We start from the raw sequence: 57671 nt of genomic DNA, 5'->3' as shown, positions 1-57671 counted from the left end.
GCCGGTATATATCACAGAGGATATGGTAGGACACAAACTTGGTGAGTTCGTTGCAACAAGAACTTACAGAGGACACGGAAAAGACGAGAAGAAGTCCGGAGTACGCTAGTCATCAGATTTTTAACTGCCCGCTGTCATTTTCGACAGCTGGCAGATAACTCAGATATCGAATTTAGGAAAGGAGGCACTTTAAGATGGCAAAAGGACATAGAAGCCAGATAAAGAGAGCCAGAAATGAGAATAATAGAGAGACAAGGCCGTCTGCAAAGTTATCTTATGCAAGAATTTCTGTTCAGAAAGCCTGCTACGTATTAGATGCAATCCGTGGTAAAGATGTACAGACAGCACTTGGTATCCTGACATACAATCCGAGATACGCTTCCAGCGTGATTAAGAAACTGCTCGAGTCAGCAGTAGCAAACGCTGAGAACAACAACGGAATGAACGCAGACAACCTTTATGTTGCAGCATGCTATGCAGATAAGGGACCTACAATGAAGAGAATTCAGCCGAGAGCACAGGGTAGAGCTTACAGAATCGAGAAGAGAACAAGCCATATCACAGTTGTGCTTGATGAAAGGTAAGGAGGAAAAGCATGGGACAGAAAGTTAATCCGCATGGCCTTAGAGTCGGAGTTATCAAGGATTGGGATTCCAGATGGTATGCAGAAGACAAATTTGCTGACTACCTGGTAGAAGACTACAACATCAGAACATTCCTTAAAAAGAAATTATACAGCGCAGGTGTTTCCAAGATCGAGATCGAGAGAGCATCTGACAGAGTTAAGATCATCATCTACACAGCAAAACCTGGTATCGTAATCGGTAAAGGCGGCGCAGAGATCGAGAAAGTTAAAGCTGAGCTTCAGAAATACACAGACAAGAAGCTTATCGTTGATATCAAAGAAGTAAAGAGACCGGACAAAGATGCACAGCTGGTTGCTGAGAACATTGCTCTTCAGCTTGAGAACCGTATTTCTTTCAGACGTGCTATGAAGTCCACAATGCAGAGAACAATGAAGGCTGGCGCTAAGGGAATCAAGACTTCCGTATCCGGACGTCTCGGCGGAGCTGATATGGCTCGTACAGAGTTCTACAGCGAGGGAACAATCCCGCTTCAGACACTTCGTGCAGATATCGATTATGGCTTTGCGGAAGCAGACACCACATACGGTAAAGTTGGTGTTAAGGCATGGATCTACAATGGTGAGATTCTTCCGACAAAAGGAACTAAGGAAGGGAGCGATAAATAATGTTAATGCCAAAAAGAGTAAAACGTCGTAAACAATTCCGTGGCTCCATGAGAGGAAAAGCCCTTAGAGGCAATGCCATCAACTATGGTGATTTCGGACTTGTTGCTACTGAGCCGTGCTGGATCAGATCCAACCAGATCGAGGCAGCCCGTGTTGCTATGACCCGTTACATCAAACGTGGCGGTAAAGTTTGGATTAAGATCTTCCCGGATAAACCGGTAACAGCTAAACCAGCTGAGACTCGAATGGGTTCCGGAAAAGGTGCTCTTGAGTACTGGGTAGCAGTAGTTAAACCAGGTCGTGTTATGTTTGAGATTGCAGGCGTGTCCGAAGAGGTTGCCCGTGAAGCATTACGTCTTGCAATGCACAAGTTACCATGTAAATGTAAAATAGTTTCTCGTGCAGACTTAGAAGGCGGTGATAACAGTGAAAATTAATAAGTTCGTTGAAGATTTAAAAGCAAAGTCAGTTGCAGAACTGAATGATGAATTAGTAGCTGCTAAAAAAGAGCTTTTCAATCTGAGATTTCAGAATGCAACAAACCAGTTAGACAATACAGGACGAATCAAAGAGGTTCGTAAAAATATTGCCAGAATCCAGACAGTAATCACTGAGCAGGCAAACGCTTCCAAATAGGACAGGAGGACATAGATCGTGGAAAGAAATCTGAGAAAAACCCGCGTGGGTAAGGTTATCAGCGACAAAATGGATAAGACCATCGTAGTTGCAATTGAAGACCATGTAAAACATCCTCTTTACAAAAAAATCGTGAAGAGAACATATAAATTAAAAGCTCATGACGAGAACAATGAGTGCAACATCGGAGATACCGTTAAGGTAATGGAGACCAGACCGCTGTCCAAGGACAAGAGATGGAGACTGGTTGAGATCGTAGAGAAAGCTAAATAAGGAGGAACCAGTATGATTCAGCAGGAAACAAGACTGAAAGTTGCCGACAACACTGGTGCAAAAGAAATCCTTTGTATTCGTGTTATGGGCGGCTCTACAAGAAGATATGCAAATATCGGTGATACAATCGTTGCTACGGTTAAAGATGCAACACCAGGCGGCGTTGTTAAAAAAGGTGACGTTGTTAAAGCTGTAGTTGTTAGAACTAAAAAAGGCGCTCGTCGTAAAGACGGATCTTATATCCGTTTCGATGAAAATGCTGCCGTAATTATCAAGGATGACTTAACTCCGAGAGGAACACGTATCTTTGGACCAGTTGCCAGAGAGCTTCGTGAGAAGAAATTCATGAAGATCGTTTCCTTAGCTCCGGAAGTATTATAGGAGGGTGCCGAATGTCAGCTATGAAAATTAAAAAAGGTGATACTGTAAAGGTTATCGCTGGAAAAGATAAAGGTAAGGACGGAAAAGTTCTTGCAGTTAACGTAAAAGACAACACAGTAGTTGTTGAGAACGTAAACATGGTTACAAAGCACGCTAAACCGTCCGCAGCTAATCAGAACGGTGGAATCGTGACAAAAGAAGCTCCGCTTCACATCTCCAATGTAATGCTCGTTGTAGACGGAAAAGCTACAAGAGTCGGATTCAAGATGGATGGAGACAAAAAAGTTCGTGTTGCTAAAGCAACAGGAAAGACAATCGATTAATTAAGAGAGGAGGCATATAAAGGTGAGTAGATTAAAAGATCTTTACAAGAACGAGATCATGGATGCCATGACCAAGAAATTCGGATACAAAAACGTAATGGAAGTGCCAAAACTCGAGAAAATCGTTGTTAACATGGGTGTTGGCGAGGCAAAAGAGAACGCTAAACTTCTTGACGCTGCAATCGCAGATATGGAACTTGTTACAGGACAGAAAGCAATCGCTACAAAAGCTAAAAAATCTGTCGCTAACTTCAAAATCAGAGAGGGTATGCCGATCGGATGTAAAGTTACTTTAAGAGGCGAGAAGATGTATGAGTTCGCTGATCGTCTTATCAACCTTGCTCTTCCACGTGTACGTGACTTCCGTGGTGTTAACCCGAACGCATTCGATGGCAGAGGAAACTATGCTCTTGGTATTAAAGAGCAGCTCATCTTCCCGGAGGTTGAGTACGATAAGGTTGATAAAGTAAGAGGAATGGACGTTATCTTCGTTACAACTGCTAAAACAGATGAAGAGGCACGCGAATTACTGACATTATTCAACATGCCATTTGCTAAATAGGAGGAAAAGATTCATGGCTAAGACAGCAATGAAAATTAAACAGCAGCGCAAAGCTAAATTCTCCACAAGAGAGTATACTCGCTGCAGAATCTGTGGCCGTCCACATGCATACCTGAGAAAATACGGAATTTGCAGAATCTGCTTCCGTGAGCTGGCATACAAAGGTCAGATTCCGGGTGTTAAAAAAGCTTCTTGGTAGGCTGAAAGCAACTTTTTGATTAATATATAAATAAATAATTCACACGACATGTAAAGTCTGAAGAAAGAGGAGGAAACTTACATGACAATGAGCGATCCGATCGCAGATATGCTTACAAGAATCCGTAACGCAAACACTGCAAAACATGACACTGTAGACGTACCGGCATCCAAGATGAAAATTGCTATCGCAAACATCCTTGTAGATGAGGGATACATCGCAAAATATGATCTGGTTGAGGATGGAGTTGTTAAAACTCTTCACATCACACTGAAATACGGTGAGGACAAAAACCAGAAGATCATCACAGGACTTAAGAGAATCTCCAAACCAGGTCTTCGTGTATACGCAGGCAAGGATGAGCTTCCGAAGGTTCTTGGCGGACTTGGTATCGCAATCCTTTCCACAAACAAAGGTGTTATCACTGACAAAGAGGCTCGTAAGCTTCAGGTTGGTGGCGAGGTTCTTGCATTCGTTTGGTAGACCGAAAGCAACTTAATGAGTCCAAGTGTTTAAGCACGCCGGACGAATTTAGTTGAGGAATGTTCCGAATGAATCAGAATATAGCTTTTAAACTGAAAACAGAGAGGGCAGGGTCCCTCTCCGACAATCTAAGTAAGGAGGACAAATTTATGTCACGAATCGGAAGACTTCCGGTTGCAATTCCAGCTGGCGTTGAGGTTACAGTCGCTGATGGAAACGTTGTAACAGTAAAAGGACCTAAGGGAACACTTGAGAGAGCACTCCCGACAGAGTTAGAAATTAAAGTTGAAGACGGTCATGTAGTAGTAACAAGACCGAACGACTTAAAGAGAATCAAATCCCTTCACGGATTAACAAGAAGCCTTATCCACAACATGGTTGTTGGTGTAAGCGAAGGCTATAAAAAAGAGCTTGAGGTTAACGGTGTTGGTTACAAAGCAGCTAAGCAGGGCAAGAAGCTCGTACTTAGCCTTGGATATTCTCACCCGGTAGAAATGGAAGATCCAGAAGGTCTTGAGTCCACAGTTGATGGAAACAAGATCATCGTATCTGGTATCAGCAAAGAAAAAGTTGGCCAGTATGCAGCTGAGATCAGAGACAAGAGAAGACCTGAGCCATACAAGGGCAAGGGAATCAAGTACGTTGACGAAGTTATCAGACGTAAAGTCGGTAAGACCGGTAAGAAATAATTAAGGAGAGTGAGAATATGATTAACAAAGCATCCAGAAGCGAAATTCGCGAAAAGAAGCATAGAAGATTACGTCATCATTTAAACGGAACTGCAACTACTCCTCGTCTGGCAGTATTTCGTTCCAACAAGCATATCTATGCACAGATTATTGATGACACAGTTGGTAAAACTTTAGTATCCGCTTCTACTCTCCAGAAGGACGTAAAAGCAGAGCTTGAGAATACTGACGATGTACAGGCTGCAGCAAAAGTCGGAGCAGTAATCGGTAAAAAAGCTGTTGAGGCTGGTATCGAGAGCGTTGTTTTCGACAGAGGTGGATATATCTACCACGGAAAAGTTAAAGCACTGGCAGATGCAGCAAGAGAAGCTGGACTGAAATTCTAAGAGGAGGAAAAGAACACATGAAACGTAATCTTATTGATGCTAGTCAGTTAGAGTTAGAAGATAAAGTAGTATCAATCAAGCGTGTTACCAAGGTTGTTAAAGGTGGTCGTAACTTCCGTTTCACAGCTTTAGTTGTTGTAGGTGACGGCAATGGACACGTTGGTGCAGGTTTAGGAAAAGCAGCAGAAATTCCGGAGGCGATCCGCAAAGGTAAAGAGGACGCTATGAAGAAACTTGTTACTGTTGCAAGAGACGAGAACAATTCCATTACACACGACTTCATCGGAAAATTCGGAAGTGCTGAGATGCTTCTGAAGAGAGCTCCGGAAGGTACTGGAGTTATCGCCGGCGGCCCGGCACGTGCCGTAATCGAGCTTGCTGGTATTAAGAACATCCGTACAAAATGTATGGGTTCCAGAAATAAACAGAACGTAGTTCTGGCAACAATCGCAGGCTTGAGCCAGTTAAAGACTCCGGATGAGGTTGCAAAGCTCCGCGGAAAATCTGTAGATGAGATTCTGGGTTAAGGAGGACATGGAAATGGCAGATACAATCAAGGTTACACTGGTAAAATCTCCAATCGGTGCAGTACCGAAGCACAAAAAAACTGTAAAAGCTATGGGTCTTACAAAGATGCATAAAACAGTTGAGATGCCAGACAACGCTGCAACAAGAGGAATGATTCAGCAGGTGCAGCACCTGGTAAAAGTAGAAGATTAAGGAGGTGCCAGAATGGAATTATCAAACTTAAGACCCGCAGAGGGTTCCAAGCATAGCGATAACTTCAGAAGAGGCCGTGGACATGGTTCAGGAAACGGCAAAACAGCTGGTAAAGGACATAAAGGACAGCTTGCTCGTTCCGGACACAAGAAACCGGGATTCGAGGGAGGTCAGATGCCTTTATACAGACGTCTTCCTAAGAGAGGTTTCACTAACAGAAACTCCAAAGAGATTATCGCAATCAATGTAGACGTTCTCAATCGTTTTGAGGATGGAGCAGAGGTTACAGTTGACAGCTTACTTGCAAGCGGTGCAATTTCCAAGATCGGTGATGGTGTTAAGATTCTTGGAAACGGCGAGCTTACAAAAAAACTTAATGTTAAAGTAAACGCTGTCAGCGAGACTGCAAAAAATAAAATTGAAGCTGCTGGTGGTACAGTAGAGGTGATCTAATGTTTGAGACTCTTAAGAGTGTTTTCAAAGTAAAGGAAATGAGAAGAAAACTTCTCTATCTGATCTGGATGATATTCGTGATCAGAATCGGATCCCAGCTTCCTGTACCGGGAGTCGACAGTGACTTCTTTAAGCAGTGGTTTGAATCTAATACCGGTGACGCATTCAATTTCTTTGATGCGTTCACCGGCGGTTCCTTTACTCAGATGTCAATTTTTGCATTGAACATCACACCTTACATTACTTCTTCCATTATCATTCAGCTTCTTACCATTGCCATTCCGGCACTGGAAGAGATGCAGCGTGACGGAGAAGAAGGAAGAAAAAAGCTTACAGCAATCACACGTTATGTTACTGTAGGTCTTGCTCTGTTTGAATCTGTTGCCATGGCAATCGGATTCGGACGTCAGGGCATGATCCCGGACATGAACTTCCTTAAAGGAGTTGTAGTTGTTGCAAGTTTAACAGCGGGTTCTGCAATGCTTATGTGGCTGGGTGAGCGTATTACAGAGAAGGGTGTTGGAAATGGTATTTCCATCGTCCTGACTATTAATATCGTCTCCAGGATCCCGAGTGATATATCCCTTCTTTATGAGAACTTCGTCAAGGGCAAAACAATTGCAAAAGGAATGCTTGCAGCCTGCATCATTGCTGTGATCATCCTGGTTGTTGTAGTGCTCGTACTTATCCTCAACGGAGCAGAGAGAAGAATTCCGGTTCAGTATTCCAAGAAGATGGTTGGACGTAAGATGATGGGCGGTCAGTCCACAAACATCCCGCTAAAAGTAAATACTGCCGGTGTTATCCCGGTTATTTTTGCTTCCTCTATCATGTCATTCCCGTCAATCATTGCACAGTTCGCTGGCAAAGGTAACGGAACAGGTATCGGAAGTGAGATCTTAAGAGGACTTTCCTCTAATAACTGGTGTAATCCAAGTCAGATCCAGTACAGCTGGGGACTGATCGTGTATGTGGTACTTTGCGTATTCTTCGCATATTTCTACACATCCATTACTTTCAATCCGTTGGAAGTAGCCGATAATATCAAAAAGCAGGGCGGTTTTATCCCAGGCATCCGTCCGGGAAAACCGACTTCAGATTATTTGACTAAAATCCTGAATTATATTATATTTATAGGTGCAGTAGGTCTTGTTATCGTGGCCGTTATCCCGTTCTTCTTCAACGGTGTGTTCGGTGCGAATGTTTCCTTCGGCGGTACATCTATCATCATCATCGTAGGTGTTATCCTGGAGACCGTTAAGCAGATGGAATCCCAGCTGCTTGTACGTAATTACAAAGGCTTCCTGAACTAATTGAAAATGAAGGTTGCGGTGCGAAAGTGTCGCAGCCTTGATTTGTAAACAGGACTGTCTAAAAAAGGCAGAAAAAAGGAAAATGGAGGGTATGCTATGAGAATTATTATGTTGGGTGCACCGGGGGCAGGTAAAGGTACTCAGGCTAAGAAGATCGCGGCGAAGTATGGAATCCCGCACATCTCCACAGGAGATATTTTCCGTGCCAACATCAAGAACGGTACCGAGCTTGGAAAAAAAGCAAAAACTTACATGGATCAGGGACTTCTTGTTCCGGATGAACTGACCTGTGACCTTGTTGTTGACAGAATTCAGCAGGATGATGCAAAAGAAGGCTATGTTCTTGATGGTTTTCCAAGAACAATTCCGCAGGCAGAGTGTCTGACAGAAGCTCTGGCTAAACTTGGAAGCAAAATTGACTATGCAATCGATGTGGATGTTCCGGATGATAACATCGTGAAACGTATGGGCGGACGCCGTGCATGCGTGAAATGCGGTGCAACCTATCACGTAGTTTTTGCAGCACCGAAGGCAGAAGGTGTGTGTGATACCTGCGGCGACAAGCTTGTACTTCGTGACGATGACAAGCCGGAGACAGTCCAGAAGCGTCTGAACGTTTATCATGAGCAGACACAGCCATTGATTGACTATTACACCACACAGGGTGTTTTGAAGACGGTAGACGGAACCAGGGATCTGAATGAGGTATTCCAGGAGATCGTTGACATCTTAGGAGAATAAGAATGTCCGTAACAATTAAGACACAGCATGAAATAGAACTTATGAGAGAAGCAGGCCATCTTCTTGAGAAGGTGCATGACGGTTTGATCCCTTATATTAAACCAGGTGTCAGCACCAAAGAAATTGACCGTATCGGTGAAGATATGATCCGGTCCATGGGCTGTATTCCGAACTTTCTGAACTACGGAGGTTTTCCGGCTTCTTTCTGCATCAGCCTGAATGATGAGGTTGTGCATGGAATTCCATCCGAGGAAAAGATAATCCAGGACGGGGATCTGGTTAAAATCGACGCCGGCCTGATTTACAAGGGCTATCATTCTGACGCAGCACGTACTTATGCAGTAGGTGAAGTATCCAAAGAAGCACAGCAGCTTATTAAAGTTACAAGAGAGTGCTTTTTCGAAGGACTGAAAATGGCAAAAGCCGGAAATCATTTAAATGATATTTCCAAAGCCATCGGAGCCCATGCAGCGAAATACCGTTATGGTATCGTACGTGACCTTGTAGGACACGGAATCGGAACTCATCTTCATGAGGATCCGCAGATTCCAAACTTCCCGCAGAAGCGCAGGGGCATCAAGCTCCTTCCGGGAATGACCCTGGCCGTCGAGCCCATGATCAACCTTGGTCGTGCGGACGTGGCATGGCTGGACGATGAGTGGACAGTAGTAACCATGGATGGTTCACTTTCCGCACATTATGAAAACACGATCCTCATCACAGATGGGGAACCAGAGATTCTGACGCTTACGAGCCTGTAAGCAGCAATTGTTATCATGACATAGGAGGTAAAAAATGTCAAAAGCAGATGTGATTGAAGTAGAAGGCACTGTTCTGGAGAAATTGCCTAACGCGATGTTTAAAGTAGAACTGGAAAACAAGCATGTGGTACTTGCACATATCAGCGGCAAGCTCCGTATGAATTTCATCCGTATTCTCCCGGGAGATAAGGTAACGATCGAACTTTCTCCGTATGATCTTTCCAAGGGAAGAATTATCTGGAGAGATAAATAAGAAATATTATAAAAGACGACCTGGTGGCAATAAGCTGCCGGGTCTTTTTTGCTTTTTCTGCAGAAAAAGAATTTAAAGTGGAGTTTATCACTCACATTTTTTTCACGCTTTAAACATAAAGTGAACAGATTTTGCTGATATAGTATGAGCATACAAAAAAGAGAGGTGACAAACTATAAACAGTCAAGAGAATTTTGTGATTTTTTTGAATTGTAAAAATGGGTAACTTTAATAAGCCATCTGAATACATCGTATTTCAGATGGGAGAAATTAGTATTAATCCACTAAAGATTAACGAAGTTTCTGTGCATTAAAGTCGATATCTTGCCTCTCCAATGCATAGATGACTCTAATAAGCTTTTTGGCTACATGAGTAATGGCTACTCGATGTGGTTTGCCTTCTCCGCGTTTCTTGGCATAGTAAGTTGCAAATGTCATGTCAAAGCGGATTAACGGTAGACAACAATTGATGAGTGTGTAGCGGAGCTGGGATGATCCACGCTTAACCATCTTACCTCCGTGAGATTCAGTGCCAGATTCGTTGATTCCCGGTTCTATTCCGGCAAATGCAAGCATTTGTCCTGGATTAGTGAAGTTAGATATATCGCCGTATTCAGAATAGATTACAGCTGCTGATAATGGTCCGATTCCAGGAACTGACATATAGTGAGGATGTACTTCTTCAATTAGTTTGTTGATTTCTTTTTCAATGGTATTAATCTCTTTTACAAGGGATTTGTATAAAGATAAAAGACTGTTCAGCTCTACATCAAAAATAGAGTTATTTACACCAACAGTATTGGCAGCAAGTTCTTTTAGTCGTAGGAATTGCTGTGGTGAAAACTTCCCCCGGGATAAGGAACGTAGCTTTTCATAAGAGGCTGAGTTCATACGAGCCATCTTTCCAGCAGAACCATAGTTTTCAAGCAGATAGAGAGCAGTTTTGGATAAGCGTTCATTAAAGAATGGTTTAAACTCAGGGAATGTATGATCTAACACATTTGTGATTTTAACAAGATAGAAAGAACGCTGTCGGATAAGTTTATCGCGTAAACGAGTTAATGACTTTAAAGAGTAAGCGTGGTAAAATCCTTTTGAATGGGGTTTGTATTCAACAGTCATTAACCAACGAGCTATTGATTCGCAGTCAACAGAGTCGGTTTTTGTACGCCTAAGTGTTTTTGATTTCTTGTATTCACTGATGAGAACAGGATTTACTTCCATGAAGGTTAGGAGAGAATTTTCAAGGAAGAGTTCAAGATTGAGAGCATAATGGGCAGTTGATTCAAACCCTATTCTTATGTCTGCAGGATTTGCGAGAGAATGAATGATTGTAAGCAGTTCATTAAAGCCGGCTTTATTGTTTTTGATTGTGACTTTAGAAACTACTTTTTGATCAGCTGCAGAAATGATGCAGCAATCATGTTTGTACTTGGAAATATCAATTCCAATAAAGTACATTGACATAGGTTTATACCTCCTGATAAATATTTTGAGCACTGCTGTCTTCCACAGAGAATTCGGCTGTGTAATCACGTAAATAAAAACGTCGATGCGTTAACAAACTGATTAACAGTAATAGACGAAAAGCTGTGGTCTGAGTCACCTCATACCAGTCAAAGCTGTAAAGATATAGATACAGATCCACAGTGCCTTTTCAAAATATATCAGAGATGGAAATAAATACCCAGTGTTAACTGGGAGAAAGGAAAAATCCAATTACCATCTAAGATAATTGGATTATACGTGTTCATATGAAGAAAAAATATCTTGCAGCAATCTTAGGCGTTATGATGGCAGCTACATCCGTTACTGCATGCGAGGCAGCGACAACAGAGAAAACAACGAGTACGGCTGAGAGTTCAGAGAATAAGGATGCAGAAGATACAACGGCAGACAGTACAAAGAGCACAGATTCCGATAACAGTGACAGCAATGAAGACGCCAATGCAGACGCCGATAAAGAAAGTTTTGATAAAGGTGATTCCGATGAGGAAGATGTAACTTACGGTGAGGTGAAATCCGTAGAAACTGGTAAGATTACGATCGCTGTAGGAACGATGAAAGAAATGGGCGGAAACGGTGGAACACCAGGCGGAGAACAGGGAGAAGCACCAGAGAAACCGGATGGAGATAATGGAAATGGAGAATCCCCGGAGAAGCCAGCGAATGACAGTATAGCCCCGGAGAAACCAGACGGAGATAACGGAAATGGTCAGGCTCCAGGCAGCACCCAGGGCGGTGCGTCGGATGGCAATAATTCTCAAAGCGAAACCATCGAACTCTCCGGCATCCAGGAAGGTGACATCGTAGCAATCACCACAGACGATGACGGAAACGCCCTTACCATCAAAGTACAGAGCACTGACATGGGAGGTGGTCAGGGAGCTCCTGGTGGAGCACCAGGAGGACAGTCTCAGGGAGTAGACGGCTATGATGCTGTCAATACCTATGATTCCGATACCGAAGTATCCGATACATCCCTGGAGTCAACAGGAACAGATGAAAATGCAGCACTTGTATCATCAGGAGCAAATGTAACTTTCAATAATGTGGACATTACAAGAAATTCCTCCGACAGCACAGGCGGCGACAATTCAAGCTTTTACGGCGTAGGAGCGGCACTGCTTGCAACAGAGGGAAACGCTTATGTAAAAGGTGGAACTGTAACCACTGACGCAGCCGGCGGAGCAGGACTTTTTGCCTACGGCGATGGAACGGTCTATGCGGCAGACACTACCATTAAGACAACACAGGATACTTCCGGTGGAATCCACGCAGCAGGTGGCGGTAAGTTATATGCCTGGGAGCTGAACGTGGAAACAAACGGAGAATCCGCAGCTGCCATCCGAAGTGACCGTGGCGGCGGAACCATGGTAGTTGACGGCGGAACCTATACATCCAACGGTGAAGGCTCGCCGGCAGTATACTGTACAGCAGATATTGCGGTAAAGGATGCCACACTTACAGCAAACGGATCAGAAGCAGTATGCATCGAAGGCCTGAATTCATTGCATCTGTTTGACTGTGACCTCACCGGAAATATGAGCGATTTAAGCCAGAATGACAGTATCTGGACAGTAATCCTCTACCAGAGTATGTCCGGTGATTCCGAAGTAGGAAACAGCACCTTTCAGATGGATGGAGGAACCCTTACATCACAGAATGGCGGCGTGTTCTACACAACTAACACAGAGAGTGATATCACTCTGAATGCTGTAGATATCACATACAACAATGACAATGAGTATTTCTTACGCTGCACAGGAAATAATAACGAAAGAGGTTGGGGCGAAAGCGGAGCCAACGGAGCAGACTGCGACTTTACAGCAATTAGCCAGGATATGGAGGGGGATGTGATCTGGGACACCATCAGCCAGCTTGACTTCTATATGACGGACGGCAGTAACCTGACAGGAGTTATCATAGATGATGAGAGCTTTGCCGGTAACGGTGGAGATGGCTACTGTAATGTATATGTCAATGATGACTCTACCTGGACAGTAACCGGTGACAGCACCGTATCCACACTTTCTAACGCAGGAACCATTGTGGATGACTCCGGAAAAACAGTCACGATCAAAGGAACAGACGGAACTGTATATGCAGAAGGCGACAGCGATTACACCATTACTGTAGATAAATATGAAGAAACTGCAGACACTTCAGACAGCGAAACGATTGCTTCCTGGTCTGACTATGAGGTGGAGAAACCGGATACACTCTAAGGATGTAGGATAATTGGGAATCAGTGTAAAACGTAAACTCGCTGACAAATTGTGAAGTGAGTGCGTTCAGGATATGCAGCAAATCGAAAAGCCTGGTTTTGCGAATATTATAAGATAAAACATAAAAATCCCCCGGAAATGATTTAAAAAATCATTTTTTCGGAGGATTTGTTTATGCAGGCAATTTATTATTTCAACTGTACTATCATTTTATCATCCGATTCCGCCAAGTACAATTCCTAGAATCAGAACCAGAAAACAAACAGGAACATAAATATATTTACACACCGGATAAAAGATTTTTGTAAACGGTTTCTCACGTCCTTTGCTGACCTGATTTTCCACATAGCTCCGGCCGAAGATCCAGAAGAACATGATCCCTGCAAGTCCTGCGCCGAGAGGACAGATATAGATGGAAAGCACATCCATCCAGTCAGAAACAATGCCCTGGATAAGAAGTGAAACCACAACGCCGATCACTGCGATCACCATGCAGGAAGGGATCCGGCCAAGACCTGTTTTTTCCTGAACTGTGGCAATAGGAGCTTCATAAAGATTCATAAGCGAGGTCATGCCTGCAAGGAACACAGCTACGAAAAAGATGATGGCAATGATCCGTCCGCCAGGCATGGTTTTGATCAGGTGCGGCAGGTAGATAAACAGAAGTCCGGGACCGCCCTGGTCAAGCTTGGCACCTGTGGTAGCCATGGCCGGAATGATAACAAGTGCTGCCAGCATAGCAGCCAGAGTATCAAAAAGTGCTACCCTTGCAGCAGATGCAGGGATATCTTCGCTGTCCGGAAGATAAGATCCGTAGATCAGTGTACCGTTACCTGCAACAGACAGGGAGAAAAATGCCTGTCCAAGTGCGAAAATCCAGGTGGAAGGCTTTGCCAGAACTTCCGGCTCCACGCGGAAGATATAGCGGTATCCGGCAGCAGCTCCCGGCTGAAATGCAACATAGATGCCAAGGATCACAAACAGAATAAAGAAGATGGGCATCATCACTTTATTGGCTTTTTCGATACCGCTTCCAACGCCGTACATCAGGATAAACATGCAGATCACAAGAGCAGCCAGCTGCCAGAGATTATTTCCCCATGCAGAGGCCATGCCTCCAAATTTGGCGCCAAAGGACTCAATATCTGCCGGTGCCAGGGTGGAGCCTGTAAAGGCTCCGAGCATATATCGGAAGATCCATCCCATAACAACGGTATAACCGATAGCCATGGCCAGTGCACCGATCACAGGAATCCATCCGAGCAGTTCGCCATGCTTTCGCTTTCCGCGGGTTTCACAGGTCATGCCGAAAGCGTCAATGGGCCCGGAACGTGTCCCACGGCCAAAGCTCATCTCACCGATCACGCCGGTAAAGCCGATCAGAGCCACAAAAATAAAATACGGGATCAGGAACGATCCCCCGCCATACAGGGAAACTCTGGTGGGAAACATCCAGATATTTCCCATTCCAACCGCAGACCCGATGCAGGCCAGAATGAATCCCCAGCGGCTGTTAAAAGATTCTCGTTTTTTCATATAAATATAATATCCTCTCTCCATTTGATCGTTTTAGTATAACATAATTCCGGAAAATAGGGAACTCATAACAGGGTAGCTGCGAAGCAGCTATGAGCCGGGCTCATCGGCGCAGGGCATTATCATAAAATCGAAAATGATCCGGTCTGTGCCGTGACTGGGTATACTCAAACATCACGCCATCACTGTTATAAGTCTGGCTGGACACCACAGCCACGCAGTTATAATCCTTTACATTCAGATGAAGATATTTTTCATCAATTTCCGTAACCTTTTCCACAGTCATGACACGTTTGCTGTTGACAATGGTCATATGAAGCTCCTGCTCCAGGTATTCATAGATAGAATGACTGGCAATCTCGGCAGTAAGGCCGGGAACGGATTCCTTCAGAAAATAATTATGGTTGATGATCAGTGGGATATCTTCAAGATAATGGATACGCTGAATATAATATACTTCTGCACCAGCGGGAAATCCTGTGTAAGCAGACTGCTTTTTGCTGATACAAAGCTCTGTAAAGAGAGCCACCTCTGTATGGGCATTCTGACCGTTCCTTGCAGCAGATTCCTTGAAGGTTTCAATCTCTCCGATGGTGAAAGCAGTCTGCTCGTTTGGACGGTAGATATTGCGGACACCTTTTCCCTGCATGGTCTGTACATAGCCGTCATTGACAAGAAGACTGACCGCACGGCGCAGGGTATTGCGGGAACAGCCGTAAGTCCGGATCAGAGTGTTTTCGGAAGGCAGAAGCTCCTGATAGGCAAAAGTGTTGTCCTCTATTTTCATTTTCAGATCTTTATAAATATCTTCGTAAATACTTCTGGGCATTTCAATTCTCCATTCATGTTCGGTCAAAAATATATAGCAGGATTTATAATTTCTGGAATAATTATAAAAGATTTTCCCGGTAAGCGCAATGCAAATACCGTGGAATGTTTAAACAAGTTACAGAGCATATTGATATGTTATGAGGATAGTATGAGAAATATAGATGAAATCAATTTGCGGCCATTCAAAATCATGATACTGGATTTCGAACGCATATAAGCTGTAAGCGCCAGAGGGGCTTACGCGTAAACAAAAAAGAAAATGTGACAGTGTAAAAACAGATCACATTTCCTCTTATTTTATCAAAGCTAAAATAAAGTCAGGCCTCTTTTTTCTTATAGGAAAGATTCCTGAAGCTGCTGCCGTCAGAAGCTGTGCTTCGGGTAACTGCCGGTGTATCGGCTGCGGTATTCCGGTCTGCACTGATCAGCCATATAGCATAGAAGGCAGGAACCAGACAGAGCCATACGCCTGAGAGACCGCAGGTCATATACAGGATCAGAGACAAAGCTGCACCTGTATGAAAAGAAAGCAACGTCATTCCGTAGAATTTTGCTTTATCGCACTGTGTGCTGTCCTTTTTCATAAGGAACTGAGTGACAGCTGTGGTGAATTGGCGAAGGTTGTTGGTGGAAAAGATCGTGGAGCTGTTATATCCGCCGGGAGCCTTGAAGGTACACCACTGGAAAGGCATTGCAAAGAACACGGGGTAAAGAGCCACAACCGGAGACATTCCGGAAGGAAAGAATCCCAGGAGCAGGATCGCAAAGATATCAATCCCGATACTGATAAAACGAAGATCTGCGGAAAAATGCTCTGGGATCCAGACCGTAAGGATAACAGCAGCCATATATATGAGAAGCGCACCCACACGCAGAAGCATATCCGAAAAATTCCTGCCTATGAGATCCCGCACAACACCAAGAAGATTGGCTGTCTGGGCATTGCCGAAAAGATCAGCTCTTGACACAATGGCATAAAGCCCCAGGTATCCACCGATAAAAGATAAGGTGTAATGTATCAGAAAACGATATTTCATTTCCGTATGCATATGTAAAGATTCCTTTCATTAAAATAGGCAGATTCCATATGTCTGCCGGACTTTGCCACCCATTATAATACAGCCTGTAAAAAAAATCAAAAATTTTTTAATTTTTTTCTTGCATTTCGGGAAAACAGGTGTTAGTATATATTTCAAGCGCGCAAATACTGTGTATGAGTGCGCCTGTGAAACTGCAGATATGAGACTAATTTACGGAAGGAGGATTTCCAGTGAAAGTAAGATCATCTGTAAAGCCGATCTGCGAGAAGTGCAAGGTCATTAAGAGAAAGGGATCCATCAGAATTATCTGTGAGAACCCGAAGCACAAACAGCGTCAGGGTTGATTTCCATATCGGAACTTCTTTGGAATGTTTGTGAAACGTGCGGCTGCAGTATGAAACACCCGGTAGGGTTGTTCTGCTGAGTGAATAATAAGCATGTATTGCCTAATACCGAGAGGCAACAGCGGTTAAGATCCGCAATTTCGGAAAGGCTGTGATTCGCCGATTACAGCTGGGTGTTTTACCGAGGCACCCCAATTAGGAAACTAGAAAAGAAAGCGGCACACCGATATGTCCCATTTCACCTTGCGGGAGCAAGTGACATACGATATGCAGAGACTTTCAGAAACAGAAAATGGAGGAAACAGTACATGGCTCGTATAGCTGGTGTAGACTTACCAAGAGAGAAACGTATTGAAATCGGTCTTACCTACATTTATGGAATTGGTAGACCAAGCGCAGACAAAATTCTTGCTAAAGCAGAGGTTAATCCTGACACACGTGTCAGAGATCTGACTGATGATGAGGTTAAGAAACTGAGTGCTGTTATTGATGAGACAATGACAGTAGAAGGTGATCTGAGAAGGGAAATCGCCCTTAACATCAAGAGACTGCAGGAGATCGGATGCTACAGAGGTATCCGTCATCGTAAAGGACTCCCGGTTCGTGGTCAGAAGACTAAGACAAATGCGAGAACTCGCAAGGGACCGAAGAGAACTGTTGCAAACAAGAAGAAATAATTTATAGATATAACTAATTAATTTCAATAAAAGGAAAGTGTAGGTTAGTTTTAAAATGGCAAAAGTTACAAAGAAAACGACAAAACGTCGTGTCAAGAAAAACGTTGAACACGGACAGGCACACATTCAGTCTTCCTTCAACAATACAATCGTCACACTGACAGATAACGAAGGAAACGCTCTTTCATGGGCAAGTGCCGGTGGTCTTGGATTTAAAGGTTCAAGGAAATCTACCCCTTATGCAGCACAGATGGCAGCAGAGACTGCAACAAAGGCTGCTTTAATTCATGGATTAAAAACAGTAGACGTTATGGTAAAAGGCCCGGGCTCAGGCCGTGAAGCTGCAATCCGTGCGCTTCAGGCATGCGGACTTGAAGTAACCAGCATTCGTGACGTAACTCCGGTTCCTCACAACGGATGCCGTCCACCAAAACGCAGAAGAGTCTAATTAGGAGGTAGTTGAAATGGCAGTAAATAGAGTACCTGTTCTGAAAAGATGCAGATCCCTTGGCCTGGATCCGATTTACTTAGGAATTGATAAGAAGTCCACAAGACAGTTAAAACGTGCAAACCGCAAGGTGTCTGAGTATGGTCTTCAGTTAAAAGAGAAACAGAAAGCAAAATTTATCTACGGAGTTCTTGAGAAACCTTTCCGTAACTATTACAAGAAAGCTGACAGAATGCAGGGCCAGACAGGTGAGAACCTTATGGTTATGCTTGAGAGCAGACTTGACAACATTGTTTTCCGTATGGGATTTGCAAGAACAAGAAGAGAGGCTCGTCAGATCGTAGATCACAAGCACGTACTTGTTAACGGAAAATGTGTAAACATTCCGTCTTACCTGTGCAAGGCAGGAGACACAATTGAGATCAGAGAGAAGAGCAAAGGTTCTGAGAGATATAAAGGAATCCTTGAGATCACTGGCGGAAGACTTGTTCCGGAGTGGATCGACGCTGATCAGGAGAACCTGAAGGGTGTAGTTAAAGAGCTTCCTACAAGAGAGCAGATCGATGTTCCTGTAAACGAGATGCTTATCGTCGAGCTGTATTCTAAATAATTAGTAACTGTTTACTGTGTCTACAGTTATAAAAATTGGTAATACCCTCGAATGTTGATTAACCCAGAAGGAGGGAACCTTATAGTGTTTGATTTCAATAAACCAAAAATCGAAATTACCGAAATATCCGAAGATAAGAAGTTTGGAAGATTCGTTGTAGAGCCTCTCGAGAGAGGTTATGGTACTACCCTTGGCAATTCTTTAAGAAGAATTATGCTGTCCTCCCTTCCGGGAGCTGCAGTAAGCCAGGTGAAGATCGATGGTGTACTTCATGAATTCAGCTCCATTCCGGGCGTGAAGGAAGATGTGACCGAGATCATCATGAATCTGAAATCTCTTGCCATCAAGAATTACAGCAGTGACAATGAGCCGAAGACCGCATACATCGAGTGTGAGGGAAAAGGTGTTGTTACAGCAGCTGATATCCAGGCAGATCAGGATATTGAGATCATGAACCCGGATCAGGTAATTGCAACCCTGAACGGTGGAAAAGACTGCAGATTGGCTATGGAACTTACTATTACCAAGGGACGTGGCTATATCAGTGCAGACAAAGGCAAAACCGATGACATGCCGATCGGTATGATCGCAGTTGATGCGATCTACACACCGGTAGACAGAGTCAACATGATCGTAGAGAATACACGAGTTGGTCAGGTAACTGACTTCGACAAGCTTACACTGGATGTATATACCAATGGAACACTTGATCCGGATGAGGCAGTCAGCCTTGCAGCGAAGGTTCTCAGCGAGCATTTAAGTCTCTTTATTGATCTTTCCGAGAATGCTAAGACAGCAGAGGTTATGATCGAGAAAGAAGACAATGAGAAAGAAAAGGTTCTGGAGATGAGCATTGATGAGCTTGAGCTCTCTGTTCGTTCCTACAACTGCCTTAAGAGAGCCGGTATCAATACGGTTGAAGAATTATGCAATAAGACTTCTGACGATATGATGAAGGTTCGTAATCTGGGCCGCAAATCATTAGAGGAAGTACTTGCAAAACTCAAAGAGCTGGGACTTCAGCTTCAGCCTACAGAGGAATAATCCGGAAACAGAGTAATGAGTGGGGTGTCAGCAGCAGGACAGTAAGACCGAACAAGCATGTCCTGTTGTCCCACAGATGGAGGATAATAAAATGGCAAAATATAGAAAATTAAGCAGAACATCTAATCAGAGAAAAGCACTTCTGAGAAATCAGGTTACAAATCTTCTTCATCACGGAAAAATCGTGACAACAGAAGCTAAGGCTAAAGAGATCCGTAAGATCGCTGAGGGACTTATCGCTATGGCTGTACGTGAGAAAGATAATTTCGAGACAGTTACAGTAACAGCTAAAGTTGCTCGTAAAGATGCTGACGGAAAACGTGTAAAAGAGGTTGTAGACGGCAAGAAGAAAACAGTTTACGATGAAGTACAGAAAGAGATCAAGAAAGATGCTCCTTCCAGACTTCATGCACGTCGTGAGATGATGAAAGTTTTCTATCCTGTAACAGAGGTTCCTGCTAAGGGCGCCGGCAGAAAGAAAAACACAAAAGAAGTTGACATGGTTGATAAGATGTTCAGCGAGATCGCTCCGAAATATGCAGATCGTAACGGTGGTTACACAAGAATCGTTAAGATCGGACAGCGTAAAGGCGATGCAGCTATGGAAGTTCTTATTGAGCTTGTATAATTTACTTCTGACCATTTTAAAGGACATTTGCAGAAATGCAGATGTCCTTTTTTAGTGTTTGTCGAAAAATTGAAAATGTGCATAAATGGTGGATTTTTGACCATAATTTACAGAAAGATATTAAGATTTGAATAATAATTCATGGTATAATAATAGAACAAAAAAGATACAATGACGGAATAAAAGGGGATACATAAATATGACGATGATGACCATTGCCATTTGTGATGATATGCAGGCAGATACGAGAAGACTTCACAAACAGCTTGTGCAAATCGTTCCGGGGTCAGAAATTCGGATATTTAAAAGCGGAGAGCTTTTATTGGAAGAATTGGAAAAGAAAAGGAAACCTTATGATGTAATTTTTGTAAATATGGATTCGAAAAAAACAGATGGATTGAACACCATACGAAAAATCAGAGAACGTGAAATGTCAGTTGCTGTCATTTTTATGAGCAGGAGTGACGAATATTACAGAGATGCATTTGATATGTTTGCATATAACTATCTTCTGAAACCAGTAACTCTGGAAGCATTGGAATATGTTATGGAACCATTGAAGAAGAGGTTGAATGCGGATACAGATGAGAGGATGATCCATTTTCAGTACCGTGCACGGGTATATACCTTGCGGCACAGCCAGGTGAGTTATATAACAAGCAGCCTTCATATCGTGAATTTTCATATGACAGATGGAAGCACACTGCAGTGCAGAGGCAAGTTGAAAGATTTTGAGAAACAGTTGGAAAATAGCACGTTTTTGCGGTGTCATCAGAGCTTCATTGTAAATATGGAGCGTATCACTGGTGCGAAGACAGAGAGCTTCAGTATAGGAGAGAACGTAATTCCTATATCACGTTCCTATAACAAAACAGCTCATGAGAGATACGAAGAGTATCTGCAGCTGCAGCAGGAAATTTCTTGGGGGGGTATCAGAGTAACCGGGGTTGATTGTGACCGTGAAGTATGTTACTGGTCCTGGCGGGGACAGTAACAATAATCCCCCCTTGATTATTATTCCTTTTTAGCGTACAATCGGTAATGTACAAAAAATCAGAGTACAGGTATGCGAAAGGATGATAAATAATGGTCGGCAGAATTTCTGGTACTACCGGACAGTTGAAATATAAGATTAATTCAGGCGAAGGACCTGAACAGAATAGATTTGCAGAAGATACGAAGGAAAGCACAGAGAAGATGTTTTTCTTTAAATCTTGTGCATTTTTTTGTTGTCTGAAATGATCCGCCGGCTGATTCTGACCATAGAAATCCTGGTACTGTCTCTGTTTATTATTGGAGGAAGTTCGGTGATAACACAGACAGCGGAAGCCAGAACATCGGAATTTTCCTGGACTGACCACAGGACGATCGCTCATGCACTGGGCGGACTGGATGGAAAGGAATATTTGAATTCCAGAGAGGGATTTCTGGCCATGTACAATCAGGGTGTAAGACTTTTTGAACTGGATTTGTCCAGAACATCAGATGGCGTATGGGTATGCCGCCATAACTGGAATGAATCTATGGGTCAGTGGAAAGGCACAGGAAAAAAAGTTCTTACAGAGAAACAGTTTACATCCAATAAAATATATGGGAAATATACGCCCATGACGCTGGAAGATTTTTTTCTGCTGCTGAAAGACTATCCGGATGCGTTTGTGATGATCGATTCCAAACAGTATTCTATTCGCAATTACCAGAAAACCCTGGAGGATTACTGTGAATATGTGGAGATCGCACGTGCAGCCGGAGCGGGGGAAGTTTTGGATCAGATCATCCCGGAAATTTACAGTGAAGCTATGTATCCGGGAACTGCTATGATTCATTCATTTCCTTCTTATATTTATTCACTGTGGCAGGAATATTCAGAAGATGATCTGAAAAAGATCGCTTCTTTTTGCGGAGAAAAAGGCATTCAGGCTGCGACTATTTACTGGAAATACTGGTCTGAGGAGGCTGAAAAGATTTTTGAGGAGCAGGGAATCCGGCTTTATGTATACACGGTCAATGACAGGAACCAGGCCAGAAAATATCTCGCAGAAGGAGCAGAAGGAGTCTGCACGGATTTTCTCACAACGGAGGATCTGTGGTAGAACGAAATAAAAACAAAGGAAACGGACGATTATGAAAATAAGAACTACAGTTGCTGTGATGGCAGCGAAGATCACAGGACATGTCTGTAAACTTATGGGCCGTCAGGGTGTTACCTGGGCCGGTAAGATCGCGCTGAAGATATGCCCGGATATCCTGGAGGAACTTTCCTCCCAGGTAAGAGATAAAATATTCGTAGTATGCGGAACCAACGGAAAAACTACAACCAACAACATGCTCTGCGCAGGGCTTGAGGCAGAAGGAAAGAAAGTGATCTGTAACCATACAGGTTCCAATATGCTCAATGGAGTTGTGGCTGCTTTTGTGCTGGGAGCAAAACCAAGTGGAAAGCTGGATGCAGACTATGCCTGTATTGAGGTAGACGAAGCATCCACAAGACACGTGTTTACCAGGATCAAGCCTGACTATATGGTTATGACCAATCTGTTCCGAGATCAGCTGGATCGTTATGGTGAGATCGATATTACCATGAATATCCTGGAGGAAATGATGCGGAAAGTTCCGGATATGAAAGTCATTGTGAACGGCGATGATGCGCTGTCTGCATATCTGGCTATGGACTGTGGGAATCCATATGTGACGTACGGAATCAGCAAGCCGGTGATTCGCAGCAAGACCAATGAGATCCGTGAAGGACGTTTCTGTAAATGCTGTGGGGAGCGTCTTGTATACAGTTTCTATCATTACAGCCAGCTTGGCGATTACAGGTGCCCGAAATGCGGATTTAAACGGCCGGAGATTAATTTTGATGCCACAGATGTAAAGGTGGATAATCAGATCGCCTTTACTGTGGAAGATAAACGGATCACAGCCAATTACAAAGGTTTCTACAATGTTTATAATATTCTGGCTGCTTATGCAGGAATCCGTACTGCAGGATTTCAGGCAGAGCATTTTAATGACATGTTAAAGAAGTTTAATCCTGAGAACGGCCGAATGGAGCAGTTCCGCATTAAGGGAACCGGCGTTGTGTTGAATCTGGCCAAGAACCCGGCAGGTTTTAACCAGAATATCTCTGCTGTTATGCAGGATGAGTCACCGAAGGATATTATCATTGTCATCAATGATAATGCTCAGGATGGAAAAGACATCTCCTGGCTCTGGGATGTGGATTTTGACCTGTTCGGAGGGGATAACATCAATTCCATCACAGTCAGCGGCATCCGCTGCCAGGATATGAGGCTCCGACTGAAATACGTAGATATTCCATCCATGCTGGAGAATGACGTGGAGACAGCCATCCGCAAACGTATTGACGATGGAGTTGGCAATCTCTATGTACTTGTAAATTATACAGCACTGTTTGGAACCAGAAATATACTGAAGAAACTGGAGGGTGAGAAATGAAAATAACGATCGGACATTTATACCCGGATCTTCTGAATCTTTACGGTGACAGAGGAAATATCCAGTGTCTTATGAAAAGATGCCTCTGGAGAGGAATCGAGGCAGAGACCATTGCTTTTGAGCTGGATGATAAGATCGATTTTTCCAAGCTGGACATCGTGCTTCTTGGCGGCGGCTCAGACAGAGAGCAGATGCTGGTCTGCGAGAAGCTGAAAGAGATCCAGAAGGATTTTAAGGCTTATGTTGAGGATAGCGGCGTTGTCATTGCAATCTGCGGTGGATATCAGCTTCTTGGAAACTATTACAAGACTGATCAGGGAATGATCGAGGGTCTGAAGCTGGTAGATATGAGCACTGAGCAGGGAAAGGGCCGGCTTATCGGAAATATTGTCATGCAGAGTGAGCTTTTTGATATGCCTATCGTTGGGTTTGAGAATCATGGAGGACGTACAACTATTGGCAATAACAAGCCTCTGGGAAAGGTTCTCTCCGGTTATGGCAATGATGGACAGTCCGGTGCTGAAGGCGTAGTCTATAAGAATGTGATCGGAACTTATCTGCACGGGCCGCTTCTTCCAAAGAACCCACAGCTGGCAGATATTCTGATCAGCCGTGCTCTGGAGAAGAAATACGGAAGAAAAATCGAGCTTGAGAAACTGGATGACAGCGAGGAACAGGAGGCGAACTCCTATATTTTCCACCGCTTTGTAAAAAACGAAGGATAAAGAGGTCAGTATGGCGAAATCAAATAATCAGAAGGCGAAGATCCTGTATCTGGAAAGAATGCTGCAGGAGACAGGTGAGCATAAAACCTTATCCATGCAGGATATCCTGGCAGGACTTGGTGAACACGGGATTAATGCAGAAAGAAAAAGCATTTATGATGATGTGGAGGTTTTACGTTCCATTGGAATGGACATCCGTTATACAAGAGAGAGACCAGGTGGATATTATCTTTACGGGCAGAGCACGGATCAGGTGAAACCGTCAGAAGAGAGAAAAGAGATACAGTCAGACAGTCAGGCTGTGCAGAAGAATGAAGCGGAAGCACCGACACTTAGCGGTTATCGGCAGCTTCTTGCCTGCTCCGCAAGAAACATAAAGAAAGAGATCCGGCTTCTCTGTGCAGGTGCTGTACAGGATGAAGTAAGAGGCTTTTTTGGCGAAGATGCGGAATATAAAATGAAGGAAAGCGGAGATTTTACTGTGACAGCAGAGCTGCCTGAGAATGCGAAGTTTTACGGCTGGCTCACGGGTATGGACGGCAGTGTGCGTATACTGAAACCTAAGAAATCCGCGCTGGCTTACAGAGACTATCTGAAATCACTGGCAAAGGAATATAAAGGCTTATAGGAGAGATTAGACCATGAAGAGAAAAACAGCGATCCTGCTTGTGGGAGCTTTTGCCCTTTCAGCAGTTCTTTCCGGCTGCGGCGGGAATAAAAAAGCAACAGAAGCAGCCAATGAGAGTGTGGAGTCTGAGGACCCGGAAGGAAAAGCCAAAAACAGCGATGATGCAGAGGAAGAAGAAAAAAAAGAAGAAGAGGAAACTGCTGCCGCAGATAAGAAAGTAGGAATCTTTTTGCCGTCTGCTTCTGATGACCCAAGGTGGTCTTCAGATGGCGAGACCTTGCAGCATACTCTTGAAGATGAAGGATATGATGCTGAGGTATTCTTCTCAGATGAGAGTGGTGAGAACCAGGCCTCTCAGATCAGTGAAATTCTGGACGATGAAAGCACATCCGCTCTTATCATTGCGCCGGCAGATGCTTACGGACTAAATGACGTGCTGGAACAGGCCTATGAGAAGTCTATCCCTGTTTTTTCCTATGATGAACTGATTATGGATACAGATAAGGTAAATTATTTTGTCACTTTTGATACCCGGAAGGCAGGAAAAATGGTGGGAGATTCCATCATAAAGAAGATGGATTTGGAGAAAGCCAGCGAGGAGAAGAGAACGCTTTCCATCGAGTTCCTTATGGGCTCACCGGATGACCGTGCGGCACTTTTCTTCTATAACGGCGTGATGGAAAAGCTGCAGCAGTATTTTGATGACGGAACTCTTGTATGCAAGTCTGAAAAGCAGAGCTTTGACGATACAGCAGTGATGAGAAGTTCAAGAAACACTGCGAAGAATGATCTGTCAGAGATCCTTTCCGGGTATTATACAGATGGTGCGCCGGATATCATCTGCACAGGCGCGGATCAGCTGGCACTTGGAGCTGTGGATGCACTTGAAGATGCAGATTATGCGGCAGGAAATGAAGACTGGCCGATGATTACAGGATGTGGCTGTGAGGCGGAGGCTGTGACTGCAGTGATCGAAGGCAGACTGACAGACAGCCTGTTTTTTGATAACCGCGTGCTGGCCAATGATTGTGCTGCTATGGTAGATACTTACCTGAAGGGCGAGAAGCCGGAGATTTCCGATTATGAGCAGTATGATAACGGAACAAAGATTGTGGGAACTGTGACAAGTGATATCCAGCTGATCGATAAAGATAATTATCAGATGCTTGTGGACGATGGATACTATGATGAAGACGAGATCATGCCGGAAGCAACACCGACGCCTACGCCGGAGCCGACAGTAACAGAAGAACCGTCTGAAGATGAGAAAGATATTACTGCGACACCAACTCCGACTGATTCCGGAGACAAAGATTCGGAAACAACACCGACCGAAGAGCCGGAGGCAACAGATACCCCGACACCGACTCCGAAGGACACAGCAACACCCACACCTTCTGAGAAAACGGAAAAAGGTTCCGAAGCATAAGTAAAAAACTCCCGATAAACTTATATCTGTATTACATGAGCAGATCATCAGTTATCGGGAGTTTTAGCATTTGCATATATTGAGAAAAAGATTACTTGCTATCGGTTACAGCTGAATTTATTACATATCAGATTCAGTTGGATTTATTCACGAAATGTAAGCTTGCCATCAGCAATAGAATCAATAATAGCAAGGGATTCCAGATGGATACCCATATCACGGATAGTCTGTCCGCCGGACTGGAAGCCTTTTTCGATAACGATTCCGGCTCCTTCAAGAGTTGCGCCGGATTTCTTAACGATGTCAATCAGACCGAGAAGTGCACAGCCATTGGCAAGAAAATCGTCGATCAGGAGTACGTGATCTTCCGGTCCGAGAAATTTTCTGGAAAGGATCACATCGTAGACCTTCTTGTGTGTAAAGGATTCTACCTTGGTGGTGTACATCTCACCGTCAAGGTTCACACTCTGTGCTTTCTTTGCAAATACAACCGGTACATGGAAATACTGTGCTGCAATACAGGCAATACCGATACCGGAAGCTTCGATGGTAAGGATCTTGGTGATTGGACAGTGGTCAAAACGTTTCTTGAATTCTTTACCGATCTCATTGATCAGGTCAATATCCATCTGATGATTCAGGAAGCTGTCCACTTTTAAAATATTTCCTTCTTTTACTACGCCGTCTGTCAGAATTCTGTCCTTTAAAAGCTGCATGAAATTTATCTCCTTTGATTTATCACATTAATATATGTTTACTGCCCACGGACAGAGCAGTAATATTTTTAATATGTATCATACGACAATATTTGCGTGAGTGCAATTATTTTTGACAAAAAAACATAAAATTATTATAATAGATAAGATGACAAAGAAAGGAACAGGCACAGATGAAAGAGTACGAAGTAATCTGGGAAATTTTTAACAAATGTCCGAGAAATCAGATGCGTGATGTATTTGTGGAGGAAGTGGAAATCGCAGACCCCGAGGAATATGTGAAGCATAAATTTCAGGGAAAAGATGTATCCTACGAGAAGACAGTACTGGAAGATGGAACGATCATTTTTGACATTCAGACATCCATGATCCGACAGCGTTGTTCCTTCACGGAAATCTGAAGGAGGAAATAATATGGGAGAAACGCATGTGCACGTTCTTGAGGACGGAACCGTTTTAGAGCATACCCACGAAGAGCAGGGGCACAGCCACGGCGGAGCACACCCTCACCACCACAGCCACGCACAGACCAAGGCCGTACTCAACAGACTTTCCAGGGCCATCGGGCATATGGAATCCATCAAGCGTATGGTGGAGGAAGGACGTGACTGCAGCGAAGTGCTGATCCAGCTGTCAGCCGTGAAATCTGCGATCAATAATACAGGCAAGATCATCCTGCAGGATCATATTGAACATTGTATCGTAGATGCAGTGGAACATGGAGACCGGGATGCCATTAAGGAGCTGGAGAAAGCGATAGACAGATTTATGAAGTAAGGTAAGGCTTTCATGAGTGCATCGTGAATGAGGAAACTGCGCAGATACAGAAAGTTCTGCATCTGTGCAAATAAAAAGAAATGAGAGGAACCTATTATGGCAAAAGAGTGCAGTAATTCATCCTGCAACAAATCAAGCTGTGAGGGATGCGGACAGAAACAGCCGCAGAGCCTTATGGCAGAAGCGAATGTTTTTTCTGATGTGAAGCATGTAATCGGAGTAGTAAGCGGAAAAGGTGGCGTTGGTAAATCCTTCGTTACAGGATCCCTGGCAAATCTGATGGCATCTAAAGGTTACAAGGTCGGCATCATGGATGCAGATATCACAGGTCCGTCCATCCCGAAGATGTATGGCATCAGGGAGAATGCACAGGGCAGCGACAACGGCATTTATCCGATCCCGACAGCTAACGGAATCGAGGTTATGTCTGTAAACCTTCTTCTTCCGGATGAGGAGACACCGGTAATCTGGAGAGGACCGGTAGTTGCAAACATGGTAAAACAGTTCTGGACAGATGTTATATGGGGAGAGCTTGACTATCTCTTCGTAGATATGCCGCCAGGAACAGGAGATGTTCCGCTGACTGTATTCCAGTCCCTTCCAATCGAGGGTGTTGTGATCGTAACTTCTCCGCAGGATCTGGTACGTATGATCGTTAAGAAAGCGTACAATATGGCAGATATGATGAAAATCCCGGTTCTGGGAATCGTGGAGAACTATAGCTATGTGAAATGTCCGGACTGCGGAAAAGAGCTCAAGGTTTTTGGCGAGAGCCATATCGACGAGATCGCTGCAGAGCTTAATGTTCCGGTACTTGGAAAAATGCCAATCGATGTGAAGCTTGCAGAGCTTGCAGACAGCGGCCTGTTCAGCAAGATCGAGAATGAGTATATCACTGCTGCAGCAGATGTAATGCCTAAAAATGAGGCATAAGAAATAATTAATAACAGAAAAAGACCATCGGAATCCGGTTCAGTGAGGAGTGATCGCGAACATCCTTCTGTCAGGTTCCGGTGGCCTTTTTGGTTTTGATATGTTTACAGTAACAGCAGACATTTTAGTTTTCTGCCAGACAGATATGAGGAGCCTCCATGATTTCAGAAGTATTTCAGGAAGCACTGGGCAGCCTGGGAGAGCTGGAGAGCTTCATGATGAGCGATCACTGCGCTTCGTGCAGGAAGCGGGTTTTTAAGATCAACAGGTTCCAGCCCCGGGCGGTTTTTAAGCATGTAATCCGGAATGCAGGCGATGCCAAGGCCGATCTCGGCAAGGTCGATCAGAAGGTCATTGCTGTTAAGCTCAACTTCAGGCAGAAGCTTCAGTCCCTGTGCAGCAAAAACCTGATGGAGGTATTCGCTTGTAGTACTCTTAGGTGCAAGCATCAGGATCGGATAATTCAGAAGCGCTTCCAGTGAGAGCGGCTTTCGTCCCATGGAAAAATAATCCGGGTTTGCCACAAAGATATCGCGGAATTCCAGCACAGTCTGAAGCTTGGTGTGGGAAGAAAGCCTGGAGTTCGGATAGTTGGTAACGATCAGTTCAGCCTGGCCGTTCTCCAGAAGTTCGGCGCATCCGATGGAAGTGCTGTTGATGATCTTGATCCGTACATCAGGGTGATCCTTGTGGAACCTGCGAAGATACGGAATCAGGAAGTAGCGGCATAAGGTATCGCTGGCACCGATGCGAAGCTGACCTGTGAGATTGCCTTCTCCGGAAAGAGCTGCCTCGCCTTCATTGAGCATGGAAAGAGCCGGCTTTACATGCTGGAGAAGAAGTTCTCCTTCAGGGGTGAGGATCACTCTCTTGGTGCTTCTTACAAAAAGAGTATGTCCCAGTTTTTTCTCAAGATTTTTGACTGCCTGGCTGACAGCCGACTGGGAAATAAAGAGCTGCCTGGAAGCCTCGGAAAAGCTTAAGGTTGTAGCTACATAGTAAAATACTTTGTACAGTTCAAGATTGATATCCATATGTAAAAATCCTCCGCTTATAAATGATATAAGATATATTAATTTTACTAATGATATTTCCTATGATACTATATTTTCAGCAGAAAAGAAAGTGCGAAATGCTTTCTGCACGTTTACTATCCTTATTATCGGATATAGAGAAAGGAGCCTTCTATGAGCAACGTAAGACGTGTGTATGTAGAAAAGAAATCTGCCTTTGCAGTAAAAGCAAGGGAACTGAAACATGAGATCAAACATTATCTTGGAATCAGCACTGTGACAGCAGTCCGTGAGCTGATCCGTTATGACGTGGAGAACATCTCCGATGAAGTATTTGAGAAAGCCTGCAAAACTGTATTTGCAGAGCCGCCTGTAGACGATCTGTACAATGAGAATTTTGATGTGGCAGAGGGCGCACATGTATTTTCCGTAGAATTCCTTCCCGGACAATTCGATCAGAGAGCTGATTCCGCTGTACAGTGCGTACAGTTCCTGGATGAGAATGCAGCACCGATCATCCGTTCCGCAACTACATATGTAATTGAAGGAAGTATTACAGATGAAGAATTTGAGGCGATCAAGCATCACTGTATCAACCCGGTAGATTCCCGTGAGACAGGACTTGAAAAGCCGGAGACTCTGGTCAGTGTATTCCCTGACCCGGATGATGTGAAGATTTTTGACGGCTTCAAGGATATGGCTGAGGCTGATCTGAAAGAATTGTATTCTTCCCTGAACCTTGCCATGACATTCAAGGATTTCCAGCACATCCAGAATTATTTTAATAAAGAAGAGAAACGTGATCCGTCCATGACAGAAATCCGTGTTCTTGATACATATTGGTCTGACCATTGCCGTCATACCACCTTTTCAACAGAGCTTACAAGCGTGAAGTTTGATGAGGGCGACTACAAGACTCCGATCGAGAAAACCTATGAAGAATATCTGGACACACATAAGAACATGTACAAGGGCCGTGACGACAAGTTTGTATGCCTGATGGATCTTGCCCTTATGGCAATGAAGAAACTGAAAGCAGAAGGCAAGCTTGCAGATCAGGAAGAATCTGATGAGATCAATGCCTGCAGTATCGTGGTGCCGGTGGACGTGGACGGAAAAGAAGAAGAGTGGCTGATTAACTTCAAGAATGAGACACATAACCATCCGACAGAGATCGAGCCTTTCGGTGGTGCTGCAACCTGCCTTGGCGGTGCGATCCGTGACCCGCTTTCCGGACGTACCTATGTATATCAGGCTATGCGTGTAACTGGTGCAGCAGATCCTACTGTATCCGTAAAGGAAACTCTGAAGGGTAAGCTTCCGCAGAAGAAACTTGTCCGCAGCGCAGCCCACGGCTACAGCTCCTACGGAAACCAGATCGGTCTTGCAACCGGTGCTGTAAAAGAAATCTATCATCCGGACTACGTTGCAAAACGTATGGAGATCGGTGCAGTTATGGGTGCTGCTCCGAGACGTGCGGTTATCCGTGAAAACTCCGATCCGGGAGACATCATTATCCTTCTTGGCGGACGTACCGGCCGTGACGGTATCGGCGGTGCAACCGGTTCCTCCAAGGTACATACAGAGGCTTCCATCGAAGTCTGCGGCGCAGAGGTGCAGAAAGGTAACGCACCGACAGAGCGTAAGATCCAGAGAATGTTCCGCAGAGAAGAAGTAAGCCATATCATCAAGAAATGTAACGACTTCGGTGCAGGCGGTGTTTCCGTTGCCATCGGCGAGCTGGCACCGGGACTTCAGATCGACCTTGACAAGGTTCCGAAGAAATACGCAGGTCTTGACGGAACTGAGATCGCTATCTCCGAATCCCAGGAGCGTATGGCTGTTGTAGTTGACCCGAAAGATGTAGATACTTTCCTGAAATTTGCAAATGAAGAGAATCTTGAGGCTGTTCCTGTTGCAGTTGTAACTGAGGAGCCACGCCTTGTCCTTAACTGGAGAGGAAAAGAAATCGTAAATATCTCCCGTGCATTCCTGGATACCAACGGTGCACATCAGGAGACTTCCGTTGAGGTTGAGATTCCGTCCAAAGAAGGAAACCTCTTTGAGAAACGTCCGGATGTGACAGACGTTAAGAAGAAATGGATGGACACTCTGGCTGACCTGAATGTATGCTCACAGAAAGGTCTTGTTGAGATGTTCGACGGTTCCATCGGAGCGGGCAGTGTATTTATGCCTCACGGCGGTAAATATCAGCTGACAGAGACACAGTCCATGGTTGCAAAGGTTCCGGTACAGAACGGAAAAACCGAGACTGTCACTATGATGAGCTATGGCTTTGATCCATATCTTTCCTCCTGGAGCCCATATCATGGAGCAGCTTATGCAGTAACAGAGTCTGTTGCAAAGATTGTTGCAACAGGTGGTGATTATAAGAAGATCCGTTTCACATTCCAGGAATACTTCCGTCGTATGACAGAGGATCCGAAGAGATGGAGCCAGCCGTTCTCCGCACTGCTTGGTGCTTATGCGGCACAGATCGGCTTCGGTCTTCCTTCCATCGGCGGTAAGGATAGTATGTCAGGAACCTTCAATGATATCGATGTTCCTCCGACACTGGTATCTTTCGCAGTGGATGTTGCAAAAGTGAAAGACGTTATCACACCGGAGCTTAAGAAAGCAGGAAGCAAGCTTGTATGGCTCCGCGCGCCGAAGGATGCGTATGACCTTCCGGATTATCCGGCTCTTATGGAGCAGTATGATAAATTACATCAGGATATCCAGGCAGGCCGTGTGATTTCTGCATATGCACTTGACCGCCACGGAATTGCAGCAGCAGTGAGCAAGATGGCATTTGGTAACGGCATGGGTGTAAAAATCGAGCATAACCTTGATCCAAGAGATTTCTTTGCCCCGGCATTCGGAGATATCATCTGTGAGGTTCCGGATGGAAAAGTCGGTGAGCTTGCTATTACCTATACTGTGATTGGTGAGGTTACGGATGATGCGAAGTTCTCCTACAGTGATACAGAGATCACTCTGAAAGAGGCACTTTCAACATGGGAAGGAACTCTGGAGAGCGTATTTAAGACTGCAGCAGGAACCGAAGAGGTCAAGGCTGATGACGGTTCCCTTTACAAAGCAGACAGCATCTATGTATGCAAACATAAAGTTGCAAAACCGCGTGTATTTATCCCTGTATTCCCCGGAACAAACTGCGAGTACGACAGTACCCGTGCATTTGAGAGAGCAGGAGCTGAGGTTGATGTCAAGGTATTCAAGAATCTTACTGCAGAAGATATCCATGATTCTGTGGAAATCTTTGAGAAAGCCATCAGCCAGGCACAGATGATCATGTTCCCTGGCGGATTCTCAGCAGGTGATGAGCCGGACGGATCTGCGAAATTCTTTGCTACTGCATTCCAGAATGAGAAGATCAAAGAGGCTGTTATGAAGTTACTCAATGAGCGTGACGGTCTTGCACTTGGTATCTGTAACGGATTCCAGGCTCTTATCAAACTTGGACTTGTACCATACGGTGAGATCTGTGGACAGAAAGAGGATTCTCCGACACTGACATACAACACCATCGGACGTCACGTATCCAGGATGGTTTATACTAAGGTTGTCAGCAACAAGTCTCCATGGCTTCAGAAAGCACAGCTTGGTGGAATTTACTGTAACCCGGCTTCCCATGGTGAGGGACGTTTTGTTGCCAATGATGAGTGGCTGAAGAAACTGAAAGAAAACGGACAGATTGCAACAGAGTATGTACCTGTGGATGAGACAGGATATGAGGGAGAGTTCAACGTAAACGGCTCTTATATGAACATCGAAGGTATCACAAGCCCGGATGGACGTGTTCTCGGAAAGATGGCACACAGCGAGCGTCGTGATGCAGGTGTTGCTGTCAATATTTACGGAGAGCAGGATATCAGGATCTTTGAGTCCGGTGTGGAATACTTTAGATAATATCAGGATTGTGTGAGCTGCATGCAGTGGCAGGGGATTTCAGACCTCCCTGCCACTGTAAAAATACAAAAAAGCATATATTTTTTAAAAAATTAAAAAAAGTGAAAAAAACTGTTGACACAAGTCATAAATCATTATATAATAGCAAAGCGAGTTGCGGAACGGAAGAGTTCATAAGACGAGCGACTGTTATGGGATCTTAGCTCAGCTGGGAGAGCATCTGCCTTACAAGCAGAGGGTCATAGGTTCGAGCCCTATAGGTCCCATGTTACAAAAAGATATGGCGAGATAGCTCAGTTGGCTAGAGCACACGGTTCATACCCGTGGTGTCGAGGGTTCGAATCCCCCTCTCGCTACTTATATGGGATCTTAGCTCAGCTGGGAGAGCATCTGCCTTACAAGCAGAGGGTCATAGGTTCGAGCCCTATAGGTCCCATGTTACAAAAGAATATGGCGAGATAGCTCAGTTGGCTAGAGCACACGGTTCATACCCGTGGTGTCGAGGGTTCGAATCCCCCTCTCGCTACTTAACAAAAGGTCTGAAGATTCAATTCTAATTGGGTTTTCGGACTTTTTTTGTTACCATGATTTTCGGATATCTGTGGTAAGACCAGATGTGAAAAGTTAAGATTGACATTTTACATCGTTTTTTTTATCATAGTAAAAGAATAGACATAACGAATCATTTCGGGAAATGAGGATTGGATAATGAAAAAAAGAATGCTTTTTGTTTTCAACCCCAAAGCAGGAAAAGGAAGGATCAAGACGCATCTGCTGGACATTGTGGATATCTTTAACAAAGGTGGATATGAAGTGATCATCCGTGCCACGCAGGGACCGAAGGATGCTTATGAACAGGTGAAGGAATATGCAGATCAGGTGGATCTGATCGCCTGCAGCGGCGGTGACGGTACACTTGATGAGGTGGTTACCGGAATCGTGGAAGTAGGCAGCCAGACACCCATCGGTTATATTCCGGCAGGAAGCACCAATGATTTTGCCAACAGTCTGTTTATGCCGAAGAGTATGACTGCAGCTGCATCCATGATCATGGAGGAGCAGATCTATCACTGTGATATCGGTAAATTTAATAACCAGACATTTGCCTATGTGGCTGCGTTTGGGCTGTTTACCAATGTTTCCTATGAGACTGATCAGGATCTGAAGAATATCCTGGGACATGTTGCCTATGTGCTGGAAGGAATGAAACAGCTTTTTGAGGTGAAATCCTATCATCTGAAAGTAACCTCCGATGAGCTGACTGTGGAGAATGATTTTATTTATGGTATGATCAGCAATTCCAGATCCGTAGGAGGCTTTAAGAATCTTACAGGTAAGAATGTGGATATGAATGACGGACTGTTTGAGGTGACACTGATTACAAATCCGAAGAATCCTCTGGAGCTTCAGGAGATCATGACAGCCCTTCTCACAGCAGAGGATAATACAGATCTGATCTATTCTTTTAAGTCTGCCCATGTTGTGATCGAGTCTGAAGAGGCTGTTCCGTGGACGCTGGACGGAGAATTCGGAGGAGACCAGACTCATGTGGAGATTGATAATCTTCATGAGGCCATGAACCTTTATCTCACCAGCAATAAGAATCAGAAAAAAGGCCGGCTGAACCAGAAGCTGCAGGAGATCAAGGAAATCACCCAGAACAGCGAAGAATGATCCGGGTATCCGGAGACAGGGTGATCCTACAGATGTGAAAACGTCTTTCCCCATAAGAAAGACTGGATATACAGGAACGAAAAGGAGGAAGAAATGGAAGATTATATCAATGTAAAGGAAATCTTTGGCTGCGATGTATTTAACGATTCTGTTATGCAGGACCGTCTGCCGAAGAAGGTATACCGGGAACTGAAAAAGACAATAGAAGAGGGCAAGGAACTGTCCATGGAGATCGCTGATGTGGTTGCACATGAGATGAAGGAATGGGCTATTGAGAAAGGTGCTACACATTACTGCCACTGGTTCCAGCCGCTGACAGGCGTTACAGCTGAGAAGCATGACGCATTTGTCACAGCACCAAGAGAGGACGGCAAGGTACTCTTAAGCTTTTCCGGCAAGGAGCTGATCAAGGGTGAGCCGGATGCGTCTTCCTTCCCGTCTGGAGGACTCCGTGCAACATTCGAGGCAAGGGGTTATACAACATGGGATTGTACATCACCTGCCTTTGTACGTCATGATGCAGCAGGCGGTATTTTATGTATCCCGACTGCATTCTGTTCCTATACAGGGGAGGCACTTGACCAGAAAACTCCGCTTCTCCGTTCCATGGAAGCGGTTAATACACAGGCACTTCGCCTTCTTCGCCTTTTCGGAAATACAACTTCCAAAAAAGTAACTCCTTCCGTTGGAGCTGAGCAGGAATATTTCCTGGTTGACAAGCAGAAATGGCTCCAGAGAAAAGATCTGATTTACACAGGAAGAACTCTTTTCGGTGCCATGCCTCCTAAGGGACAGGAGATGGATGACCATTATTTTGGAACTATCCGTCAGAGAATCTCCGCATATATGAAAGAAGTCAACGAGGAGTGCTGGAAACTGGGTGTAACAGCCAAGACACAGCATAATGAGGTAGCACCTGCACAGCATGAGCTGGCACCGATCTATGCACCGGTAAATATTGCGGCAGATCACAATCAGATCATGATGCGTATCCTCAAAAAAGTTGCCAGCCGTCATGGTATGCGCTGCCTGCTTCATGAGAAACCGTTTGCAGGAGTTAACGGTTCCGGTAAACACAATAACTGGTCCCTGACAACAGATGACGGGATCAACCTTCTTGAGCCGGGAAAAACTCCTCATGAGAATATCCAGTTCCTTCTTGTTCTCACCTGTATCCTGAAAGCGGTTGATGAGCATGCAGATCTTCTGAGAGAATCAGCAGCAGACGTTGGAAATGATGAACGTCTCGGAGGAAATGAGGCACCGCCGGCAGTTATCTCCGTATTCCTTGGCGAGCAGCTTCAGGATGTGCTGGAGCAGCTGATCAGCACAGGCACAGCAACACACAGTAAGAAAGGCGAGATACTTGACACTGGTGTTAAGACATTGCCTGACTTTATGAAAGATGCAACAGACCGAAACAGAACATCACCGTTTGCGTTTACCGGAAATAAATTCGAGTTCCGTATGGTCGGTTCCCGTGATTCCATTTCCGAGTGCAATGTTGTGCTGAATACCATTGCAGCAGAAGTATTCCGTGATGCATGTGACCGCCTTGAAGCAGCAGAAGATTTTGATATCGCAGTACATGACCTGATTAAAGAGTATGCAACTGAGCACCAGAAAATTGTATTCAATGGAAACGGATATGCTCCTGAGTGGGAAGAAGAAGCCAGAAGACGTGGTCTTCCGATCCTTCCGTCCATGGTAGATGCAATCCCTGCACTGACAACAGACAAGGCTGTGAAGCTTTTTGAGTCCTTTAATGTATTCACAAGAGCAGAGCTTGAGTCCAGGGCAGAGATCCAGTATGAGGGTTATGCAAAGGCTATCAACATTGAGGCCAAGACTATGATCGATATTGCAACCAAACAGATTATTCCGGCAGTGATCCGCTACACAACTGTTCTTGCAGAATCCATCAACTCTGTAAAAGCAGTAAGCGCATCACTTGATGTCAGCGTACAGACAAGTCTCCTTGAGAATGCTTCCGCACTTCTTGCCCAGACCAAAGAAGCTATGGATGCACTTTCCAAACTGGTTGCTGAGGCAGATGCACATGAAGAAGGACGCGACCGTGCGGTATTCTTCAGAGAGTGTGTTGTACCGGCAATGAAAGCTTTAAGAAAACCGGTTGATGAGCTTGAGATGATCGTAGATAAAGATATGTGGCCGATGCCATCTTACGGCGATCTGATCTTTGAGGTATGATCGGCTGAATAAAATATAAGAAATAAGAGATGTTCCCTGAATGCAGAGGCATCTTTGAAAGCAAATGACGGGATGGATGTAAGATCTGTCCCGTTTTTTACCTGGCGGAGAGAGAAGCTGTAAGGCTTTTATCCGCTTGAATCAGATTCAGGAGTAAATATATATATGAAAGAATTAGAATTTTTAAAAGAACAGAACGTTTCCGAAGACCTGATCCACGGTGTCGAGGAATTCCGGAAAAACTATGGCGTGGATGAGGCAGTACAGGGAAGAGTTACCAGACCGTCCATTCCGTTCTATGGAAAAGAGATCCTGGAAATGGCCATCGCAGGTCTTCTGGAGGGGGAAAATCTCCTCCTTGCAGGTCCGAAAGCCACCGGAAAAAATATCCTGGCCGAAAATCTGGCTTATGCTTTTGGCCGCCCGATCTATAATGTATCGTTTCATGTCAACACAAACAGCGGGGATCTCATCGGAACGGACACGTTTGTAAACAATGAAGTATGCCTCCGGAAGGGCAGCATCTATCAGTGCGCCGAGTACGGTGGTTTCGGTATCCTGGATGAGATCAACATGGCAAAGAACGATGCGGTCTCAGTCCTTCACGCAACGCTGGACTACCGCCGTTCCATTGATGTTCCCGGATATGACAGGATCGATCTCCATCCGGCGGCACGTTTTATCGGAACCATGAATTATGGATATGCAGGAACAAAAGAGCTGAACGAAGCCCTTGTTTCCCGTTTTCTGGTGATCGATATGCCGGCCCAGACAGAGGAAACACTTGGATTTATTTTTAATAAGATGTTCCCGGAAGCAAAAGAAAAAGCAGTGGAACAGTTTATAGGCGTTTTTATGGACCTTCAGAAAAAATCTGTAAACAGTGAGATTTCCACAAAATCCCTGGATCTCCGCGGCCTTCTGGCTGCCATGAAAATCGTCCGCGCGGGACTTTCTCCCCTGGCTGCAGTGCAGATGGGAGTGGTGAACAAAACCTTCGATATTTTTGAAAAAGAGATCGTGGACGATGTAGTCCGTACAAGGATCCCGGAAGAGTGGACAAAGGACGATGTCTATGCGTAAAGATCTGACAGAAGAACTTTCTATTGAAGATTACAAACTGGATCTGGAAAACCGCATCCGGAATCTTCTCTGGACGGTCAGTGGAGATTACACCCTGGAAGTAAAGCCGGATGTATCCCTGTTTCTCCGCTCCAAAGAGATCGCACTTTACGACGGGATCAAACAGGGCGCTTTTGCCAGATATTTTGACAAAAACCTTCTTGGCCTTTACCTTGTGAAAAAGATCTATCTGGATGCGTCGGAGGCGGAACTTACCGGGCTGACACAGCTTTGCATCGAGGCAGCAGTGGGAACGCGGATCTGCGAAGAACGCCCGGGCGTGCGCCGTATGCGGAAAAAAGCACTGGAAGATATCCTGGATCAGGAATATGAGACCCTGCCTTCCTATGATAAACTGCTGGATCGGCTGAAAGTCGCGGTATTCCGTGACGTTCTTGCAGGAAGTGTGCAACCTGTGGAGAAAAAACTTTCCGCATTCCGGGATCAGATCTATGCCTGTGCAGAAACCGGAGATACCATGGAACTGATCCGGATCATTGACAGGCTTTATAATACAGTGATCGATCCGGATTTTGAGAAGAAAAACGGTTCTCTGGATCGGGTAATGGCAGTGACGCTTGAGGAACTGACGGAATTCGGCTGGGAAGACTATCTCAACGAAGAGATGTATGAGGATGCCCTGGAAAACTATGTGGAAAAGATTACGGACCGGATGACAGAACTTGAGGATTCTTCCCTTACTGAAGATATGGAGGAAAAGCGCAAGGTAAAAAACAAGATCACAGTGGTTTCCGAGGAGGCACTTAAGAAAGCCCACACCTATGTGGAACTGAACTTTGGAAGAAGTTATCTTTCACCGGCAGAAGAAAAAAGAATGAATTATCTGATGTGCCGGGGGATTCACGGGGACTGTATGTTATATTTTACCGAAGGGATCCTGAAAAATCCGGTCCGGGACAATTACCAGTACCAGTATGCCAAACGTCTCCGTAATAAGAACATATGGGTCTATCATGACAAGCACAGGATTGCGAAACGGAATATTTCCATGCTGACGGAACTTCTGAAAAAAGCACTGGTGATCCGAAGTGAAAACCAGGAAGTCCTCTCAGACCGGGGAAGCATCGTTCCTTCCAGGCTGTGGCGTGTAGGAAGAAGCAGCGAGGCGAATCTTTTTAAACGGATCCTCCGTGGGGATAATACGGATTTTGTGGTAGATGTGCTGATCGATGCCAGCGGTTCCCAGATGAGCCGACAGGGAGATGTGGCGTTGCAGGCCTATATGATCAGTTCTGCCTTAAGTAATGTGGACATCCCCCACCGGGTTATGAGTTACTGTACATTCTGGGATCATACCATCCTGCACAGGTTTCGGGAGTATGAGGATCCGGTCGCGGCAGATGATGATATTTTCAATTATGTGACTTCATCTAACAACCGCGACGGGCTTGCCATAAAAGCAGTGGGATACGGCCTTTTACAGAGAGAAGAGGAGAAAAAGATCCTGATCATCTTAAGTGACGGCCGTCCTTATGATGTGATCATAAACCGTCCCAATGCAAAAAATCCGGCACCTTATCAGGGAAAATATGCTATTGCGGATACCGCAACAGAAGTGCGCCGCCTCCGCAGCCAGGGGGTCAGTGTTCTGGGAGTATTTGCGGGAGAAGAGAAGGACCTTGCAGCGGAAAAGAAGATCTTTGGAAAGGATTTTGCCTATATCCGGGATATCGGAAATTTTTCCAAGATCGTAGGACGATATCTGACAAAACAGCTGGAGGCGGACAACTGAAAAAAAAAAGCATTTTTTTAAAAATATATAATATTCAATTGAAAGGAATGAGGTCACTATGTTAGCATAAAAGCTGCATAGTGACCAATTATTTGCTTATAATTATACATAAAATTGTAAATTATATATAATATCTCAGATATAATTCCTTGCAAAATACTGCGGAATTTGATATACTATATGACGTTACTAATTTACTAGATAAAGGGAGAGGAAATATGAACAAAAACACAGAGTTCAAACCTTACATTCCTGCGGAGAAAGTCACTCCGGAGCTCACAGTTACATCTGTGATCATGGGATGTATCCTTGCTGTCATCTTCGGTGCAGCCAATGCTTACCTTGGCCTTCGTGTTGGTATGACAGTATCTGCCTCCATTCCGGCGGCAGTTATCTCCATGGGTGTTATCCGCGTGATTCTTCGTAGAAACTCCATTCTGGAGAGCAATATGGTCCAGACCATCGGCTCAGCCGGTGAGTCTCTTGCAGCAGGTGCTATCTTCACCATGCCTGCACTGTTCCTCTGGGCAGAGGAAGGACTTTCAGACAAGCCAGGCATCGTTGAGATCACTCTGATCGCACTTTGCGGTGGTATCCTTGGTGTACTTTTCATGGTACCCCTTCGTAATGCCCTCATTGTTAAAGAGCATGCAACTCTTCTCTATCCGGAAGGAACTGCCTGTGCAGACGTTCTTCTTGCCGGTGAGGAAGGAGGAGCCAATGCTTCCACAGTATTCTCCGGTATGGGACTTGCTGCCATCTTCAAATTTGTTGTTGATGGACTGAAGCTTCTTCCGGCAGATGTTTCAGCAGCATTTAAATCCTTCAAGGGTGAGATCGGTATGGAGGTTTATCCTGCACTTCTTGGTGTTGGTTATATCGTAGGACCGAAGATCGCATCATACATGTTTACAGGTTCTCTTATTGGCTGGATGGTCATCATCCCGCTGATCTGCCTGTTCGGACCTGACACATGGATGTACCCGGCAGCAGAGGGAACAACCATTTCCCAGCTTTACGCAAACGGCGGAGCAGCAGCAATCTGGTCTACTTATGTTAAGTATATTGGTGCAGGTGCCATCGCAACAGGTGGTATCATTTCTCTGATCAAATCCCTGCCGCTGATCGTTACAACCTTCCGTGACTCCATGAAGAGCATGAAGGGAAGCAAGAACACAAGCACAGAGAGAACAGCACAGGATCTTCCGATGCAGTTCATCCTTCTCGGTGTTGTTGCAATGGTATTTATCATCTGGATCGTTCCGGCAATCCCGGTAACTCTTCTTGGCGCAGCGATCATCGTAGTTTTTGGATTCTTCTTTGCAACAGTATCCTCCCGTATGGTAGGTCTTGTAGGAAGCTCCAACAACCCGGTTTCCGGTATGGCTATCGCTACTCTTCTGATCGCTACATTTGCGATCAAGAGCTCCGGTAAAACAGGTATCGACGGAATGACAGCAGCGATCGCTGTTGGTTCTGTTATCTGTATCATCGCAGCAATCGCAGGTGATACCTCTCAGGACCTTAAGACAGGATACCTTCTTGGTGCTACACCTAAGAAACAGCAGATGGGCGAGATGCTCGGTGTTGTTGTTTCAGGTCTTGCTATTGGCGGTGTTCTGTATCTTCTGAATGCAGCATGGGGCTACGGTACAGCAGAGATTCCTGCTCCGCAGGCTCAGCTTATGAAGATGATCGTTGAGGGAATCATGGGTGGAAACCTTCCATGGGGACTTGTATTTGTAGGTGTATTCCTTGCAATCTGCCTTGAGATCCTCCGTATCCCGGTAATGCCTTTCGCAATCGGTCTTTACCTTCCGATCTATCTGAACGCAACTATCATGATCGGTGGTATCGTTCGTGGATTACTTGACCGCAGAAAAGGCGTTGACGAAAAAACCAAGACAGCTCAGGCCACAGATGGTACCCTGTACTGTGCTGGTATGATCGCCGGCGAGGGTCTTGTTGGAATTCTTCTTGCGATCTTTGCAGTTGTCGGTATCAGTCTTGATATGTCCGGCGTTGTAAGCCTTGGAAATATCGGCGGTGTTGTGCTGATGATCATCATGATCCTGTCACTGCTTAAATTCTCTATCTGGAGAAAGAAGAAAGCCTGATGAGAAAAAACAAAAAGGATAAGAAACAGGATATTAATTATCTTGATCTGATCCCGGAAACAAACCAGTCGATCCGGTGGCACCGGGACCTGAAGCAGCGGATCATTCTTGAAATTGAGAATAAGGGTATGTTCAATACCATCGCGCAGAAGGTTTTTGGCAAGCCCAGGTTTTCCAAGGTTCATCTTGATGAAATGGGAACTTTTATCTGGCCGGAAATCGATGGAACAAAAACCGTGCAGGATATTGCCCTGCTGGTGAAAGAACATTTCGGAGATAAGGCAGAACCGCTTTATCCGAGAATCGTAAAATACTTTCAGATAATGGAAAGCTATGAGTTTGTCCATTTTATAAATAAGAAGACAGATAAGTAGCATTGAGAACGGGAACGGACGCAGAATAGTGTACGTGCCCGTTCTTTTTATGACACATCAGTACGGGAAACTGATGCAGTTGTCATATGATACTGCAGCGTTATGAAAATTTTGGCAGTGGAATGTATATATTTGGGAAACATTTCATGGCAGATTTTCAGAAACTGCTGTGAAAAAATGAAAGGAGCACTTTATGAGTCTTGCGAAAAAAAAGAACTGGTATCTGGATTATCTTCTGATCATAGCCGGAACCGGGCTGATGGCACTTGCCATCAACTCAGTGTTTGATGCAACCGGGCTGGTAACAGGCGGCTTTTCCGGTATTTCGATTCTGGTGAAGCACTGGACCGGTGGGATCATAGATGGCGGGGTTCCGCTGTGGCTTACCAATATCACGCTGAACATCCCGCTGTTTTTTCTGGGATGGCGGATCAAAGGATTTTCCTTTGTAAAAAAAGCTCTGGTCGGTGAGATATCCCTCTCAACCTGGCTTGCCATTCAGCCAGTGTGGAATATAGCGGGAGATGACCTTCTTCTGGCGGCTGTATACGGTGGAGTGATACTGGGAATCGGCATAGGAATGGTATTCCTTGGACAGGGAACCACAGGTGGAACGGATATGATGGCAGCGCTGATCCAGAAATATATGCGTCATTATTCCATTGCACAGATCATGCAGTTTATTGATGGCCTTGTTGTAATTGTGGGTATGTATGTGTTTGGCATCCAGCGTGCTCTGTATGCCATCATTGCAGTTTATCTGGTAACAAAAGTATCCGACAGCCTGATCGAAGGTCTGAAGTTTTCCAAGCAGACATTTATCATTACGGAGAAGCCGGATGAGGTGGCAAAGGTCATTATGGAAGACCTGGATCGTGGGGCAACCGGAATCTGTGGCAAGGGTATGTACTCCGGCCAGGAGAAAACCATCATCTTCTGTGTGGTAAATAAGAAAGAAATCGTGAAGCTGAAAGAGCTGGTGGATGATATTGATCCCGATGCTTTTGTGATTGTTTCCGATGCAAGAGAGGTTCACGGAGAAGGCTTTATAGAGAAAAATTAGGCGGATTTCAACAAAAATTTGTAAATTTTTTCAGTTTTCCTCTTTTATTTTTGGTGATTTTGTATTAAAATAGCCATAGATAGAGAGGGAAAGACAGAAGATAAGCATACACATAAGTGAGAAGGGATTGAACGGAATGATATCGAATCAGGTGTTACAGAATACGCTCGAGGGACTTAAAGAAATATCAAGGACAGAATTTTGTGTCATTGATACGGACGGTAAGGTGTTGGCATCTACCTTTTCTGATTTTGAAATCCAGCCGGCAGATATCCAGGCTTTTGTAGAATCCCAGGCAGACAGCCAGCTTGTCAAGGGATTTCAGTACTTTAAGGTCTGTGATGATTATCAGTTGGAGTATGTCCTTGTGGCCCATGGGGATGATGAGGATACTTATATGGTAGGCAAGCTTGCAGCCTTCCAGATCCAGAATCTGATCGTAGCGTATAAGGAGCGTTTTGACAAGGACAGCTTTATCAAGAATCTTCTTCTTGATAATCTTCTTCTGGTTGATATTTACAACAGAGCGAAGAAGCTTCATATTGAGGCAGATGTCCGTCGTGTAGTTATGATTCTGGAACTGAACCAGGAGAAGGATCACAGCTCAGTGGAGAGCGTGAAGAGTCTTTTTGGTGGAAAGAGCAGAGATTTTATCACTGCTGTAGATGAGAAGAGCATTATTATCGTCAAGGAACTGGAGGACGGAGAGGGCTATCCGGAGATGGATAAGCTGGCTCATACGATTCTGGATACTCTTGACCTGAACAAGGATGGCGAGGATGTCCATATGGCATATGGTACTATCGTCAATGAGCTGAAGGAAGTTTCACGTTCCTATAAGGAAGCCCGTATGGCACTTGATGTAGGTAAGATCTTCTTTGGAGATAAAGAAGTGATTGCATACAGTTCACTGGGAATCGGACGACTGATCTATCAGCTGCCTATTCCGTTGTGCAAGATGTTCATCCGTGAGATTTTCGATAACAAGTCACCGGATGATTTCGATGAGGAAACACTTGTCACCATTGATAAATTCTTCGAGAACAGCCTGAATGTATCTGAGACATCCAGACAGCTGTATATCCACAGAAATACACTCGTATATCGTCTGGATAAACTTCAGAAGAGCACAGGACTGGATCTGAGAGTATTCGAAGATGCGATCACATTTAAGATCGCGTTGATGGTTGTCAGATATATGAAGTATATGGAGACACTGGAGTACTGATATCATCTTGGAATCAGGATGATAGTTCAATACATTAAGGTAAAAACAGAATTTTTTAACTGTCGCTTGATCTTTTTTGGATAGGCGGCAGTTTTTATATGGAAGTTCACACGAACTTCACAGATAACCGCCATCAGCTCTATTGTAATTTTTGTGTTTTTACGTTAAAATAAATAACTCGAAGAGGGCTGTTTTGGCTCTGGGAAATTTATTCTTGCAATCAGACAGGAAATATATTACAATAATATTACAAAAAAGTTAAGAAACCATATTTGGATTACATAGAGGAGGATAAATATGATCGATCTTGTAGATGTGAGCAAATCTTACGGTCCGGGTCTTCCGGCTGTGAATCATGCGAACTTACATGTAGATAAAGGGGAATTCGTATTTGTAGTCGGAAGCAGCGGTTCAGGTAAATCAACCCTGATCAAGCTTCTGATGAAAGAACTGGATTCCACAGGCGGAACTATTACAGTCAGCGGCGAACGTCTGGAGAAGATGAAACACAGACGTGTAGCGAAATATCGCAGAAAACTTGGCGTAGTGTTCCAGGATTTCCGTCTTCTGAAAGACCGCAATGTATATGAGAATGTGGCATTTGCACAGCGTGTCATCGGAAGACCGACCCGTGTTATCCGTAAACGGGTACCGGAAGTCCTTCAGGAAGTAGGACTTGCCGGAAAATATAAAGCATATCCGGATGAACTCTCCGGTGGTGAGCAGCAGCGAGTAGCACTGGCCAGAGCACTGGTAAACCGCCCGGACATCCTTCTGGCAGATGAGCCAACCGGAAATCTGGATCCAAAGACTTCCGAGGAGATCATGGCACTGATGGAACAGATCAATGACAGAGGAACAACAGTCCTGGTAGTTACCCATAATAAAGATATCGTCAATGCCATGCGTAAAAGAGTAGTTACCATGCACAACGGCAAGATCATCAGCGATGAGAAAGAGGGAGGATATCATGAGGCCTAGTACGATCTGGTATACCCTGAAACAGGGATTCAAGAACATAAAGAGAAACTGGATGTTTTCCCTTGCGTGTATCATTACAATGGCAGCCTGTATTTTTCTGGTAGGTATTTTTTATTCTATTGTAAACAATGTGGATAATATAGCGCATAAGGTAGAAGCGGAAGTTCCGATCACAGTATTCTTTGACGAAGGAACAACGGAGGAAGAAATCCAGGCAGTAGGTGAAGAAATCCAGGCAAGATCTGAGGTGGCGAAGATTGAGTATGAATCAGCAGACCAGGCATGGGAAGAATATAAGAAGCAGTATTTTGACGATGAAGATGCGGCAGACGGATTCAAGGATGATAACCCGCTTGTGAATTCATCTAATTATCATGTATATCTTAACGATATCACCAAGCAGACAGAGCTGGTAAATTACATACAGGGACTGGAGCATGTCCGTAAAGTCAACCAGTCTGAGCAGGCATCCAAGACACTTGGATCTATCAATAAACTTGTATCTTACGTATCCATCGGAGTGATCGGAATCCTTCTGGTGATATCCGTATTTCTGATCAGCAATACGGTATCCATGGGTATTTCCGTCCGAAAGGAAGAAATCGGAATCATGAAATACATCGGCGCGACAGATGCTTTTGTACGACTGCCGTTCCTTCTGGAAGGTATTGTCCTTGGGGTGATCGGTGCGGCAATCCCGCTGATCGGACTGTTCTTCCTGTATAATTCAGCAGTAGAATTTATCTTAACAAAATTTAATGTGCTCACAGGTATTGTAGATTTTATCCCAATCTGGCAGATTTACGAAGGACTGATCCCGATGGGACTCGGACTTGGTGTAGGAATCGGTCTTCTGGGAAGCTTCTTCACAACAAGAAAGCACCTCAGAGTATAATATAATAAGCATCGGCTGTCGGAGAACCGGCAGCCGTTTTTGGCATACAGAAAGAGGAATCACATGCATAATAAAGAATTCAAAAAAGGAATCGCTGTTGGTGCAGCAGCAACTCTAATTGTCACAGGAGCTGGCTTTGTCGGCTATCAGAAGACTATGTTTCCCAAAGGAACCGCTCTGGCGGATTCTGCGACTGTTCAGAAACTGAATTATCTGGAGAGTCTGATCGATGAGGAATATCTGGATGAAAAAGATGAGGACAGTCTCAGAGAGGGGCTTTATGCAGGTCTTATGAGTGGCCTGAATGATCCATATTCCGTATATTACACAGCAGAACAGTATAAGGAACTGAACACATCCAATGAAGGCTCTTATGTAGGAATCGGCGCAGTTCTTCAGAAAGACGAGGATGGTGGGGCACAGATCATACAGCTTTATGAAGGAGGGGCCGGAGAACAGGCGGGGCTGAAAAAAGGAGACGTTCTGAAAGCCGTAGACGGTAAAGATGTCACAGAAAAAGAAACTGCAGACATTGCAGCCATGATCAGGGAAAGTGATAAAGATTCCGTCACCCTCACCATTCAAAGAGCGGAGCAGAAGGAAACATCAGATATTAAAGTAGAAATCCGTGATGTGGAGATCCAGACAGTATCTCATGAAATGCTGGATGACGAGACAGGCTACATCCGCATTTCCGAATTTTCAGAAGTTACCAGCAATCAGTACAAAAAAGCATTCGAAGACCTTCATGATAGAGGAATGAAGAAATTGGTAGTAGATCTCAGAAATAATCCAGGCGGGCTTCTGAATGCAGTCTGCGATGTGCTCCGTCAGATTTTGCCGGAAGGTCTGATCGTTTACACAGAAGACAAAAATGGAAAGAAAGAAGAAGAGAAATGCGATGGCAAAAATGAACTCAACATGCCTCTTGCCGTGTTGGTAAACGGAAGCAGTGCCAGTGCTTCGGAGATTTTTGCGGGAGCAGTAAAGGATTATGGTATCGGAACGATCGTAGGAACTACGACTTACGGAAAAGGTGTGGTGCAGACCATCCAGCCGCTTACCGATGGCAGTGCGGTAAAGATCACCATTGCAAAATATTTCACACCAAAAGGAAATGACATCAATAAAAAAGGTATCACTCCGAATGTGGAAGCAGAGCTTTCTGAAGGCTCTGCAGACTGGACAGAACTTACACATGAGGAAGACACGCAGCTTCAGACAGCCCTGAAGGAGATCGGACAGAGCTGATGCGTTCAGAGGGGAGAGAAGAAAATGATAACTTTACAATTATTACAGCAGATCATCGTATTTTTTCTGATGATGGCCTGTGGATATGCGGTGGTAAAATGTGGACTCATCGATGCAAAAAGCAGTAAGACACTCTCAGTCATCTGTATTTACATTATCATGCCCTGTGTGATGATCAACGCTTTCCAGATTGAATATTCCAGAAGCATCCGCAATGGTTTCCTTCTGGCAGTAGCAGCAGCTGTTCTGATCCATATTTTTCTGCTGGTATTTGTCAGGATCATCGGCAAACCGCTGAAATTAAGCGTGGTGGAAAAAGAATCCATCATCTATTCCAATTCAGGAAATCTGGTGATCCCACTTGTAATCGTAGTCCTTGGTGAGGAGTGGGTAATTTATGCCAGTGCATTTTTAAGTGTACAGATGATTCTGATGTGGACTCACGGACAGTCACTGATGGAGGCGAGAGCTGGCATCAACTGGAAAAAAATCCTCTGTAATATCAATCTGATTGCGATCATCCTTGGTATTATTCTGTTTTTTGCACAGATCAGACTGCCTGTGATCCTTGGAAATACCATGAGCCAGATCTCAGCCACCCTGGGTCCTGTGTGTATGATTATGCTGGGAATGACCATGACGGAGGTAAACTGGAAAGACATTTTCAGCCATTCCAGGATCTATCTGATCACAATCCTGAAGATGGTGGTCACTCCGTTGGTCATACTAATGCTTTTAAAGTATCTGCCAATGGCTTCAATGGTAAAAGAAGGAAAAACTATTCTGCTGATCAGTCTGATGGCCGTGATCACACCCTCTGCAACAACGGTTGTACAGCTGGCACAGCTTTACGATCAGGAACCGGTCTATGCCAGCACCATTAATGTAATGACCACCATAGTCAGTATCATAACCATGCCGCTGATGGTCATGCTGTATCTTGTCTGAGCATCACCGGAAATCCACAGAAATCCTGCCAGCAGAATTGTAAAAACGGGATAAAAGTGATAGAATCAGACTATATGAGAGAGCAGAATGGATATATCTGCTCATTGTGGAAAGTATAGTGGGAAATATAGCAGAAAAATCATCAAAACAGGAGGATAGCATAAATGGAACGACATGCCTTTGCAATGAAAGTAAAAGAAGGAAAAATGAATGATTACCGTAAAAAACTTGGTGAAATCTGGCCGGAGCTTACTGCATATCTTGACCGCAACAGAATCAATAATTTCAGCATCTGGAATGCTGCAGACCTGATCTTCGGATATTACGAAAATGCAGACGGAGCAGTGATTTCTGCAGAAGAAGAGAAAGTGAAAACAGCTCTCACAGAGAAAATCCAGAATACTTTCACATGGATCTCCACACCAGATCAGGATATGCGCCTGATGTATTATAATTTTGGTGTTGTGAGAGAAAACAAGGAGCTGATTCGCCACAGAATGTTCATGACAAAATTAAAAGACGGCTGTGAGGAAGAATATAAAGCCCGTCATGACGGCCTTGTGGCACAGAGAGGCGATAAAATTGATCCGGGTCCGGACAGCAACTTCAGTATCTGGAGCGCAGGCGGATATATTTTCGGCTATGATGAGATCGACACTACCATGGAAGTGGAAGAAACACCGGAAGCAAGAGAAGCAACCGTTGCATGGGAAACACGCCAGCTCGGAATCATGGACTGGATCACCAACGATGTAGATTGGATGACAAAAGAGGTTCACCCGTCAAGTGTGCGTCTTGCATGGCATAACTAAAATGGGAAAATAAAAGGAAGGAGGCCGGGGCTTTAATTGGAGGTAGCCCCGGCAGTATGAAAAAGAAAAAAGTGTTATCAAAGGTAGTACCCTTTGCACATCTAATAATATACTCATATTTTGTGGTCATTCTGTGACGTCATTCTGAAAAAAGTATGAACAAAAAAGAAAAAATAACTGAACTGAATTCTTAATAATTTTTAAACTTTCCATATTTAGTTGAAACCATACGCCTCGACTGTTATACTGTGACTAGCAGATGGCATCAGGAGAAGAATACGTTTTATTCCTGATATTAATAAAATAATGAGGCGTGAATTTATGAAACATTTTTGGAAATATGTAACAGGGGTCATACCTGCGTACGGGCTTTTTCCCCTTGTCTTTTCATTTGTATTTAACTGTCTTGTATATTCCGGTTCAAGGGCGATCGCAGGCAGTTGGTATCACCACAACATAGAAAGTAATCTTGACCTGCGGCTTCCGTTTTTGCCGCAGTTTTTAATTGTTTATTTTGGCTGCTATCTGTTCTGGGCAGTAAATTATGTTCTTGCGGCAAGACAGGAGAAGGAACAGGTTTACCGCTTTTTTACTGCGGATTTCATATCCCGTTGTGTGTGCCTGATCATATTTCTGGCGTATCCAACTACCAATACAAGACCGGTGATCGAAGGAAACGGAATCTGGGATCTGCTGGCCAGGTGGCTTTATTCTGTTGATGCGGCGGATAATCTGTTTCCATCTATCCACTGCCTGGTAAGCTGGTTCTGTTTTCTGGGGATCAAAGATCAGAAAAGAATTCCGACATGGTACAAGAGAGTATCCCTTGTGCTGGCTGTGCTGGTTTTTCTGTCTACCATTTTTACCAAGCAGCATGTACTTGTGGACGTGGCAGGCGGTGTGCTCCTGGCTCAGGTATGCTTTATGCTGGGACAGAAAACAGAGATCTGGCATATTTATGAACGGATAGGAACTGAAATTGAGAAGAAGATCAACAGCTATATAGAAGGTGCCAAATGATGAAAAGCAAAAAAAAGATCATATTTAACGGAGTGTTTCTGGCAGTAGTTTTTGCCCTGACTATCTACGGCGTTTTTCACGGAGAAGATCTGTCCTCCATGATGGATGCCATACACAGGGCAGATAAGCGGTGGCTGGTTCCGGGAATTACACTGGTAGCATTTTTTATCTGGGGAGAATCCATTATTATCTGGTACATGATGCGTTCCAGTGGAATTCATCTGAAAAAAAGAAGCTGCTTTTTGTTTTCGTCCGTAGGATTTTTTTTCAGCTGCATCACACCGTCCGCCAGTGGCGGACAGCCCATGCAGATCTACTATATGAAAAAAGAAAAGATTTCCATTCCGGTGTCAACGGTAATCCTGATGATCGTGACTATTACCTATAAGCTGGTGCTTGTGGTGATCGGTATTGGAATCGCAATTTTCGGAAGAGGATTTCTCCACAAATATCTGGAAGGAATACTGCCGGTGTTTTATCTGGGACTGGTGCTTAATATCTTCTGTGTCACTTTTATGACCATTCTGGTATTTCATCCGCTTTTTGCAAAAGCAATCCTGGTGAAGGGAATGAAGCTTCTGGAGCGGCTGCATCTCATGAAAAAAAAGGGGAGTCGGCTGAAAAAACTGGAAGATTCCATGGATACTTACAGAGATACTGCGGCATATCTGAAGAATAATCCTACGGTGATCGTTAAAGTTATTGGAATCACTTTTATACAGCGGATGGCACTGTTTGCAGTAACCTGGTTTGTATATCAGTCCTTCGGACTTCACGGAACCGGATTTTGGGAGATACTTTTTCTCCAAGCCGTGATCTCGGTGTCTGTGGATATGCTGCCTCTCCCGGGAGGAATGGGAATCAGCGAGACATTATTTTTAACTATATTCAAGCCTGTGTTTGGTACGCTGCTACTGCCGGGTATGGTACTGAGCCGAGGGCTTGGATATTACGGAGAACTTCTGATCAGTGCCATATTTACAGTAGTGGCTCAGCTGACTATCGGACAGGAGAGAAAAAAGAAGGCATAAAACAGTGCCTGGAGCTTAAAAAGAAAGGTTTACTGTTTACAGAGGAAACAGTAACAGAAAATGAGGTGTGCAAATGATAGGTTTTTATGATTACACAGTAATAATGACTTACATAAGTGTGGTGTCTTCCATGATCGGAATATTCTGTGCCATGACAGACCGGATTGCTACAGCTGTGTGCTGTCTGGCTTTTTCCGGACTGTGCGATATGTTTGACGGAAAAATTGCCAGAACAAAGAAGAACAGGACAGATGAAGAGAAATGCTTTGGCATCCAGATTGATTCCCTGGCTGATATCGTCTGCTTCGGTATTCTGCCCATCGTACTTGGATTTAAACTTGGAATGTACCATGTTTACGGAGTGGCAATCCTTCTGTTCTACGGACTGGCAGGACTGATCCGCCTTGCATATTTCAATGTGATGGAAGCAAAGAGACAGAGTGAAACAAGCGAAAACCGCAAATATTATCAGGGACTGCCTATCACATCCATGTCTGTGATCCTGCCGCTTTTGTTTGTTGCATCCATGATCCTGCCAGGTTATAAATGGTTTGTGGTGCTTCTTCATATTACAATGCTGGCAGTGGGACTTCTGTTTATCCTGGATTTCAAATTTCGGAAACCTACAAACAGAGAGCTTGTAATTCTGGTTGCAGTAGTTGCAGTCGCAGTTCTTTTTGTCCTTTTTTATAATGAAGGATGGTGGAGATTCAGCTATATCTACAAGACATCACTGGAGCGAGGTGGGACCTTATGATACGGACAGCAGACAGAAATGGTCATGTTGTGGAGGAAGATTCCTTCCAGAATAATCTGCTGGAAAAAATTTACGGATCAGCTTCCGGTCGTGCACTGATCCGGCCACTGGTAACTCCGTCCGTATCCATTGCAGTGGGAAAGCTTCTGGATTCAGGGATTTCGGCAGCAGCAGTGAAGCCTTTTATCCGGATGAACCATCTGGATATGGGGGATTATGAAGAACAGAAATACACTTCTTATAATGAATTTTTTAAGCGGAAGATCAGGGAGGGCGCGCGGAGCATAGATATGGAACCGAAGCATTTTATCAGCCCGTGCGACTGCCGTGCAGGTGTTTATCCTGTTGACGGAAAGACAGGATTTTCTGTCAAGCATACCAGATATACAGTGGAGGAACTTCTTAAGAACCCTTCCCTGGGAAAAAGATTTCAGGGTGGCTATGTGTGGGTGCTTCGTCTCTGCGTCCAGGATTACCACAGATATATTTACCCGGACAATGCCAGAGAGTCCAGGCGTGTGAAGATACCGGGAATCCTTCATACCGTGAATCCGGCTGCTAATGATGCCTATCCTATCTATAAAGAAAACAACCGGGAATTTTCACTTCTGAAAACCGAGAATTTCCGCACGGTACTGATGATGGAAGTAGGGGCACTTATGGTAGGAAAGATTGAGAACCGTCCGCGTAAGCCTTACGTATTTCGCGGGGAAGAAAAAGGCAACTTTGCTTTCGGCGGCTCTACCATTGTACTGATCACACAGAAAAATACAGTAAAACCAGACGAGGACATCCTGAAAAATTCCGGTGAAGGAATCGAGACAAGAGTCCTTATGGGAGAAAAGATGGGAGAATCCTTTTAACAGAGGGTTCTCTTTTTGGCAGGAAATTATTTGAAAAAATGAAATTACGTTCACACACACATCACAAACCTGTGATATATTACAAATATGAACGTAAAGAAACGGAGGAATCGAAGATGGAAGCATTAAAAATCCTTGTAGTAGACGATGAAAGCAGAATGAGAAAACTGGTAAAAGACTTTCTTGCAAAAAAGAATTTCCAGGTTCTGGAAGCCGGTGACGGTGAGGAAGCCATGGATATATTTTACAAAGAGAAGGACATCGCTTTGCTGATCCTGGATGTAATGATGCCGAGAATGGACGGCTGGGAAGTATGCCGTGAGATCCGTAAAAATTCCAAAGTTCCGATCATCATGCTGACTGCAAGAAGCGATGAGAGAGATGAGCTTCTTGGATTTGAGCTTGGCGTAGATGAGTATATTTCCAAGCCGTTCAGTCCGAAGATCCTGGTTGCACGCGTGGAGGCAATCCTTCGAAGAACGGGACAGAGTAATCCGGACGAGATACTTTCCGCAGGTGGCATTGTGATCGACAAGGCTGCTCATCAGGCAACGGTAGACGGCAAGCCGATGGACTTAAGCTTCAAGGAATTTGAACTTCTTACTTATTTTCTTGAGAATGAGGGCATTGCCCTTTCAAGGGAAAAGATCCTCAACTCTGTATGGAATTATGATTATTTCGGAGATGCCAGAACCATTGATACCCATGTTAAGAAGCTGAGAAGCAAGATGGGTGATAAAGGTGAATACATCAAGACAGTCTGGGGTATGGGATACAAGTTTGAGGTAGGAGAATGAAAAAGCCGGAAAAACAAAAGAAAGACAAACCTAAAAAAGTACACAGTCTCAGACATCAGATCACGGCTTATTTCATAGGACTTTTGTTTTTATCAATATTGACGATCACTGTGATAAACGGAGCTTTTCTTGAGAAGTACTATGTGTCCAAAAAGATCGATGTACTGCTGGATCTCCGCACAACGCTGGAGAGTACGGACATTGATGAGCTGATGAACAGCGAGGATGAGGAGAGTTCCAGGAGCATTCCTGATGAGATCCAGAGAGCCTGCTCCAGAAATAATCTTTCCTGGGTTGTGATCGACAGCAGCAACACCAGCTGGCTTTCCTGGGGTGAGAATGAAAAAATGCTTCAGAGCAAACTGTTCGGATATGTATATGACCTGGATGAGGACGGCGGAAAAAGTCACGTTCTGAAGCGTGGTGATGATTACACCATCCAGCAGTCCCATGACCGTTTTGCAGGAATGGATTATGTGGAATGCTGGGGAATGCTGGATGAGGATCATTATTTTATCATAAGGACACCGCTTGAGAGCATTCGGGAAAGTGCAGATATTTCCAATAAATTCTATTTTGCGGTAGGACTTGCCATCATTATTGTAAGCGGAATGATGATCATGGTAGTGACCAAACGGATCACAAGACCGATCAGTGAGCTTACCGAGCTGTCAAAGAAAATGTCAGATTTGGATTTTGAAGCCAGGTATGAGAGCAAGGTGGGCAACGAGATCGATATGCTGGGAGATAATTTTAACAGGATGTCCACTCAACTTGAGAATACCATCAGTGAGCTGAAATCCGCAAACAATGAACTGCAGCGGGATATTGAGGATAAGATCAAGATCGATAAGATGCGAAAAGAATTCCTGGATAACGTATCTCACGAGCTGAAAACTCCTATCGCTCTGATCCAGGGATATGCGGAAGGTCTTAAGGAAAACATTTCCGATGATCCGGAGAGCAGAGAGTTCTATTGTGATGTTATCATGGATGAGGCGTCCAAGATGAACAAGCTTGTGAAAAATCTCCTCACACTGAATCAGCTGGAATCCGGCAAGGATGCTGTTGTGATGGAGCGGTTTGATATTGTATCCCTGATCAGGGGTGTGCTCCAGACCATGGATATCATGATCGGACAGAAAAAGGCCAAAGTGATTTTTGACGAACAGAAGCCGATATATGTGTGGGCAGATGAATTTAAGACAGAGGAAGTTGTCACTAATTATGTCAGCAATGCGCTGAACCATCTGGACGGTGACAGACAGATCGAGATCAAGCTTGTTGATGAGGACAGCCGTGTGAAAGTGACAGTCTTTAACAACGGAACACCGATCCCTGAGGCTGATATCCCGAATCTCTGGAATAAATTCTACAAAGTAGACAAGGCCAGAACAAGAGAATACGGTGGAAGCGGTATCGGATTATCCATTGTAAAAGCCATCATGGAGAGCATGAACCAGGAATATGGTGTGCAGAATTTTGACAACGGAGTGGAATTCTGGTTCACACTGGACCGGAAATAACAGCAAAAAATCGTACGGGACATCTGAAACTTTAGAACGGTAGTGTGAAAAATGGGCAGCAGCAGAGAAAAGTCTTTGCAACTGCCTGTTTTTGAGTTATACTAAACAAATGTAAATCGACGTGTGAGAGGAATTCGACCGAGATACAATTAAGCAGGAGGAAGCGGCAAATGATAGCAATTATCGACTACGACGCAGGCAACATAAAAAGTGTGGAAAAAGCACTTCAGTATCTGGGACAGGAGACTGTTGTTTCCAGAGATCCCCAGGTACTTCTTGGCGCAGATAAAGTGATCCTTCCAGGTGTTGGAAGTTTTGGTGATGCCATGGAGAACCTTCATAACTACGGACTTGTTCCGGTAATTCATCAGATCGTGGAGAAAGGAACTCCGTTCCTTGGAATCTGTCTTGGACTGCAGCTTCTTTTTGAGAGCAGCGATGAGACTCCGGGAGTGGAAGGTCTTGGAATCCTGAAAGGAAAGATTTTACGCATTCCGCCAAGTCCGGGGATTAAGATCCCGCATATGGGCTGGAACTCCCTGCATTTTCAGAACAATGGAAGATTATTCAAAGATATTCCGGAAAACACATACGTTTACTTCGTACATTCCTATTATTTACAGGCGGAGGATGAGGAAATCGTAAAAGCGACAACCCGGTACAGCACATGTATCCACGCATCTGTAGAGAAAGGCAATGTATTTGCTTGTCAGTTCCATCCGGAGAAGAGCAGCCGGTGGGGCTTAAAGATCCTTGAGAATTTTGCGGCACTTGAGGCAAACACCGGAAAGGAGGAGGCATAATCATGTTTACAAAAAGAATCATCCCATGCCTGGATGTAAACAAAGGCCGGGTAGTAAAGGGCGTTAATTTTGTTGATCTGAAAGATGCCGGAGATCCGGTGGAGATTGCCAAAGCCTACGATGCAGCAGGTGCGGACGAGGTTGTTTTTCTGGATATCACAGCTTCCTGTGAGGAAAGAGATACTGTGGTAGATATGGTAAGAGCCGTAGCTGCCAATGTATTTATCCCGTTTACAGTAGGCGGCGGAATCCGTACAGTAGATGATTTTCGTAAGCTGCTCCGCGAAGGTGCAGATAAGATCTCTGTAAATTCCGCAGCCATCGACCGGCCGGAGCTGATCCGCGAGGCAGCACAGAAATTCGGAAGTCAGTGTGTGGTAGTTGCGATCGATGCCAAGAGAAGAGAAGATGGCGGCTGGAACATCTACAAGCATGGCGGAAGACTGGATACAGGTATCGATGCTCTTGCGTGGGCAAAGAAGGTGGAAGAACTGGGTGCAGGTGAGATTCTGCTTACCAGCATG

At 44.5% G+C, this 57671-nt stretch carries 64 protein-coding genes and 4 tRNA genes (2 of these 68 running past the window's edge); 62 read left to right on the top strand and 6 right to left on the bottom strand.

The annotated features are described in order from the left end of the window. From rpsS to infA, 20 genes are all read left to right on the top strand, one after another. Positions 1-109, top strand: the final stretch of a protein-coding gene (gene rpsS, locus AC04Q4_RS08145; protein WP_015526921.1) for a 30S ribosomal protein S19. Its footprint begins 173 nt before the window's first position; 109 of the gene's 282 nt are visible here — the last part of the coding sequence; the start codon falls outside the window, past its left edge; the stop codon is at positions 107-109. Between the two features lie 85 nt (positions 110-194). Next, positions 195-584: a 50S ribosomal protein L22 gene (gene rplV, locus AC04Q4_RS08140; protein ID WP_015526922.1), complete on the top strand. Its 390-nt coding sequence runs from the start codon at positions 195-197 to the stop codon at positions 582-584. 11 nt (positions 585-595) lie between these two features. Next, positions 596-1252, top strand: a complete 657-nt coding sequence (gene rpsC, locus AC04Q4_RS08135) for a 30S ribosomal protein S3 (protein WP_015526923.1) — start codon at positions 596-598, stop codon at positions 1250-1252. After that, positions 1252-1689 carry a 50S ribosomal protein L16 gene (rplP, locus tag AC04Q4_RS08130; protein WP_118062095.1) on the top strand — a complete coding sequence of 146 codons (438 nt, stop codon included), beginning with the start codon at positions 1252-1254 and terminating at the stop codon, positions 1687-1689. Before rpsC ends, rplP begins: the two co-directional genes overlap by 1 nt. Beyond that, a complete protein-coding gene (gene rpmC, locus AC04Q4_RS08125; RefSeq protein WP_119240268.1) occupies positions 1679-1888 on the top strand; it encodes a 50S ribosomal protein L29 in 210 nt (69 codons plus the stop codon). Before rplP ends, rpmC begins: the two co-directional genes overlap by 11 nt. Before the next feature lie 18 nt (positions 1889-1906). Next, on the top strand, positions 1907-2161 hold the full coding sequence (gene rpsQ, locus AC04Q4_RS08120) for a 30S ribosomal protein S17 (protein WP_021650763.1): 255 nt from the start codon (positions 1907-1909) through the stop codon (positions 2159-2161). Between the two features lie 12 nt (positions 2162-2173). Further along, on the top strand, positions 2174-2542 hold the full coding sequence (rplN, locus tag AC04Q4_RS08115) for a 50S ribosomal protein L14 (protein WP_019162495.1): 369 nt from the start codon (positions 2174-2176) through the stop codon (positions 2540-2542). Between the two features lie 11 nt (positions 2543-2553). Then, positions 2554-2865 (top strand): 50S ribosomal protein L24, encoded by a 312-nt coding sequence (gene rplX / locus AC04Q4_RS08110; protein WP_021650764.1) that lies wholly within the window; start codon positions 2554-2556, stop codon positions 2863-2865. Positions 2866-2887: 22 nt separating this feature from the next. Continuing rightward, on the top strand, positions 2888-3427 hold the full coding sequence (gene rplE, locus AC04Q4_RS08105) for a 50S ribosomal protein L5 (RefSeq protein ID WP_021650765.1): 540 nt from the start codon (positions 2888-2890) through the stop codon (positions 3425-3427). 13 nt (positions 3428-3440) lie between these two features. Further along, positions 3441-3626 (top strand): type Z 30S ribosomal protein S14, encoded by a 186-nt coding sequence (locus AC04Q4_RS08100; RefSeq protein ID WP_015526927.1) that lies wholly within the window; start codon positions 3441-3443, stop codon positions 3624-3626. A gap of 81 nt (positions 3627-3707) precedes the next feature. Continuing rightward, complete coding sequence (gene rpsH / locus AC04Q4_RS08095) at positions 3708-4109, top strand: 30S ribosomal protein S8 (RefSeq protein ID WP_015526928.1); 402 nt, start codon at positions 3708-3710, stop codon at positions 4107-4109. Between the two features lie 149 nt (positions 4110-4258). Then, a complete protein-coding gene (gene rplF / locus AC04Q4_RS08090) occupies positions 4259-4798 on the top strand; it encodes a 50S ribosomal protein L6 (protein WP_118062096.1) in 540 nt (179 codons plus the stop codon). 17 nt (positions 4799-4815) lie between these two features. After that, on the top strand, positions 4816-5184 hold the full coding sequence (gene rplR / locus AC04Q4_RS08085; protein WP_118513010.1) for a 50S ribosomal protein L18: 369 nt from the start codon (positions 4816-4818) through the stop codon (positions 5182-5184). Positions 5185-5201: 17 nt separating this feature from the next. Then, complete coding sequence (gene rpsE / locus AC04Q4_RS08080) at positions 5202-5711, top strand: 30S ribosomal protein S5 (protein WP_173738831.1); 510 nt, start codon at positions 5202-5204, stop codon at positions 5709-5711. Positions 5712-5724: 13 nt separating this feature from the next. Continuing rightward, positions 5725-5904 carry a 50S ribosomal protein L30 gene (gene rpmD / locus AC04Q4_RS08075; RefSeq protein WP_015526932.1) on the top strand — a complete coding sequence of 60 codons (180 nt, stop codon included), beginning with the start codon at positions 5725-5727 and terminating at the stop codon, positions 5902-5904. Between the two features lie 12 nt (positions 5905-5916). Beyond that, positions 5917-6357, top strand: coding sequence for a 50S ribosomal protein L15 (rplO, locus tag AC04Q4_RS08070; RefSeq protein ID WP_173738830.1), 441 nt, complete (start codon positions 5917-5919; stop codon positions 6355-6357). Further along, positions 6357-7670, top strand: a complete 1314-nt coding sequence (gene secY, locus AC04Q4_RS08065) for a preprotein translocase subunit SecY (protein ID WP_173738829.1) — start codon at positions 6357-6359, stop codon at positions 7668-7670. The genes rplO and secY overlap by 1 nt, the downstream gene beginning before the upstream one ends. Positions 7671-7766: 96 nt before the next feature. After that, entirely contained in the window at positions 7767-8411 is a 645-nt protein-coding gene (locus AC04Q4_RS08060) for an adenylate kinase (RefSeq protein ID WP_119240265.1), read from the top strand. A gap of 2 nt (positions 8412-8413) precedes the next feature. Next, positions 8414-9172 carry a type I methionyl aminopeptidase gene (gene map / locus AC04Q4_RS08055; RefSeq protein ID WP_476388829.1) on the top strand — a complete coding sequence of 253 codons (759 nt, stop codon included), beginning with the start codon at positions 8414-8416 and terminating at the stop codon, positions 9170-9172. A gap of 34 nt (positions 9173-9206) precedes the next feature. Next, complete coding sequence (infA, locus tag AC04Q4_RS08050; protein ID WP_005428560.1) at positions 9207-9425, top strand: translation initiation factor IF-1; 219 nt, start codon at positions 9207-9209, stop codon at positions 9423-9425. Positions 9426-9716: 291 nt separating this feature from the next. Here the strand turns inward: infA and AC04Q4_RS08045 are convergent, their stop codons facing one another. Then, entirely contained in the window at positions 9717-10892 is a 1176-nt protein-coding gene (locus AC04Q4_RS08045) for an IS110 family RNA-guided transposase (protein ID WP_118198261.1), read from the bottom strand. Between the two features lie 287 nt (positions 10893-11179). On the opposite strand from AC04Q4_RS08045, the gene AC04Q4_RS08040 reads away from it, so the two are divergent. Next, entirely contained in the window at positions 11180-13153 is a 1974-nt protein-coding gene (locus AC04Q4_RS08040; protein WP_476388828.1) for an autotransporter outer membrane beta-barrel domain-containing protein, read from the top strand. Positions 13154-13366: 213 nt separating this feature from the next. Here AC04Q4_RS08040 and AC04Q4_RS08035 read toward each other — a convergent pair whose 3' ends face one another. From AC04Q4_RS08035 to AC04Q4_RS08025, 3 genes are all read right to left on the bottom strand, one after another. After that, a complete protein-coding gene (locus AC04Q4_RS08035) occupies positions 13367-14689 on the bottom strand; it encodes a sodium-dependent transporter (protein ID WP_476388827.1) in 1323 nt (440 codons plus the stop codon). 103 nt (positions 14690-14792) lie between these two features. Next, on the bottom strand, positions 14793-15518 hold the full coding sequence (locus tag AC04Q4_RS08030) for a UTRA domain-containing protein (protein WP_178773888.1): 726 nt from the start codon (positions 15516-15518) through the stop codon (positions 14793-14795). A gap of 319 nt (positions 15519-15837) precedes the next feature. Next, positions 15838-16569 carry a YoaK family protein gene (locus AC04Q4_RS08025; RefSeq protein ID WP_178773887.1) on the bottom strand — a complete coding sequence of 244 codons (732 nt, stop codon included), beginning with the start codon at positions 16567-16569 and terminating at the stop codon, positions 15838-15840. 221 nt (positions 16570-16790) lie between these two features. On the opposite strand from AC04Q4_RS08025, the gene rpmJ reads away from it, so the two are divergent. The 12 genes from rpmJ (at position 16791) to AC04Q4_RS07965 (ending at position 26552) form a co-directional block, all read left to right on the top strand. Continuing rightward, positions 16791-16904: a 50S ribosomal protein L36 gene (rpmJ, locus tag AC04Q4_RS08020; protein ID WP_003022746.1), complete on the top strand. Its 114-nt coding sequence runs from the start codon at positions 16791-16793 to the stop codon at positions 16902-16904. A 308-nt stretch (positions 16905-17212) separates the two neighbouring features. Further along, on the top strand, positions 17213-17581 hold the full coding sequence (gene rpsM, locus AC04Q4_RS08015; RefSeq protein ID WP_173738823.1) for a 30S ribosomal protein S13: 369 nt from the start codon (positions 17213-17215) through the stop codon (positions 17579-17581). Between the two features lie 55 nt (positions 17582-17636). Continuing rightward, positions 17637-18029, top strand: coding sequence for a 30S ribosomal protein S11 (gene rpsK / locus AC04Q4_RS08010; protein ID WP_015526942.1), 393 nt, complete (start codon positions 17637-17639; stop codon positions 18027-18029). Positions 18030-18045: 16 nt separating this feature from the next. After that, complete coding sequence (gene rpsD / locus AC04Q4_RS08005; RefSeq protein ID WP_173738822.1) at positions 18046-18639, top strand: 30S ribosomal protein S4; 594 nt, start codon at positions 18046-18048, stop codon at positions 18637-18639. Between the two features lie 84 nt (positions 18640-18723). Continuing rightward, positions 18724-19683 (top strand): DNA-directed RNA polymerase subunit alpha, encoded by a 960-nt coding sequence (locus AC04Q4_RS08000; protein ID WP_173738821.1) that lies wholly within the window; start codon positions 18724-18726, stop codon positions 19681-19683. Between the two features lie 91 nt (positions 19684-19774). Then, positions 19775-20311: a bL17 family ribosomal protein gene (locus tag AC04Q4_RS07995; RefSeq protein WP_021976084.1), complete on the top strand. Its 537-nt coding sequence runs from the start codon at positions 19775-19777 to the stop codon at positions 20309-20311. 199 nt (positions 20312-20510) lie between these two features. Continuing rightward, positions 20511-21305: a LytTR family transcriptional regulator DNA-binding domain-containing protein gene (locus tag AC04Q4_RS07990; RefSeq protein ID WP_476388826.1), complete on the top strand. Its 795-nt coding sequence runs from the start codon at positions 20511-20513 to the stop codon at positions 21303-21305. Positions 21306-21618: 313 nt separating this feature from the next. Then, a complete protein-coding gene (locus tag AC04Q4_RS07985) occupies positions 21619-22404 on the top strand; it encodes a phosphatidylinositol-specific phospholipase C/glycerophosphodiester phosphodiesterase family protein (protein WP_330594726.1) in 786 nt (261 codons plus the stop codon). Between the two features lie 31 nt (positions 22405-22435). Then, entirely contained in the window at positions 22436-23770 is a 1335-nt protein-coding gene (locus AC04Q4_RS07980) for a MurT ligase domain-containing protein (RefSeq protein ID WP_476388825.1), read from the top strand. Further along, complete coding sequence (locus AC04Q4_RS07975) at positions 23767-24495, top strand: type 1 glutamine amidotransferase (protein ID WP_173738817.1); 729 nt, start codon at positions 23767-23769, stop codon at positions 24493-24495. The genes AC04Q4_RS07980 and AC04Q4_RS07975 overlap by 4 nt, the downstream gene beginning before the upstream one ends. A gap of 10 nt (positions 24496-24505) precedes the next feature. Continuing rightward, positions 24506-25123: a hypothetical protein gene (locus tag AC04Q4_RS07970; protein ID WP_476388824.1), complete on the top strand. Its 618-nt coding sequence runs from the start codon at positions 24506-24508 to the stop codon at positions 25121-25123. Positions 25124-25136: 13 nt separating this feature from the next. Then, positions 25137-26552 carry a substrate-binding domain-containing protein gene (locus tag AC04Q4_RS07965; RefSeq protein ID WP_173755562.1) on the top strand — a complete coding sequence of 472 codons (1416 nt, stop codon included), beginning with the start codon at positions 25137-25139 and terminating at the stop codon, positions 26550-26552. A 143-nt stretch (positions 26553-26695) separates the two neighbouring features. Here AC04Q4_RS07965 and AC04Q4_RS07960 read toward each other — a convergent pair whose 3' ends face one another. After that, positions 26696-27268: a xanthine phosphoribosyltransferase gene (locus AC04Q4_RS07960; protein WP_119240252.1), complete on the bottom strand. Its 573-nt coding sequence runs from the start codon at positions 27266-27268 to the stop codon at positions 26696-26698. Positions 27269-27441: 173 nt separating this feature from the next. Between AC04Q4_RS07960 and AC04Q4_RS07955 the strand changes: the two genes are divergently transcribed. From AC04Q4_RS07955 to AC04Q4_RS07945, 3 genes are all read left to right on the top strand, one after another. Continuing rightward, positions 27442-27669, top strand: coding sequence for a hypothetical protein (locus AC04Q4_RS07955; protein WP_173738814.1), 228 nt, complete (start codon positions 27442-27444; stop codon positions 27667-27669). Positions 27670-27682: 13 nt separating this feature from the next. Next, positions 27683-28045 (top strand): metal-sensing transcriptional repressor, encoded by a 363-nt coding sequence (locus AC04Q4_RS07950; RefSeq protein ID WP_173738813.1) that lies wholly within the window; start codon positions 27683-27685, stop codon positions 28043-28045. A 96-nt stretch (positions 28046-28141) separates the two neighbouring features. Next, positions 28142-28978: an Mrp/NBP35 family ATP-binding protein gene (locus AC04Q4_RS07945; RefSeq protein ID WP_173738812.1), complete on the top strand. Its 837-nt coding sequence runs from the start codon at positions 28142-28144 to the stop codon at positions 28976-28978. Between the two features lie 164 nt (positions 28979-29142). On the opposite strand, the gene AC04Q4_RS07940 is transcribed toward AC04Q4_RS07945, so the two are convergent. Next, positions 29143-30012 (bottom strand): LysR family transcriptional regulator, encoded by an 870-nt coding sequence (locus tag AC04Q4_RS07940; RefSeq protein WP_173738811.1) that lies wholly within the window; start codon positions 30010-30012, stop codon positions 29143-29145. A 153-nt stretch (positions 30013-30165) separates the two neighbouring features. Here AC04Q4_RS07940 and AC04Q4_RS07935 point away from each other — a divergent pair, with 153 nt between their 5' ends. The 26 genes from AC04Q4_RS07935 to hisF all read left to right on the top strand — a co-directional run. Next, positions 30166-33921: a phosphoribosylformylglycinamidine synthase gene (locus AC04Q4_RS07935; RefSeq protein ID WP_476388823.1), complete on the top strand. Its 3756-nt coding sequence runs from the start codon at positions 30166-30168 to the stop codon at positions 33919-33921. A gap of 193 nt (positions 33922-34114) precedes the next feature. After that, positions 34115-34187 (top strand) — tRNA-Val (locus AC04Q4_RS07930). A 16-nt stretch (positions 34188-34203) separates the two neighbouring features. Then, positions 34204-34277 (top strand) — tRNA-Met (locus AC04Q4_RS07925). 7 nt (positions 34278-34284) lie between these two features. After that, a tRNA-Val gene (locus AC04Q4_RS07920) sits at positions 34285-34357 on the top strand. Between the two features lie 16 nt (positions 34358-34373). Then, positions 34374-34447: transfer RNA gene (locus AC04Q4_RS07915), tRNA-Met, on the top strand. Positions 34448-34629: 182 nt separating this feature from the next. Then, positions 34630-35595, top strand: a complete 966-nt coding sequence (locus AC04Q4_RS07910; protein ID WP_173737417.1) for a diacylglycerol/lipid kinase family protein — start codon at positions 34630-34632, stop codon at positions 35593-35595. 93 nt (positions 35596-35688) lie between these two features. Beyond that, positions 35689-37806: a glutamine synthetase III domain-containing protein gene (locus AC04Q4_RS07905; protein ID WP_476388822.1), complete on the top strand. Its 2118-nt coding sequence runs from the start codon at positions 35689-35691 to the stop codon at positions 37804-37806. A gap of 165 nt (positions 37807-37971) precedes the next feature. Next, a complete protein-coding gene (locus AC04Q4_RS07900; RefSeq protein ID WP_118062113.1) occupies positions 37972-38889 on the top strand; it encodes an AAA family ATPase in 918 nt (305 codons plus the stop codon). Further along, positions 38882-40681 (top strand): vWA domain-containing protein, encoded by a 1800-nt coding sequence (locus AC04Q4_RS07895; RefSeq protein WP_476388821.1) that lies wholly within the window; start codon positions 38882-38884, stop codon positions 40679-40681. The genes AC04Q4_RS07900 and AC04Q4_RS07895 overlap by 8 nt, the downstream gene beginning before the upstream one ends. Positions 40682-40899: 218 nt before the next feature. Next, positions 40900-42798, top strand: coding sequence for an OPT family oligopeptide transporter (locus AC04Q4_RS07890; RefSeq protein ID WP_476388820.1), 1899 nt, complete (start codon positions 40900-40902; stop codon positions 42796-42798). Further along, complete coding sequence (locus tag AC04Q4_RS07885; RefSeq protein ID WP_476388819.1) at positions 42798-43172, top strand: PqqD family peptide modification chaperone; 375 nt, start codon at positions 42798-42800, stop codon at positions 43170-43172. The genes AC04Q4_RS07890 and AC04Q4_RS07885 overlap by 1 nt, the downstream gene beginning before the upstream one ends. A 193-nt stretch (positions 43173-43365) precedes the next feature. Next, positions 43366-44235, top strand: a complete 870-nt coding sequence (locus tag AC04Q4_RS07880) for a YitT family protein (RefSeq protein WP_476388818.1) — start codon at positions 43366-43368, stop codon at positions 44233-44235. Positions 44236-44371: 136 nt separating this feature from the next. Then, on the top strand, positions 44372-45463 hold the full coding sequence (locus AC04Q4_RS07875; RefSeq protein WP_173737410.1) for a PucR family transcriptional regulator: 1092 nt from the start codon (positions 44372-44374) through the stop codon (positions 45461-45463). Positions 45464-45760: 297 nt separating this feature from the next. Then, complete coding sequence (gene ftsE, locus AC04Q4_RS07870; RefSeq protein ID WP_173737409.1) at positions 45761-46444, top strand: cell division ATP-binding protein FtsE; 684 nt, start codon at positions 45761-45763, stop codon at positions 46442-46444. Then, a complete protein-coding gene (gene ftsX, locus AC04Q4_RS07865; protein WP_173737408.1) occupies positions 46434-47339 on the top strand; it encodes a permease-like cell division protein FtsX in 906 nt (301 codons plus the stop codon). The genes ftsE and ftsX overlap by 11 nt, the downstream gene beginning before the upstream one ends. A 63-nt stretch (positions 47340-47402) precedes the next feature. Further along, on the top strand, positions 47403-48590 hold the full coding sequence (locus AC04Q4_RS07860; RefSeq protein WP_476388817.1) for a S41 family peptidase: 1188 nt from the start codon (positions 47403-47405) through the stop codon (positions 48588-48590). Positions 48591-48614: 24 nt separating this feature from the next. Further along, positions 48615-49538, top strand: coding sequence for an AEC family transporter (locus AC04Q4_RS07855; RefSeq protein ID WP_173737406.1), 924 nt, complete (start codon positions 48615-48617; stop codon positions 49536-49538). Between the two features lie 164 nt (positions 49539-49702). Further along, a complete protein-coding gene (locus AC04Q4_RS07850) occupies positions 49703-50350 on the top strand; it encodes an L-rhamnose mutarotase (RefSeq protein ID WP_476388816.1) in 648 nt (215 codons plus the stop codon). Between the two features lie 321 nt (positions 50351-50671). Next, positions 50672-51370, top strand: a complete 699-nt coding sequence (locus AC04Q4_RS07845) for a phosphatase PAP2 family protein (protein ID WP_173755550.1) — start codon at positions 50672-50674, stop codon at positions 51368-51370. Continuing rightward, on the top strand, positions 51370-52401 hold the full coding sequence (locus AC04Q4_RS07840) for a flippase-like domain-containing protein (RefSeq protein WP_476389088.1): 1032 nt from the start codon (positions 51370-51372) through the stop codon (positions 52399-52401). The genes AC04Q4_RS07845 and AC04Q4_RS07840 overlap by 1 nt, the downstream gene beginning before the upstream one ends. A 73-nt stretch (positions 52402-52474) precedes the next feature. Further along, a complete protein-coding gene (locus AC04Q4_RS07835; RefSeq protein ID WP_173755549.1) occupies positions 52475-53158 on the top strand; it encodes a CDP-alcohol phosphatidyltransferase family protein in 684 nt (227 codons plus the stop codon). After that, positions 53155-54021 (top strand): phosphatidylserine decarboxylase, encoded by an 867-nt coding sequence (locus AC04Q4_RS07830; RefSeq protein WP_476388815.1) that lies wholly within the window; start codon positions 53155-53157, stop codon positions 54019-54021. Before AC04Q4_RS07835 ends, AC04Q4_RS07830 begins: the two co-directional genes overlap by 4 nt. Before the next feature lie 116 nt (positions 54022-54137). Continuing rightward, the gene (locus AC04Q4_RS07825) at positions 54138-54818 is read left to right on the top strand and encodes a response regulator transcription factor (protein ID WP_173737401.1); all 681 of its coding nucleotides are present in this window, start codon (positions 54138-54140) and stop codon (positions 54816-54818) included. Continuing rightward, positions 54815-56344, top strand: coding sequence for a sensor histidine kinase (locus AC04Q4_RS07820; RefSeq protein ID WP_173755547.1), 1530 nt, complete (start codon positions 54815-54817; stop codon positions 56342-56344). Before AC04Q4_RS07825 ends, AC04Q4_RS07820 begins: the two co-directional genes overlap by 4 nt. Positions 56345-56514: 170 nt before the next feature. Then, positions 56515-57147, top strand: a complete 633-nt coding sequence (gene hisH, locus AC04Q4_RS07815) for an imidazole glycerol phosphate synthase subunit HisH (protein ID WP_173737399.1) — start codon at positions 56515-56517, stop codon at positions 57145-57147. 2 nt (positions 57148-57149) lie between these two features. Beyond that, a protein-coding gene (gene hisF, locus AC04Q4_RS07810) for an imidazole glycerol phosphate synthase subunit HisF (protein WP_178809431.1) crosses the window boundary here: on the top strand, positions 57150-57671 show its 5' portion. Its footprint extends 237 nt past the window's final position; the window shows 522 of its 759 coding nt (coding positions 1-522); its start codon is at positions 57150-57152; its stop codon lies beyond the right edge, outside the window.

The organism is Blautia sp. HA8986 (assembly GCF_056504635.1).
This window is presented reverse-complemented; position numbering and strand designations above follow the sequence as displayed.

Coding starts and splice junctions, on each gene's coding strand:
- rplO (WP_173738830.1), top strand. CDS start 5,917: ATGGAATTATCAAACTTAAGACCCGCAGAGGGTTCCAAGCATAGCGAT.
- rpsM (WP_173738823.1), top strand. CDS start 17,213: ATGGCTCGTATAGCTGGTGTAGACTTACCAAGAGAGAAACGTATTGAA.
- AC04Q4_RS07905 (WP_476388822.1), top strand. CDS start 35,689: ATGGAAGATTATATCAATGTAAAGGAAATCTTTGGCTGCGATGTATTT.
- AC04Q4_RS08060 (WP_119240265.1), top strand. CDS start 7,767: ATGAGAATTATTATGTTGGGTGCACCGGGGGCAGGTAAAGGTACTCAG.
- ftsE (WP_173737409.1), top strand. CDS start 45,761: ATGATCGATCTTGTAGATGTGAGCAAATCTTACGGTCCGGGTCTTCCG.
- AC04Q4_RS08040 (WP_476388828.1), top strand. CDS start 11,180: ATGAAGAAAAAATATCTTGCAGCAATCTTAGGCGTTATGATGGCAGCT.
- AC04Q4_RS07850 (WP_476388816.1), top strand. CDS start 49,703: ATGGAACGACATGCCTTTGCAATGAAAGTAAAAGAAGGAAAAATGAAT.
- AC04Q4_RS07840 (WP_476389088.1), top strand. CDS start 51,370: ATGAAAAGCAAAAAAAAGATCATATTTAACGGAGTGTTTCTGGCAGTA.
- hisH (WP_173737399.1), top strand. CDS start 56,515: ATGATAGCAATTATCGACTACGACGCAGGCAACATAAAAAGTGTGGAA.
- AC04Q4_RS07970 (WP_476388824.1), top strand. CDS start 24,506: ATGGCGAAATCAAATAATCAGAAGGCGAAGATCCTGTATCTGGAAAGA.
- rplN (WP_019162495.1), top strand. CDS start 2,174: ATGATTCAGCAGGAAACAAGACTGAAAGTTGCCGACAACACTGGTGCA.
- AC04Q4_RS08030 (WP_178773888.1), bottom strand. CDS start 15,518: ATGCCCAGAAGTATTTACGAAGATATTTATAAAGATCTGAAAATGAAA.
- AC04Q4_RS07945 (WP_173738812.1), top strand. CDS start 28,142: ATGGCAAAAGAGTGCAGTAATTCATCCTGCAACAAATCAAGCTGTGAG.
- rpsD (WP_173738822.1), top strand. CDS start 18,046: ATGGCAGTAAATAGAGTACCTGTTCTGAAAAGATGCAGATCCCTTGGC.
- AC04Q4_RS07875 (WP_173737410.1), top strand. CDS start 44,372: ATGATATCGAATCAGGTGTTACAGAATACGCTCGAGGGACTTAAAGAA.
- AC04Q4_RS07935 (WP_476388823.1), top strand. CDS start 30,166: ATGAGCAACGTAAGACGTGTGTATGTAGAAAAGAAATCTGCCTTTGCA.
- rplP (WP_118062095.1), top strand. CDS start 1,252: ATGTTAATGCCAAAAAGAGTAAAACGTCGTAAACAATTCCGTGGCTCC.
- AC04Q4_RS07820 (WP_173755547.1), top strand. CDS start 54,815: ATGAAAAAGCCGGAAAAACAAAAGAAAGACAAACCTAAAAAAGTACAC.
- rplF (WP_118062096.1), top strand. CDS start 4,259: ATGTCACGAATCGGAAGACTTCCGGTTGCAATTCCAGCTGGCGTTGAG.
- AC04Q4_RS07835 (WP_173755549.1), top strand. CDS start 52,475: ATGATAGGTTTTTATGATTACACAGTAATAATGACTTACATAAGTGTG.
- infA (WP_005428560.1), top strand. CDS start 9,207: ATGTCAAAAGCAGATGTGATTGAAGTAGAAGGCACTGTTCTGGAGAAA.
- AC04Q4_RS07890 (WP_476388820.1), top strand. CDS start 40,900: ATGAACAAAAACACAGAGTTCAAACCTTACATTCCTGCGGAGAAAGTC.
- AC04Q4_RS07860 (WP_476388817.1), top strand. CDS start 47,403: ATGCATAATAAAGAATTCAAAAAAGGAATCGCTGTTGGTGCAGCAGCA.
- AC04Q4_RS07940 (WP_173738811.1), bottom strand. CDS start 30,012: ATGGATATCAATCTTGAACTGTACAAAGTATTTTACTATGTAGCTACA.
- rplV (WP_015526922.1), top strand. CDS start 195: ATGGCAAAAGGACATAGAAGCCAGATAAAGAGAGCCAGAAATGAGAAT.
- secY (WP_173738829.1), top strand. CDS start 6,357: ATGTTTGAGACTCTTAAGAGTGTTTTCAAAGTAAAGGAAATGAGAAGA.
- ftsX (WP_173737408.1), top strand. CDS start 46,434: ATGAGGCCTAGTACGATCTGGTATACCCTGAAACAGGGATTCAAGAAC.
- rpsK (WP_015526942.1), top strand. CDS start 17,637: ATGGCAAAAGTTACAAAGAAAACGACAAAACGTCGTGTCAAGAAAAAC.
- AC04Q4_RS07990 (WP_476388826.1), top strand. CDS start 20,511: ATGACGATGATGACCATTGCCATTTGTGATGATATGCAGGCAGATACG.
- AC04Q4_RS07955 (WP_173738814.1), top strand. CDS start 27,442: ATGAAAGAGTACGAAGTAATCTGGGAAATTTTTAACAAATGTCCGAGA.
- AC04Q4_RS07980 (WP_476388825.1), top strand. CDS start 22,436: ATGAAAATAAGAACTACAGTTGCTGTGATGGCAGCGAAGATCACAGGA.
- AC04Q4_RS08045 (WP_118198261.1), bottom strand. CDS start 10,892: ATGTCAATGTACTTTATTGGAATTGATATTTCCAAGTACAAACATGAT.
- AC04Q4_RS07825 (WP_173737401.1), top strand. CDS start 54,138: ATGGAAGCATTAAAAATCCTTGTAGTAGACGATGAAAGCAGAATGAGA.
- AC04Q4_RS08035 (WP_476388827.1), bottom strand. CDS start 14,689: ATGAAAAAACGAGAATCTTTTAACAGCCGCTGGGGATTCATTCTGGCC.
- rplR (WP_118513010.1), top strand. CDS start 4,816: ATGATTAACAAAGCATCCAGAAGCGAAATTCGCGAAAAGAAGCATAGA.
- AC04Q4_RS07950 (WP_173738813.1), top strand. CDS start 27,683: ATGGGAGAAACGCATGTGCACGTTCTTGAGGACGGAACCGTTTTAGAG.
- rpmD (WP_015526932.1), top strand. CDS start 5,725: ATGGCAGATACAATCAAGGTTACACTGGTAAAATCTCCAATCGGTGCA.
- AC04Q4_RS07845 (WP_173755550.1), top strand. CDS start 50,672: ATGAAACATTTTTGGAAATATGTAACAGGGGTCATACCTGCGTACGGG.
- AC04Q4_RS08025 (WP_178773887.1), bottom strand. CDS start 16,569: ATGCATACGGAAATGAAATATCGTTTTCTGATACATTACACCTTATCT.
- AC04Q4_RS07855 (WP_173737406.1), top strand. CDS start 48,615: ATGATAACTTTACAATTATTACAGCAGATCATCGTATTTTTTCTGATG.
- AC04Q4_RS07995 (WP_021976084.1), top strand. CDS start 19,775: ATGGCAAAATATAGAAAATTAAGCAGAACATCTAATCAGAGAAAAGCA.
- AC04Q4_RS07830 (WP_476388815.1), top strand. CDS start 53,155: ATGATACGGACAGCAGACAGAAATGGTCATGTTGTGGAGGAAGATTCC.
- AC04Q4_RS07975 (WP_173738817.1), top strand. CDS start 23,767: ATGAAAATAACGATCGGACATTTATACCCGGATCTTCTGAATCTTTAC.
- AC04Q4_RS07910 (WP_173737417.1), top strand. CDS start 34,630: ATGAAAAAAAGAATGCTTTTTGTTTTCAACCCCAAAGCAGGAAAAGGA.
- rpsE (WP_173738831.1), top strand. CDS start 5,202: ATGAAACGTAATCTTATTGATGCTAGTCAGTTAGAGTTAGAAGATAAA.
- AC04Q4_RS07900 (WP_118062113.1), top strand. CDS start 37,972: ATGAAAGAATTAGAATTTTTAAAAGAACAGAACGTTTCCGAAGACCTG.
- AC04Q4_RS07895 (WP_476388821.1), top strand. CDS start 38,882: ATGCGTAAAGATCTGACAGAAGAACTTTCTATTGAAGATTACAAACTG.
- rplX (WP_021650764.1), top strand. CDS start 2,554: ATGTCAGCTATGAAAATTAAAAAAGGTGATACTGTAAAGGTTATCGCT.
- rpsC (WP_015526923.1), top strand. CDS start 596: ATGGGACAGAAAGTTAATCCGCATGGCCTTAGAGTCGGAGTTATCAAG.
- map (WP_476388829.1), top strand. CDS start 8,414: ATGTCCGTAACAATTAAGACACAGCATGAAATAGAACTTATGAGAGAA.
- AC04Q4_RS07880 (WP_476388818.1), top strand. CDS start 43,366: ATGAGTCTTGCGAAAAAAAAGAACTGGTATCTGGATTATCTTCTGATC.
- rpsH (WP_015526928.1), top strand. CDS start 3,708: ATGACAATGAGCGATCCGATCGCAGATATGCTTACAAGAATCCGTAAC.
- AC04Q4_RS07885 (WP_476388819.1), top strand. CDS start 42,798: ATGAGAAAAAACAAAAAGGATAAGAAACAGGATATTAATTATCTTGAT.
- AC04Q4_RS07965 (WP_173755562.1), top strand. CDS start 25,137: ATGAAGAGAAAAACAGCGATCCTGCTTGTGGGAGCTTTTGCCCTTTCA.
- AC04Q4_RS08100 (WP_015526927.1), top strand. CDS start 3,441: ATGGCTAAGACAGCAATGAAAATTAAACAGCAGCGCAAAGCTAAATTC.
- AC04Q4_RS07960 (WP_119240252.1), bottom strand. CDS start 27,268: ATGCAGCTTTTAAAGGACAGAATTCTGACAGACGGCGTAGTAAAAGAA.